Source organism: Aeromonas sp. R7-1, from assembly GCF_040908115.1.
Lineage (GTDB): Bacteria > Pseudomonadota > Gammaproteobacteria > Enterobacterales > Aeromonadaceae > Aeromonas > Aeromonas caviae.
Map to the genome: position 1 here is coordinate 57672 of NZ_JBFODD010000055.1, position 56697 is coordinate 114368.

At 61.2% G+C, this 56697-nt stretch carries 52 protein-coding genes and 1 pseudogene (2 of these 53 running past the window's edge); 35 read left to right on the forward strand and 18 right to left on the reverse strand.

Features of this window, described 5'->3' with window-relative positions; all coding sequences use genetic code 11:
- From kdpB to AB5Y51_RS16300, 4 genes are all read left to right on the forward strand, one after another.
- Nucleotides 1-1909, forward strand: partial view of a potassium-transporting ATPase subunit KdpB gene (kdpB, locus tag AB5Y51_RS16285; RefSeq protein ID WP_368178743.1) — the 3' portion only. 149 nt of this gene lie to the left of the window's left edge; 1909 of the gene's 2058 nt are visible here — the last part of the coding sequence; its start codon lies off the left edge, out of view; it ends in the stop codon at nucleotides 1907-1909.
- A gap of 60 nt (nucleotides 1910-1969) precedes the next feature.
- A complete protein-coding gene (locus tag AB5Y51_RS16290; RefSeq protein WP_257711993.1) occupies nucleotides 1970-2497 on the forward strand; it encodes a potassium-transporting ATPase subunit C in 528 nt (175 codons plus the stop codon).
- 102 nt (nucleotides 2498-2599) lie between these two features.
- Nucleotides 2600-5188, forward strand: a complete 2589-nt coding sequence (locus tag AB5Y51_RS16295; RefSeq protein WP_182951425.1) for a sensor histidine kinase KdpD — start codon at nucleotides 2600-2602, stop codon at nucleotides 5186-5188.
- Between the two features lie 38 nt (nucleotides 5189-5226).
- Nucleotides 5227-5910: a response regulator gene (locus tag AB5Y51_RS16300; protein ID WP_010672297.1), complete on the forward strand. Its 684-nt coding sequence runs from the start codon at nucleotides 5227-5229 to the stop codon at nucleotides 5908-5910.
- A gap of 96 nt (nucleotides 5911-6006) precedes the next feature.
- Here AB5Y51_RS16300 and AB5Y51_RS16305 read toward each other — a convergent pair whose 3' ends face one another.
- A complete protein-coding gene (locus AB5Y51_RS16305; RefSeq protein ID WP_323917125.1) occupies nucleotides 6007-7134 on the reverse strand; it encodes a multidrug effflux MFS transporter in 1128 nt (375 codons plus the stop codon).
- A 92-nt stretch (nucleotides 7135-7226) separates the two neighbouring features.
- Here AB5Y51_RS16305 and AB5Y51_RS16310 point away from each other — a divergent pair, with 92 nt between their 5' ends.
- Nucleotides 7227-8051: a helix-turn-helix transcriptional regulator gene (locus AB5Y51_RS16310; protein WP_039040651.1), complete on the forward strand. Its 825-nt coding sequence runs from the start codon at nucleotides 7227-7229 to the stop codon at nucleotides 8049-8051.
- On the opposite strand, the gene AB5Y51_RS16315 is transcribed toward AB5Y51_RS16310, so the two are convergent.
- On the reverse strand, nucleotides 7981-8214 hold the full coding sequence (locus AB5Y51_RS16315; RefSeq protein WP_323917127.1) for a hypothetical protein: 234 nt from the start codon (nucleotides 8212-8214) through the stop codon (nucleotides 7981-7983). The two genes, AB5Y51_RS16310 and AB5Y51_RS16315, sit on opposite strands and share 71 nt — an antisense overlap.
- Nucleotides 8215-8497: 283 nt before the next feature.
- On the opposite strand from AB5Y51_RS16315, the gene AB5Y51_RS16320 reads away from it, so the two are divergent.
- Nucleotides 8498-9748, forward strand: a complete 1251-nt coding sequence (locus AB5Y51_RS16320) for a valine--pyruvate transaminase (RefSeq protein ID WP_368178744.1) — start codon at nucleotides 8498-8500, stop codon at nucleotides 9746-9748.
- Nucleotides 9749-9821: 73 nt separating this feature from the next.
- Here the strand turns inward: AB5Y51_RS16320 and AB5Y51_RS16325 are convergent, their stop codons facing one another.
- Together AB5Y51_RS16325 and AB5Y51_RS16330 are read right to left on the reverse strand one after the other, a co-directional pair.
- Nucleotides 9822-10262 (reverse strand): Hsp20 family protein, encoded by a 441-nt coding sequence (locus AB5Y51_RS16325; RefSeq protein WP_017766633.1) that lies wholly within the window; start codon nucleotides 10260-10262, stop codon nucleotides 9822-9824.
- A gap of 92 nt (nucleotides 10263-10354) precedes the next feature.
- Complete coding sequence (locus tag AB5Y51_RS16330; RefSeq protein WP_010672291.1) at nucleotides 10355-10768, reverse strand: Hsp20 family protein; 414 nt, start codon at nucleotides 10766-10768, stop codon at nucleotides 10355-10357.
- Nucleotides 10769-11024: 256 nt separating this feature from the next.
- On the opposite strand from AB5Y51_RS16330, the gene AB5Y51_RS16335 reads away from it, so the two are divergent.
- Together AB5Y51_RS16335 and AB5Y51_RS16340 are read left to right on the forward strand one after the other, a co-directional pair.
- Nucleotides 11025-11795 carry an MBL fold metallo-hydrolase gene (locus AB5Y51_RS16335; RefSeq protein ID WP_201891101.1) on the forward strand — a complete coding sequence of 257 codons (771 nt, stop codon included), beginning with the start codon at nucleotides 11025-11027 and terminating at the stop codon, nucleotides 11793-11795.
- A gap of 85 nt (nucleotides 11796-11880) precedes the next feature.
- Nucleotides 11881-12846, forward strand: a complete 966-nt coding sequence (locus AB5Y51_RS16340) for a GlxA family transcriptional regulator (RefSeq protein ID WP_042864676.1) — start codon at nucleotides 11881-11883, stop codon at nucleotides 12844-12846.
- A 99-nt stretch (nucleotides 12847-12945) separates the two neighbouring features.
- On the opposite strand, the gene gyrB is transcribed toward AB5Y51_RS16340, so the two are convergent.
- The 4 genes from gyrB to dnaA form a co-directional block, all read right to left on the reverse strand.
- Nucleotides 12946-15357 (reverse strand): DNA topoisomerase (ATP-hydrolyzing) subunit B, encoded by a 2412-nt coding sequence (gene gyrB, locus AB5Y51_RS16345; RefSeq protein WP_042016138.1) that lies wholly within the window; start codon nucleotides 15355-15357, stop codon nucleotides 12946-12948.
- Nucleotides 15354-16457, reverse strand: coding sequence for a DNA replication/repair protein RecF (recF, locus tag AB5Y51_RS16350; RefSeq protein ID WP_010672287.1), 1104 nt, complete (start codon nucleotides 16455-16457; stop codon nucleotides 15354-15356). Before recF ends, gyrB begins: the two co-directional genes overlap by 4 nt.
- Nucleotides 16458-16459: 2 nt before the next feature.
- Nucleotides 16460-17563: a DNA polymerase III subunit beta gene (gene dnaN, locus AB5Y51_RS16355; protein ID WP_039040646.1), complete on the reverse strand. Its 1104-nt coding sequence runs from the start codon at nucleotides 17561-17563 to the stop codon at nucleotides 16460-16462.
- 83 nt (nucleotides 17564-17646) lie between these two features.
- Nucleotides 17647-19017, reverse strand: a complete 1371-nt coding sequence (dnaA, locus tag AB5Y51_RS16360) for a chromosomal replication initiator protein DnaA (RefSeq protein WP_039040645.1) — start codon at nucleotides 19015-19017, stop codon at nucleotides 17647-17649.
- A gap of 310 nt (nucleotides 19018-19327) precedes the next feature.
- Between dnaA and AB5Y51_RS16365 the strand changes: the two genes are divergently transcribed.
- The 8 genes from AB5Y51_RS16365 to mnmE all read left to right on the forward strand — a co-directional run bounded on the left by AB5Y51_RS16365 (nucleotide 19328) and on the right by mnmE (nucleotide 25603).
- Complete coding sequence (locus AB5Y51_RS16365) at nucleotides 19328-20086, forward strand: amino acid ABC transporter substrate-binding protein (protein ID WP_010672284.1); 759 nt, start codon at nucleotides 19328-19330, stop codon at nucleotides 20084-20086.
- A complete protein-coding gene (locus AB5Y51_RS16370; RefSeq protein ID WP_010672283.1) occupies nucleotides 20087-20755 on the forward strand; it encodes an amino acid ABC transporter permease in 669 nt (222 codons plus the stop codon). It abuts the gene before it with no gap.
- A 12-nt stretch (nucleotides 20756-20767) separates the two neighbouring features.
- Nucleotides 20768-21502 carry an amino acid ABC transporter ATP-binding protein gene (locus AB5Y51_RS16375; protein WP_010672282.1) on the forward strand — a complete coding sequence of 245 codons (735 nt, stop codon included), beginning with the start codon at nucleotides 20768-20770 and terminating at the stop codon, nucleotides 21500-21502.
- A 269-nt stretch (nucleotides 21503-21771) separates the two neighbouring features.
- Nucleotides 21772-21906, forward strand: a complete 135-nt coding sequence (gene rpmH, locus AB5Y51_RS16380) for a 50S ribosomal protein L34 (RefSeq protein ID WP_005307156.1) — start codon at nucleotides 21772-21774, stop codon at nucleotides 21904-21906.
- The gene (rnpA, locus tag AB5Y51_RS16385; protein WP_010672281.1) at nucleotides 21906-22265 is read left to right on the forward strand and encodes a ribonuclease P protein component; all 360 of its coding nucleotides are present in this window, start codon (nucleotides 21906-21908) and stop codon (nucleotides 22263-22265) included. The genes rpmH and rnpA overlap by 1 nt, the downstream gene beginning before the upstream one ends.
- Nucleotides 22232-22480, forward strand: coding sequence for a membrane protein insertion efficiency factor YidD (gene yidD / locus AB5Y51_RS16390; protein ID WP_010672280.1), 249 nt, complete (start codon nucleotides 22232-22234; stop codon nucleotides 22478-22480). Before rnpA ends, yidD begins: the two co-directional genes overlap by 34 nt.
- A 5-nt stretch (nucleotides 22481-22485) precedes the next feature.
- Nucleotides 22486-24132, forward strand: a complete 1647-nt coding sequence (gene yidC, locus AB5Y51_RS16395) for a membrane protein insertase YidC (RefSeq protein WP_010672279.1) — start codon at nucleotides 22486-22488, stop codon at nucleotides 24130-24132.
- A gap of 109 nt (nucleotides 24133-24241) precedes the next feature.
- The gene (gene mnmE, locus AB5Y51_RS16400) at nucleotides 24242-25603 is read left to right on the forward strand and encodes a tRNA uridine-5-carboxymethylaminomethyl(34) synthesis GTPase MnmE (protein WP_368178745.1); all 1362 of its coding nucleotides are present in this window, start codon (nucleotides 24242-24244) and stop codon (nucleotides 25601-25603) included.
- A gap of 71 nt (nucleotides 25604-25674) precedes the next feature.
- Here mnmE and fhuB read toward each other — a convergent pair whose 3' ends face one another.
- Genes fhuB through AB5Y51_RS16425 form a run of 5 tightly spaced genes read right to left on the reverse strand, consistent with a single transcriptional unit; the run spans nucleotide 25675 to nucleotide 33214 of the window.
- Nucleotides 25675-27657: a Fe(3+)-hydroxamate ABC transporter permease FhuB gene (fhuB, locus tag AB5Y51_RS16405; protein ID WP_368178746.1), complete on the reverse strand. Its 1983-nt coding sequence runs from the start codon at nucleotides 27655-27657 to the stop codon at nucleotides 25675-25677.
- Complete coding sequence (locus tag AB5Y51_RS16410; RefSeq protein WP_368178754.1) at nucleotides 27654-28556, reverse strand: ABC transporter substrate-binding protein; 903 nt, start codon at nucleotides 28554-28556, stop codon at nucleotides 27654-27656. The genes fhuB and AB5Y51_RS16410 overlap by 4 nt, the downstream gene beginning before the upstream one ends.
- Before the next feature lie 31 nt (nucleotides 28557-28587).
- Nucleotides 28588-29352, reverse strand: a complete 765-nt coding sequence (locus tag AB5Y51_RS16415) for an ATP-binding cassette domain-containing protein (RefSeq protein ID WP_010672275.1) — start codon at nucleotides 29350-29352, stop codon at nucleotides 28588-28590.
- A gap of 46 nt (nucleotides 29353-29398) precedes the next feature.
- Entirely contained in the window at nucleotides 29399-31045 is a 1647-nt protein-coding gene (locus AB5Y51_RS16420; RefSeq protein ID WP_368178747.1) for a multidrug ABC transporter permease/ATP-binding protein, read from the reverse strand.
- A gap of 60 nt (nucleotides 31046-31105) precedes the next feature.
- A complete protein-coding gene (locus AB5Y51_RS16425) occupies nucleotides 31106-33214 on the reverse strand; it encodes a TonB-dependent siderophore receptor (RefSeq protein WP_368178748.1) in 2109 nt (702 codons plus the stop codon).
- Nucleotides 33215-33585: 371 nt separating this feature from the next.
- On the opposite strand from AB5Y51_RS16425, the gene mioC reads away from it, so the two are divergent.
- The 15 genes from mioC to glmU all read left to right on the forward strand — a co-directional run bounded on the left by mioC (nucleotide 33586) and on the right by glmU (nucleotide 47365).
- The gene (mioC, locus tag AB5Y51_RS16430; RefSeq protein ID WP_048209373.1) at nucleotides 33586-34035 is read left to right on the forward strand and encodes an FMN-binding protein MioC; all 450 of its coding nucleotides are present in this window, start codon (nucleotides 33586-33588) and stop codon (nucleotides 34033-34035) included.
- Between the two features lie 508 nt (nucleotides 34036-34543).
- On the forward strand, nucleotides 34544-36433 hold the full coding sequence (gene mnmG, locus AB5Y51_RS16435) for a tRNA uridine-5-carboxymethylaminomethyl(34) synthesis enzyme MnmG (protein ID WP_368178749.1): 1890 nt from the start codon (nucleotides 34544-34546) through the stop codon (nucleotides 36431-36433).
- Between the two features lie 20 nt (nucleotides 36434-36453).
- Nucleotides 36454-37080 carry a 16S rRNA (guanine(527)-N(7))-methyltransferase RsmG gene (gene rsmG / locus AB5Y51_RS16440; RefSeq protein ID WP_041215794.1) on the forward strand — a complete coding sequence of 209 codons (627 nt, stop codon included), beginning with the start codon at nucleotides 36454-36456 and terminating at the stop codon, nucleotides 37078-37080.
- A gap of 27 nt (nucleotides 37081-37107) precedes the next feature.
- Nucleotides 37108-37911, forward strand: a complete 804-nt coding sequence (locus AB5Y51_RS16445; RefSeq protein WP_042016124.1) for a ParA family protein — start codon at nucleotides 37108-37110, stop codon at nucleotides 37909-37911.
- The gene (locus tag AB5Y51_RS16450; protein ID WP_010672268.1) at nucleotides 37908-38816 is read left to right on the forward strand and encodes a ParB/RepB/Spo0J family partition protein; all 909 of its coding nucleotides are present in this window, start codon (nucleotides 37908-37910) and stop codon (nucleotides 38814-38816) included. Before AB5Y51_RS16445 ends, AB5Y51_RS16450 begins: the two co-directional genes overlap by 4 nt.
- 190 nt (nucleotides 38817-39006) lie before the next feature.
- Nucleotides 39007-39417 (forward strand): ATP synthase subunit I, encoded by a 411-nt coding sequence (locus AB5Y51_RS16455; protein ID WP_048209371.1) that lies wholly within the window; start codon nucleotides 39007-39009, stop codon nucleotides 39415-39417.
- 8 nt (nucleotides 39418-39425) lie between these two features.
- A complete protein-coding gene (atpB, locus tag AB5Y51_RS16460) occupies nucleotides 39426-40208 on the forward strand; it encodes a F0F1 ATP synthase subunit A (RefSeq protein ID WP_010672266.1) in 783 nt (260 codons plus the stop codon).
- Between the two features lie 58 nt (nucleotides 40209-40266).
- Complete coding sequence (gene atpE / locus AB5Y51_RS16465; RefSeq protein WP_010672265.1) at nucleotides 40267-40506, forward strand: F0F1 ATP synthase subunit C; 240 nt, start codon at nucleotides 40267-40269, stop codon at nucleotides 40504-40506.
- 51 nt (nucleotides 40507-40557) lie between these two features.
- On the forward strand, nucleotides 40558-41028 hold the full coding sequence (gene atpF / locus AB5Y51_RS16470; RefSeq protein WP_010672264.1) for a F0F1 ATP synthase subunit B: 471 nt from the start codon (nucleotides 40558-40560) through the stop codon (nucleotides 41026-41028).
- A gap of 13 nt (nucleotides 41029-41041) precedes the next feature.
- On the forward strand, nucleotides 41042-41575 hold the full coding sequence (atpH, locus tag AB5Y51_RS16475; protein ID WP_010672263.1) for a F0F1 ATP synthase subunit delta: 534 nt from the start codon (nucleotides 41042-41044) through the stop codon (nucleotides 41573-41575).
- A gap of 15 nt (nucleotides 41576-41590) precedes the next feature.
- Nucleotides 41591-43132, forward strand: a complete 1542-nt coding sequence (atpA, locus tag AB5Y51_RS16480) for a F0F1 ATP synthase subunit alpha (protein ID WP_010672262.1) — start codon at nucleotides 41591-41593, stop codon at nucleotides 43130-43132.
- Between the two features lie 42 nt (nucleotides 43133-43174).
- Nucleotides 43175-44041, forward strand: a complete 867-nt coding sequence (atpG, locus tag AB5Y51_RS16485; RefSeq protein WP_010672261.1) for a F0F1 ATP synthase subunit gamma — start codon at nucleotides 43175-43177, stop codon at nucleotides 44039-44041.
- A gap of 33 nt (nucleotides 44042-44074) precedes the next feature.
- Nucleotides 44075-45463 (forward strand): F0F1 ATP synthase subunit beta, encoded by a 1389-nt coding sequence (gene atpD / locus AB5Y51_RS16490; RefSeq protein ID WP_010672260.1) that lies wholly within the window; start codon nucleotides 44075-44077, stop codon nucleotides 45461-45463.
- An 18-nt stretch (nucleotides 45464-45481) separates the two neighbouring features.
- Nucleotides 45482-45910, forward strand: coding sequence for a F0F1 ATP synthase subunit epsilon (locus AB5Y51_RS16495; RefSeq protein ID WP_010672259.1), 429 nt, complete (start codon nucleotides 45482-45484; stop codon nucleotides 45908-45910).
- A gap of 93 nt (nucleotides 45911-46003) precedes the next feature.
- Entirely contained in the window at nucleotides 46004-47365 is a 1362-nt protein-coding gene (glmU, locus tag AB5Y51_RS16500; protein ID WP_368178750.1) for a bifunctional UDP-N-acetylglucosamine diphosphorylase/glucosamine-1-phosphate N-acetyltransferase GlmU, read from the forward strand.
- A gap of 51 nt (nucleotides 47366-47416) precedes the next feature.
- Here the strand turns inward: glmU and creD are convergent.
- The 4 genes and pseudogenes from creD to blrA form a co-directional block, all read right to left on the reverse strand.
- A pseudogene (gene creD, locus AB5Y51_RS16505) lies at nucleotides 47417-48806 on the reverse strand (cell envelope integrity protein CreD).
- A gap of 121 nt (nucleotides 48807-48927) precedes the next feature.
- Nucleotides 48928-49722, reverse strand: coding sequence for a class D beta-lactamase OXA-1163 (locus tag AB5Y51_RS16510; RefSeq protein WP_042016119.1), 795 nt, complete (start codon nucleotides 49720-49722; stop codon nucleotides 48928-48930).
- 99 nt (nucleotides 49723-49821) lie between these two features.
- The gene (gene blrB / locus AB5Y51_RS16515) at nucleotides 49822-51243 is read right to left on the reverse strand and encodes a beta-lactam sensor histidine kinase BlrB (protein WP_368178751.1); all 1422 of its coding nucleotides are present in this window, start codon (nucleotides 51241-51243) and stop codon (nucleotides 49822-49824) included.
- A gap of 34 nt (nucleotides 51244-51277) precedes the next feature.
- The gene (gene blrA, locus AB5Y51_RS16520; protein WP_201902196.1) at nucleotides 51278-51952 is read right to left on the reverse strand and encodes a beta-lactam response regulator transcription factor BlrA; all 675 of its coding nucleotides are present in this window, start codon (nucleotides 51950-51952) and stop codon (nucleotides 51278-51280) included.
- Between the two features lie 122 nt (nucleotides 51953-52074).
- Between blrA and AB5Y51_RS16525 the strand changes: the two genes are divergently transcribed.
- Nucleotides 52075-52848, forward strand: coding sequence for a DeoR/GlpR family DNA-binding transcription regulator (locus AB5Y51_RS16525; protein ID WP_010672253.1), 774 nt, complete (start codon nucleotides 52075-52077; stop codon nucleotides 52846-52848).
- 55 nt (nucleotides 52849-52903) lie between these two features.
- A complete protein-coding gene (gene glmS / locus AB5Y51_RS16530; RefSeq protein ID WP_042864689.1) occupies nucleotides 52904-54736 on the forward strand; it encodes a glutamine--fructose-6-phosphate transaminase (isomerizing) in 1833 nt (610 codons plus the stop codon).
- Between the two features lie 60 nt (nucleotides 54737-54796).
- Here glmS and AB5Y51_RS16535 read toward each other — a convergent pair whose 3' ends face one another.
- A complete protein-coding gene (locus tag AB5Y51_RS16535; RefSeq protein ID WP_010672236.1) occupies nucleotides 54797-55573 on the reverse strand; it encodes a LuxR family transcriptional regulator in 777 nt (258 codons plus the stop codon).
- A gap of 211 nt (nucleotides 55574-55784) precedes the next feature.
- Here AB5Y51_RS16535 and AB5Y51_RS16540 point away from each other — a divergent pair, with 211 nt between their 5' ends.
- Together AB5Y51_RS16540 and AB5Y51_RS16545 are read left to right on the forward strand one after the other, a co-directional pair.
- A complete protein-coding gene (locus AB5Y51_RS16540) occupies nucleotides 55785-56546 on the forward strand; it encodes a DUF3450 domain-containing protein (protein WP_045522614.1) in 762 nt (253 codons plus the stop codon).
- Nucleotides 56543-56697 carry the start of a MotA/TolQ/ExbB proton channel family protein gene (locus AB5Y51_RS16545; protein WP_183149119.1) on the forward strand. It continues 1153 nt past the right edge of the window, so 155 of the gene's 1308 nt are visible here — the first part of the coding sequence; it begins with the start codon at nucleotides 56543-56545; its stop codon lies beyond the right edge, outside the window. The genes AB5Y51_RS16540 and AB5Y51_RS16545 overlap by 4 nt, the downstream gene beginning before the upstream one ends.

Below are 56697 nucleotides of genomic sequence, written 5' to 3' on the forward strand. Positions count from 1 at the left end.
GGCGGCCGTGATGGCGACCCTGGAGTCGCTGCTGGGGCAACCGCTCTCCGGCGTCGCTCCTTCTCTGGCCTGGCAGCTGACCGCCTGGCTCTGGCTCACCCTCTGGTTTGCCAACTTCGCCGAGACCCTGGCCGAGGGGCGCGGCAAGGCGCGGGCCGACAGCCTGAAGGCCGGCATGAGCCAGCTCAAGGCTCGTCGGGTCACCAGCCCACAGGATGATAAGGGCGAGTGGGTACCGGCCACCAGCCTGCTCAAGGGCGATCTGGTGCTGGTGCGCAGCGGCGAGATGATCCCCGCCGACGGCGAAGTGGTCGCCGGCATCGCCTCGGTTAACGAGGCGGCCATCACCGGCGAATCCGCCCCCGTCATCCGCGAGTCCGGCACCGACCGCAGCGGCGTGACCGGCAACACCACTGTCGTTTCCGACGAGATCTGGGTGCGCATCACCAACAACCCGGGCGAAAGCACGCTGGATCGCATGATTGCCCTGGTGGAAGGGGCCAAGCGGCAGAAGACCCCCAACGAGATGGCGCTGGACGCCCTGCTGGTGGGGCTGACCCTGATCTTCCTGCTGGTGGTGGCCACCCTGCCCTGGTTCCTCGACTACAACGGCACCCAGGTGCCCCGGCTCTATCTGCTGGCGCTGTTCATCACCCTGATCCCGACCACCATCGGCGGCCTGCTCTCCGCCATCGGCATCGCCGGCATGGACCGGCTGGTGAAGCTCAACGTGATCGCCAAGTCGGGCCGGGCGGTGGAAGCCGCCGGCGACGTGCGCACCCTGCTGCTGGACAAGACCGGCACCATCACCTTCGGCAACCGGATGGCGGACGAGCTGATCCCGGCCCCCGGCGTGGACCCCTCCCTGCTGGCCCAGGCCGCCATGCTGGCCTCGCTCGGTGACAACACGCCGGAGGGCAAATCCATCCTGACCCTGGCGGGCAAGAGCCACACCAGACCGAGCCAGCTGGAGAGCGACATCCTCATCCCCTTCAGCGCCGAGACCCGGCTGAGCGGGCTGGATCGCAACGGCCATCACTATCGCAAGGGGGCGGTGGACGCTGTGCTGCGCTACCTCTCCCTCGATCGCAAGGCGGTGCCCGAGCTCATTCTCAAATCGGTGGACAACATTGCCCGCCAGGGCGGTACCCCGCTGCTGGTCTGCACCCACGAGAAGCTGCTGGGGGTGGTGTACCTCAAGGACATCATCAAGCCGGGCATCAAGGCACGCTTCCAGATCCTGCGCCACATGGGGATCCGCACCGTGATGATCACCGGTGACAACCCGCTGACCGCCGCCGCCATCGCAGCCGAAGCCGGGGTAGATGACTTCATCGCCGAGGCGACGCCGGAGAAGAAGCTGGCCTACATCCGTCAGGAGCAGGCCGACGGCCGGCTGGTCGCCATGTGCGGGGACGGCGCCAACGACGCCCCGGCGCTGGCCCAGGCCGACGTGGGCCTGGCCATGAACGAGGGGACCCAGGCCGCCAAGGAGGCGGGCAACCTGGTGGATCTCGACTCCAACCCCACCAAGCTGCTGGACGTGGTGCTGGTGGGCAAGCAGCTGCTGGTGACCCGTGGCGCCCTGACCACCTTCTCCATCGCCAACGACGTGGCCAAGTACTTCGCCATCCTGCCGGCCCTGTTCATCGCCGCCTATCCACAGCTGGGGGCGCTGAACCTGATGCAGCTGGGCAGCCCAGAGAGCGCCATCCTGTCGGCCATCATCTTCAACGCCCTGATCATCGTCGCGCTGGTGCCGCTGGCTCTGCGCGGGGTCAGCCTGAAGGGAACGGCGGCCAGCCTGCTACGCCGCAACCTGCTGATCTACGGCGTCGGCGGCCTGATAGTGCCTTTCATCGGCATCAAGTTGATCGACCTGGTCATCACCGGCCTGGGGCTGGTGTAACGGCATCACCGGATGCGGGGCAGGCCCGCATCCACCCAACACATTTGGAGCAAACACATCATGATCGCAATCAGAACCCTGCTGACCCTGACCCTGCTGCTGGGGGTGGCATATCCGCTGGCCGTCACCGGGCTGGCCCAGCTGCTCTTCCCCTGGCAGGCCAACGGCAGCCTGCTCACCAACGCCAAGCAACAGGTGGTGGGCAGCGCCCTGCTGGCCCAGAAATTCGAGCGGGCCGACTACTTCCACTCCCGCCCCTCCGCCAGCGATTTCGCCACCATAGGTGGCGGCGGAAGCAACCTGGGGATGAGCTCGCCGCTACGGGTCGAGTTTGCCGCAGCTGCGGCCAGGGCGCAGCCGGAAGCCAGGGTCCCCGCCCTGCTGACCCGCTCCGCCTCCGGCCTCGATCCCCATCTGCCCCTCGATGCAGCGCTGGCCCAGGTGGATAGGGTCGCCGGGCAACGGGGGCTGGATCCCGTTCAGTTGACGGAGCAGGTCAAGTCGGCGGCACAAGCTGGTATCCTTGGCCCGCAGGTGGTCAACATTCTCCAGTTGAACCTGCAACTCGATCATCAAAAGGGCGCCTGAGGGCGCTCCTTGCCGTTCGGGAAGGCTCCCTTTCGACAACGGGGACAAGCATGAGCAATGAGGTCACGGCCGCAGTTCGGCCGATGCAACGGGAGCACGGGGATGCGTGATGAGGTGAGGGCAGACGCCCTGCTGGCGAGCCTGGAGCAGGAGCACAGGGGCAAGCTGAAGGTGTTTCTCGGCGCGGCCCCCGGCGTCGGCAAGACCTACGCCATGCTGCAGGCGGTGCGGGAGCAGGCCAGGGAGGGAGTCGACATCCTGATCGGGGTGGTGGAAACCCACGGCCGCCAGGAGACCCTGGCCCTGCTCGACAAGCTCGCCATCCTGCCGCGCACACTGCACCTGCACCGCCAGCAGCGGCTGGAGGAGATGGATCTGGACGGTCTGCTGGCGCGCAAGCCCGCCATCGCCGTGGTGGACGAGCTGGCCCACAGCAACGCCCCCGGCAGCCGCCACGAGAAGCGCTGGCAGGATGTAGAGGAGCTGCTGGGCGCCGGCATCGACGTCTACACCACCCTCAACGTGCAGCATCTGGAGAGCCTCAACGATCTGGTGTGGCAGCTGACCGGGGTCAGGGTCAAGGAGACCCTGCCGGATCAGGTGCTGCTGGAGGCCGACAGCCTGGTGCTGATCGACCTCCCCCCCAAGGAGCTGCTCGGCCGCCTCAAGGAGGGCAAGGTCTATGTGCCCCACCAGGCCAAGGCCGCCCTGCAATCCTTCTTCTCCCTCAACAACCTGACCGCCCTGCGGGAGCTGGCGATGCAGACCGCCGCCAGCCACGTGGAGGGGGATCTGCAGTTGCAGTGGCAGGCCGCCGGCAAGACCACACTGCCGCTGCGGGGCAAGCTGATGGTCTGCATCGGGGATGAGCACGGCGCCGCCCTGGTGCGTTACGGCCACCGCTTCGCCCAGCGCAGGCAACTGCCCTGGCTGGTGGTGCACATCGACAGCAAGGGGCAACGCTCCCCCGAGCTGGAGCAGGCGCTGGCCCTCGCCTCCCAACTGGGGGCCAGGGTGCTGACCCTCTCCAGCCCGGCCGTGGCCGATGCCCTGCTGGAAACCGCCGAACAGCAGCAGGTCTCCCAATTGCTGCTCGGCAAATCCCGCAACCCGCCCTGGCGTCGATCCCTGGTACAGCACCTGCTCAAACAGGCGCAGGGATTCGAGATCACGCTGGTGGATACCGAGAAGCGCAAGCCCGGCCTGACCCTACCTACGGCAGGCCCGGGTGAGCTTCGCCAGAGCCTGCTCGCGGTGGCCATCATGGGGGGGACCTCGGCCGTGGTCTGGGCCCTCTCCCACTGGCTGCCCCCCGCCTCCCTGCCCATGCTGTTCGTGCTGGGGGTACTGGCCACCGCGCTCACCACCAGCCTGGTCCCCGCCATCCTGGCTGCGGTGCTGGGCTTCGTCGGCCACAATCTGCTGTTCACCTTCCCCTACTTCTCCCTGAGCGTGGCCAGCCACAGCGACCTGCTCACCCTGTTCGTGCTGCTCATCGTCGGCATCGCGGCCGGGCGGCTCGCCTCCCGCCAGCGTCAGCAACTGGTCAGCCTGCGCGAGACCCAGCAACTGGGCAACGCCCTGCTCTCCCTGAGCCAGGGGCTGGCCACCGCCAGCAGCCCGGTGGACGTGCTGAGACAGGGAACCCAGGCCATCGCCCTCGCCCTTGGGCAGCCCGTGTTCGCGCTCGATGGGGATTACCAGTACCGGGCCGGTGACACCCAGACCGGGCCGGGCCAGACCGACAAGGCCGCCATTGACTGGTGCCTGGCCCAGAAGCAGAGCGCCGGTGCCCATACCGCCACCCTCAACGCCGCCGAGGCCCAGTACCATCACCTCGGCGATGACCTGGTGCTGGGCATCCGGCTGGCCAACCCGCTCACCTCCGCCGCCGAGCACCAGCTACAGGCCCTGCTCACCGATATCCGCGCCGCCCTGGCGCGGATCGATCTCAACGAGCGGCTGGCCGACAGCCAGTTGCAGGCGGAGACCGACCGGATGCGCGCCGCCCTGCTCTCCTCGGTCTCCCACGACCTGAAGACGCCGCTGGCCACCATCATGGGGGCCGGCAGCACCCTGCTGGAATACGGGGACCGGATAAGTGCGGAGGACCGCATCGAACTGCTGCACTCGGTGCAGGACGAGGCGCGCCGCCTGCACGGCTATGTGCAAAACCTGCTGGACATGACCCGCATCGGTTCACCGGATTTCCAGCTGAAACGGGACTGGGTCGACCTGGCGGACCTGGTGGAGAGCGCCCGCCGCCGGCTCGACTCCTCCTGGCGCCAGCACAAGCTGCTGGTGCACTTCGATCAGCAGATCCCCCGGCTCTATGTGCACGGCGCCCTGATCGAGCAGGTGCTGGTCAACATCCTCGACAACGCCTCCCGCTACTCGCCGGCCGGCACCCCCATCGAGTTCAAGGTGATGCTGGCGGACCCAGACCTCATCATCGACATCATCGATATCGGGGTCGGCATCGCCGAGTCGGATCGGGACAAGATCTTCAATCTGTTCTACACCCAGCCGGTCGGCGACTGCGGCAGCCGCGGCACCGGGCTTGGCCTCGCCATTTCCCGCGCTATGATAGAGGTCCACGGCGGCCGCATCTGGGCATTCGCCGGCCCCAACGGCAACGGCACCTGCATGCGCATCTCCCTGCCGCTGGCCCTCAACGCACCGGCGGCCTGATGGTCGCCGCCCTTTTCAATCAGCAAACGGGAGGCTGAATGGCTCACATACTGGTCATCGACGACGAGGCGGCCATCCGCCGTTTTTTGCGGATCAGCCTGATCGCCGAAGGACATCAGGTGAGTGAGGCGGTCGGCGTCACCGAGGGGATGGCGCAGTATCGCCACCTCAACCCCGACCTGGTGATCCTGGATCTGGGCCTGCCGGACGGTGATGGCATCCAAATCCTGCACGCCATCCGCGAGCACCACGCCAATCCCGTGCTGGTGCTCTCGGCGCGGGACTCCGAGCAGGAGAAGGTGCGGCTGCTGGATGCGGGGGCCAACGACTACATGAGCAAGCCGTTCGGCGTCGGGGAGATGATGGCCCGTATCCGGGTGCTGCTGCGCCAGCGCGTCGGTGCCACCAGCGGCGAATGCCGCCACTTCCCCCACTGTGGCCTGACCCTGGACAGCAGCAGCCACAAAGTCACCCTGCAGGGCGAGGAGATCCCCCTCTCCCGCAAGGAGTTCGCCCTGTTGCAGGCGCTGGTGTGCCACCCCGGCAAGCTGGTGCAACAGACCCAGCTGCTCATCGACATCTGGGGACCGAGCCACAAGGAAGATACCCACTACCTGCGCATCGTCATCGCCAGCCTGCGCAAGAAGCTGGGAGATAACCCCCAGCAACCCACCCTGATCGAGACCGAATCCGGCATCGGCTACCGCTTTATCGGCAGCTGATGTTGCAGCAAGAAGCTGGGCGGCAACATTCCCAGCAACCCACCCTGATCGAAACTGAAGCCGGCATCGGCTACCGTTTTATCGGCAGCTGATGTTTCACGTGGAACGACGCCAGCAACAACAGAGTGCCAGCAGACCGCAACCACCGAGCAGCAGCCCGAGATCCTGCAAGCTGGCTGCAACCGCCAACCCCAGGCTGAGCAGCAGGTAGTAACCGAGCCCGAACAGGGCCCCGGCACTGCCCGCCACCTCCCGATAGGCCAGCAGTGCCTGACTCAGCACATTGGGGATAGCCAGCCCGAACGCGATCACCACTCCCGTCATGGGCAGCAGAAACCAGAGCGATGCCTGACTGGCCCACACCAGCCAACCCGAACCCGACGCCAGCACGGCGGCGAGCCGTATTAACGAGGCTGGCGTCCAGCCACGGCCCAGCAGGCACTTGTTGAGCAGGCTGCCTCCCAGGGTCGCCAGCGCCAGCACGATGCCGGAGTAACCAAACTCGCCCGCGCTCAGCCCCTGACCGGCAAACAGAAACGGCGCCAGGCTGTAGTAGCCGAACAGCATGGTGTTGAACAGGGCGACCAGAGCGGCGCTGCGCCACAAGCCGGTATCACGCAACATCCGTTGTGCCAGCGGCCAGAGTGCGACCCTTTGGGTGGTGGCCGGGCGGGTTTCCGGCAGTTGCCAGCAAGTGACCAGCAACAATCCGGCAGCCAACACCAGCAGGGCGCCGAATACCCCGAGATAACCCAAGCCATCAGCAAGCAGGCCTCCGCTCACCAGCCCCAGTACCGGACTGAGGGAGAGTGCGATGCCCATCACCGAAAAGACCCGCGCCAGATCGCTGCCCTGATAGCTGTCGCGCATCATGGTCTGGGTCACCACGGAACCCACGGCGGCGCCGAAGGCCGCGATGACCCGGGCCAGCAGCAGGGTTTCAAATTGAGTGGCCAGCAACGCCAGCAGGGTGCCGGCGCCATAGGTCAGCAGCCCCGCCAGCATGGCGGGACGCCGCCCGATGAGATCGCACACTCGGCCCCAGCAGACCACGCCCGCCGCAAACGCCAGAAAATAGACCGACAGGGTCTGGGACGCCTGCCCCTCGCTCACCCGAAACTCAGTGGCGATATGGGTCAGCACCGGGCTGTAGATGGTCTCCACTATCTGGGGAAACATCATCAATCCGACCATCAGCCAGCGCGGTGGCAACCTGTTGTTCATGACACACCTCCTTCACAAGAGGTCGCCATTCTAGAGAGGGATAACATGTCCGATTACAATAAGGCGGACTATAAACAGCAAGAATCGGACACATGGCCTTTATTCTTCCCGATCACCCCTTTGATCCGGACCAGCACGACGGCAGCGCCATCGGTATTGCCGCCGCCCTCGGCTGGCACGACTCCGGCCGCCATCAGCACCAGCGCCACCAGCTGCTGTTCGCCCAGGCAGGCTGCATGACCATAGAGCTGGACGATCAGGTCTGCCTGCTGCCGCCGACGCGAGCGGCCTGGTTGCCAGCAGGCCTGCCCCACCGGGTGCTGATGCGCGGGGTAGTGGCGTATCGCTCCCTCTACTTCCAGCCGGAGCCCGCGTTGCCAAACGAGATGGCGGTGCTGGCCGTCAACCCGCTGCTGCGGGAGATCATCGAGCGGATGGCGCTCTGGCCGTGGGACAAGCCGGAAGCAGAACAAACCTGCACACTGGCATTATTGAAAGAAGAGCTGGCGCAAGCGCCGCGGGAATCCTGGCAGTTGCCGCTGCCGTCAGACGGGCGTCTGACCGGCTGGCTGCAGGAGATAAAGCGGGGTGACACCCTGCCCGATCGGCTCAACCGGCTGGCCGAACGGGTGGGTGCCAGTGACAAGACCATAGGCCGCATCTTCATGCGGGAGACCGGCATGAGCTACCAGGCCTGGCGCCAGCAGTGGCGACTGCTGCGGGCCATGGAGCTGCTGGCCGAAGCCGAGCCCATCAGCCGGGTGGCCGCTGCCCTGGAGTTCGCCAGCGACAGCGCCTTCATCGCCTTCTTCAGGCAGCACACGGGGCAGACCCCCTTGCGCTACCTCAACTCTCGGGATGAGTCGCATCGGCCGAGCTCGCCTCCACCACCAGGGTCTCCAGGGCCAGCGGCTTGAGGTTGTGGATGGCCTCTGCCACCACGTCATGGGAGGCCTGCTGCTGCAAGGCCAGCATCTCCTGCTGCAGGGCGGCGCTGTCCAGCTCGGGTCTGGGGTTCTCGGCGGCCACGGCATTCAGGCTCAGGCTGCTGGCAATCAGGGTAGCGATCAGGATCTTCATCTGGCGTGCTCCGGTGTGGTTGAGATGACCACATAACTATTCCAATAGTTGTGCCAGATTTATAACAACATGATTTTATTGATATAAATGATTTTTTGATGCTGCCACCCCCCTTCCTGAATCGAATATTGGTTATTTTAAAACCTATAAATGGTTTTTTTTACCACCTCCATCATGGCAACCCTGTTCCACGTGAAACGCCCCGTTTTTTTGATCGACACCCGCTTTTGAAGTGAGCTATGGTGCTAGCTTCCCCCTTAACTGACTCTGGATTTGCCACCGAATGGAATTCTCCTTGTTCGGCGAGAAGTTCACTCGCCACGCCGGTATTACCCAACTCATGGACGACCTCAATCAAGGGCTGCTGAATCCCGACGCCATCATGCTGGGAGGCGGCAATCCGGCCCCCATCCCCGCCATGCTGGAACGCTTTCAGGCCGAGGCCAATACCCTGCTCGACAACGGCGAACTGCTCAAGGCCATGGCCAACTACGATGGCCCCCAGGGCAAGGACAGGTTCACCAAGGCGCTGGCGGCCCTGCTCAGCAAGGAGCTGGGTTGGGAGATCTCCGCCCGCAACATCGCCCTGACCAACGGCAGCCAGAACGCCTTCTTCTATCTATTCAACCTGCTGGCGGGCGAATTTGCCGATGGCCGCAAGAAGAAGGTACTGTTCCCGCTCGCCCCCGAGTACATCGGTTATGCCGACTCGGCACTGGCGGACGACTACTTCGTGGCCTACAAACCCACCATCGAGAAGCTGGCCGATGGCCAGTTCAAGTACCACGTGGACTTCGAGAGCCTGCAGGTGGGTGACGACATCGGGGTGATCTGCGTCTCCCGGCCGACCAACCCGACCGGCAACGTGCTCACCGACGAAGAGATCGAGCACCTCGATCAGATCGCCCGCGACAAGGGTATTCCTCTGCTGATCGACAACGCCTACGGCGTCCCCTTCCCTGGCATCATCTTCAGCGAGGCCAAGCCGTTCTGGAACGCCAACACCATCCTCTGCATGAGCCTCTCCAAGCTGGGGTTGCCGGGCACCCGCTGCGGCATCGTCATCGCCGACGAGAAGATCATTCAGGCCATCACCAACCTGAGCGGCATCATCAATCTGGCACCGGGCAGTCTGGGCCCCGCCATCACCATTCCGATGATCGAGAGCGGCGAGATCATCGCCCTCAGCGAGCAGGTGGTGAAACCCTTCTATCGGCAGAAGGCGGAGCTGGCGGTGCAACTGCTGCGCGAAGCCATCCCCGACCCGCGCTTTCACATCCACAAGCCGGAAGGTGCCCTCTTCCTCTGGCTCTGGTTCGAAGGGTTGCCGATCCACTGTCAGGAGCTGTACGAGCGACTGAAGGCGAAGAACCTGCTGATCGTGCCGGGCCACTACTTCTTCCCTGGCATCGATGACCCGGAGTGGCGTCACAGCCAGGAGTGCATCCGCCTCAACTACTCCCAGAGCGAGGAGCTGGTGCGCCGCGGCATCGCCATCCTGGCCGACGAGATCAACGCCCTCTACGCCGGCTAAGCCAGTCAGGCGAACAAAAACAGAGAGGCCTGCAATGCAGGCCTCTCTTCTATCAGCTGGTCAGCGATACTGTTTAGCCGGGCAGCGCCAGCTGCTCGGGTTTGCCGATGGGGATGGCGCGGGGCTTGAGCGCCTCCGGCAGCTCCCGGGCCAGCTCTATGGTCAGCAGGCCATGCTCCAGCTTGGCGCCCTGCACCTCTACATGCTGGCTCAGCTTGAAGGCGAGCTCGAAGTCCCGCTCGGCGATCCCCTGATGGAGGAACTGGCGCTCGCCCATGGAGGCGACCTTGCGCCCCTTCACCTTGAGGGTGCCGTTTTCGGTCTCCAGCTCCAGCTCATTGCGCTCGAAACCAGCCACGGCAACCGTGATGAGGTAGCTGTCGTGATCCCGCTTTTCGATGTTGTACGGGGGGTAGGCCGAGGTCTTCTGATCGAACAGGCCTTCCAGCTCGCGGGCCATCCGCTCGAAGCCGACGGCATTGGAATAGAGATGAGAAAAATCGAGGTTACGCATGATCCTATCCTTCTATAAAGCAACAGGGTTTACTCTCCACGGGCCCGCCATCGGCACCCGGGAAACATCAGCAATGCAACGAGGTCAGGCTGTCAGCCGTTGATCTCGATCTTGCGGGGCTTCATCGCCTCGGGCACTTCGCGCACCAGGTCGATGTGCAGCAGACCGTTCTTCAGGTCGGCCCCCTTCACCCGCACATAGTCGGCCAGCTGGAAGCGACGCTCGAAGCCGCGTTCAGCAATGCCTTGGTAGAGGTAGTTGCGCTCGGTGTCGGCCTGCTTGCTGCCCTTCACCGTCAGCAGATTTTCCTGGAAGCTCAGCTCCAGCTCTTCCTGGGTAAAGCCCGCCACCGCCATGCTGATACGGTAGTCGCTGTCACCCAGCTGCTCGATGTTGTAGGGGGGATAGCCGGCATTGCCATTGCTGGCCGCAGATTCGATGAGAGTGGCCAGACGATCGAAACCGATGGCAGAACGATAGAGCGGAGAAAAGTCGATAGAACGCATAGTATTACCCTCTTGTGAGCGATAACGGATTGTTTGCCCTCCTGATGGACGGGCGCCTGGTCGAAACCTCTGTCGAGCGTTCCGGCCTTGTTATCTATATAGGGGCCAGCATTTGGCTTTCAAGGGGTAAAAACAAAAGAAATGCAGGCCATCAAGAATGGCCCGATTAGATCGATAATAGGCCTGCGGGCCACTCATGATCCGTCCCTCATCCCTCCATACTGGCCGTGTCCCCAACGAGAAACCGGAGCACGCCATGAAGATTACCCAGGTTCGCAACGCCACCCTGCTCATCCACTACGCAGGAACCCGCTTCCTCATCGACCCCATGCTGGCCCCCAAGGGGAGCTACCCCGGCTTCGAAGGCATGGCCAACAGCCATCTTCGCAACCCCCTGGTCGATCTGCCGCTGCCCATGGCGACCCTGCTGGAGGTGGATGCGGTGATTGTCACCCATGACCATCTGGATCACTGGGACGATGTCGCGAAAGCGAAGATCCCCAAGCACCTTCCCCTGTTCGTGCAGCATCAAAAAGATGCCGACACCATGAGGGGATGCGGCTTCGAGGATGTGCGCCTGCTGGGCGAGGTCGGCGAGTTCGCCGGCATCCGCCTGCAACAGACGGAAGGCCGACACGGCAGCGATACCATCATGGCCCTGCTGGGGGATCGCCTTGGCGAGGTCAGCGGAGTGGTCTTCTCCCATCCCGCCGAAAAGACCCTCTATCTGGCCGGCGACACCGTCTGGAATGCCCAGGTTGAACAAGCGCTGCACCGGCACCAACCCGAGGTTGTCGTCCTCAACTGCGGTGATGCCCAGGTGACGGGTCTGGGCGCCATCATCATGGGCAAGGAGGATGTGGCCGCCGTCTATCAGGCCGCCCCGCAGGCCACCCTGATCGCCAGCCACATGGAGGCGGTCAATCATGCCCTGCTGTCCCGGCGGGAGCTGCGCGACTACCTGGACAGCCAGGGGATGGCCGCCCGGGTAAGGGTGCCCGAGGATGGCGACACCATGGTGCTCTGAGCGAGGGGCCGGGCACCACATGGCTCTTCGGCTTTCTGTTGCTGCCCCGTATGATGGGGATCCGAGTGCAAAGGAGTTTGCCACCATGCCCCGTCCCCTCATCGTCGCCGTCATCACCTTCGATCGCTTCAGCCCCTTTCACTGCTCGGTGCCCTGCCTCATCTTTGGCGACAAGATGATGCCGGGCCAGTCGTTGTTCGAGCTGAGACTCTGCGCCGGGGATGACACGCGGCAACCCGCCTCCTCCCAGGGCTTTCGCATGGAGGCCGACTATGGCCTGGAGGGTCTGCTGGAGGCGGATATCATCATCATCCCCTTCTGGCGCGATCCGGCCGAGCGCCCCGCCCAACCCCTGCTCGATGCCCTGGTTGCCGCCCGGATCAGGGGAGCCCAGATCGTGGGGCTCTGTCTCGGTACCTATGTGCTGGCCTACGCCGGCCTGCTGGACGGGCGCGGTGCAGCCACCCACTGGGAATTTGAACAGGAGTTCGTCCAGCGCTTCCCCCGGGTGCGGCTCGATACCAATGCCCTCTACGTCGACGACGACGGGCTCATCACCTCGGCTGGCACCGCCGCCAGCCTGGACTGCTGCCTCTATCTGGTTCGCCAGCATCACGGCAGCCAGATTGCCAACAAGCTGGCCAGGCGGCTGGTGGTGCCTCCCCACCGGGAGGGTGGCCAGGCCCAGTTCATCGAGCAGCCGGTACCCGCCTCCACCCGGGATGCCAGGATCAACCAGCTGTTCGATCACCTGCGCCTGCACCTGGCCGCGCCCCACACCCTGGACAGCCTGGCGGAACATTGCATGATGAGCCGACGCACCTTTAGCCGCCGCTTCCAGCTCGCCACCGGTCTCTCCCTCGGGGAGTGGCTGATGGCGGAGCGTCTGCGCCGCAGCCAGACGCTGCTGGAGTCCAGCTCCCACACCGTGGAACGCATCGCCGAACTGGTGGGGCTCGGATCTGCCACCATATTGCGCAAGCACTTTCGCGCCCGCTTCGGAGTGTCGCCGCGGGAGTGGCGCCGCACCTTTCGCGGTGACAGAGTCTAGGTCCCTCATGTTTCACGTGGAACGCGCCCTCTCCCTTCCATCCAGAAAACAAAAAGCCGCTCACGAGGAGCGGCTTTTGATGGTTGTCGGACCGTCTGATTAGACGTCGAGGTTGGCAACCCGCAGGGCGTTGGTCTCGATAAAGTCGCGACGGGGCTCTACGGCATCCCCCATCAGGGTGGAGAAGAGCTGGTCGGCGCCGACCGCGTCGTCGATGGTGACGCGCAGCATGCGACGGGCTTCCGGATCCATGGTGGTTTCCCACAACTGCTCCGGGTTCATCTCCCCCAGCCCTTTATAGCGCTGGATGTAGATGCCACGCTTGCCTTCGCCCATCAGCCACTCGACCGCTTCAACGAAGCTGGCGACCGGCTTCACCTTCTCGCCACGCTTGATGTAACCGCCTTCCTCGATCAGGTTGGCGATCTCCTTGCCCAGGGAGACCAGCTGACGGTACTCGGAGGATTGCAGGAAGTCATAGCTCAGCGGATATTCACGGTCGACCCCGTGCTGGCGTACCACGGCGTGGGGCACGAACAGGCTGCGCTCCTCGTCGCGGCGTACCTGCATCTGGTACTGGATACCGTGGTTGCTCTCGTTGAGCACGGCTTCCATGCTCTGGCACCAGGCCTGCAGATCGCTCTCGCTGGCCAGCAGGGTTTCGTTCAACTCAGGCTGATAGATCAGCTGGGTCAGCACGGCTTCCGGGGCGCGGCGGGACATGCGGGTGATGAGGTGAGTCACGGAGCGATGCTGGTTGACCAGACGCTCCAGCGCCTCGCCACCGATGGCCGGGGCAGATTCGTTGACGTGCAGGGTCGCACCGTCCAGCGCCATGGCGGTCTGGTACTGCAACAATGCGTCTTCGTCTTTCAGGTACTGCTCCTGCTTGCCCTTCTTCACCTTGTAGAGCGGCGGCTGGGCGATGAAGACATAGCCACGCTCGATGATTTCCGGCATCTGACGATAGAAGAAGGTCAGCAGCAGGGTACGGATGTGCGCACCATCGACGTCCGCATCCGTCATGATGATGATGTTGTGATAGCGCAGCTTGTCCGGGTTGTACTCGTCGCGACCGATGCCACAGCCCAGGGCGGTGATCAGGGTACCCACCTCCTGGGAGGAGATCATCTTGTCGAAACGGGCCTTCTCCACGTTCAGGATCTTGCCCTTGAGGGGCAGGATGGCCTGGTTCTTCCGGTTGCGACCCTGCTTGGCGGAGCCGCCAGCAGAGTCCCCTTCCACGATGTAGAGTTCGGAGAGCGCCGGGTCTTTCTCCTGACAGTCCGCCAGCTTGCCGGGCAGACCGGCGATATCCAGCGCGCCCTTGCGGCGGGTCAGTTCGCGGGCCTTGCGGGCCGCTTCACGGGCACGGGCCGCATCGATGATCTTGTTGACCACGATCTTGGCGTCGCCCGGGTTTTCCAGCAGGAAGTCGGCCAGCTTCTCACCCATCGCCTGTTCCACGGCGGTCTTCACTTCGGACGAGACCAGCTTGTCCTTGGTCTGGGAGGAGAACTTAGGGTCAGGCACCTTGACGGAGATAACGGCAATCAGACCTTCACGGACGTCGTCACCACTGGCGGCGGACTTGGCCTTCTTGCTGTAGTCCTCCTTGTCCATGTAGTTGTTCAGCGTCCGGGTCAGCGCGGTACGGAAGCCCACCAGGTGGGTACCGCCATCCCGCTGCGGAATATTGTTGGTGAAGCAGTAGACCCCTTCCTGATAGGCGTCGTTCCACTGCATGGCGACTTCAACACCGATGCCGTCCTGCTCTGTGGTGAAGTGGAACACCTTGGGATGGATCGGGGTCTTGTTCTGGTTCAGGTACTCGACGAAGGCCTTGATGCCCCCTTCGTAGCAGAAGTGTGCCTCGCGGCCATCACGCTCGTCCATCAGACGGATGGAGACGCCGGAGTTGAGGAAGGAGAGCTCGCGCAGACGCTTGGCCAGGATCTCGTAGTGGAACAGGGTGTCGCTGAAGATGGTCGGGCTCGGCCAGAAGCGGACTTCGGTCCCGGTGCCAGTGCTGTCACCAATCTGCTTGAGGGGTGCCTGCGGCTCGCCCAGGTGATAGGTCTGCTCGTAGACATGACCGTTGCGGCGGATGGTCAGCAGCAGCTTGTCGGAAAGCGCGTTCACCACAGAGACGCCCACACCGTGCAGACCGCCGGACACCTTGTAGGAGTTGTCATCGAATTTGCCGCCGGCGTGCAGCACGGTCATGATGACTTCAGCGGCCGAACGGCCCTCTTCCGGGTGGATGTCCACCGGAATACCGCGACCGTTGTCGCGCACGGAGACGGAGCCGTCGGAATGGATCTTGACCTGGATATCGGAGCAGTAGCCAGCCAGAGCCTCGTCGATGGAGTTGTCGACGACCTCGAACACCATGTGGTGCAGGCCCGATCCATCGTCCGTATCGCCGATATACATCCCCGGGCGCTTGCGGACCGCATCCAGGCCCTTGAGCACCTTGATATTCGAGGAGTCGTAAGTATTTTCACTCATAGCTTACTCTCTGCCTTCTCTAACGTTTCGGAGATCTTGCCTTGTTCCACGTGGAACAGCTTGCAGTCACTCGCATCCATCATGTCTGCGAGCTGACCGGTATCGATGGCGGTGATGAACACCTGGGACGCGCACTGCTTCAGCCTTGCGGCCAGCAGACGACGTTTGTCGACATCCAGTTCAGAGGCAAAATCATCAATTAAAAAAATACAGCCGCGGCTGCTATGTTGATTCAAATAGAGCCCTTGGGCCAGCCGCATGGCACAGACCAGCAACTTCAGCTGACCCCTGGACAAAATATCCTGCGCGGGCACGCCGTTCGCCTTGAGCCGCACGTCCGCCTTCTGCGGACCGACCCCAGTGTACCCCAGCGAACGATCCCGTTCGAACCCCGCCTCCAGCAATGCATCGAGGGGAGTGTCTTTTTCCCAGCCTCGATAGAATCCAAGACTGATATCGAACTCCGGCAGAAAATCTGCCGTCATCTCCTTGATCAGGGGCGTAATGGCCTGACAATAACTGGCGCGAAACCCCGCCAGCTCGCCACCCAGTCGCACCAGCTCCTGATCCCAGAATGCCAGTTGACGATACTGGGTGCTCTGGCGCAGCAAGGCATTGCGCTGCTTCAACAGCCGACGCACCCGCCCCCAGAGGGAGAAGAAGGTCGGCTCCTGATGGAAAACACCCCAGTCCAGCCAGGCCCGGCGAGCCTGAGGCCCACCGGTCAGCAGGCTGAAACCATCGGGGTGGATCAACTGTACCGGCAACAGCTCCGCCAGATCGGCCAGGCGCTGGGCCTGGGCACCGGCGATCTTGAGCTGGGTTTCGCCCCCCTTGTCCTTGGCAAGCCCGATGGGCACCTGACGCCCCTCCAGCTCGCACTGGGCAAACAGGGTAAAGGCCCGCTCGCCCTGGCGGATGACCCGCCCGGTCAAATGGGTACGAAACGAGCGGCCGAGACCAAGGTAATGAATGGCTTCCAGCACGCTGGTCTTGCCGCTACCGTTGCTCCCGACCAGGATATTGAGGCCGGGAGACAGCGCGAGACTGGCGTGCTGAATGTTGCGAAAGTCGCTGAGCTGGAGTTTGACCAGGGACACGACTAGATCCGCATCGGCATCACCACGTACTGGGCATCTTGGTTCTCAAAATCCTCAATAATGGCGCTGCTGATGGAATCGCTCAGGCTGATCCGGATTTGGTCACATTTTAACGTATTCAACACGTCCAGCACATAGGAGACGTTGAAGCCGATCTCCATCTCGCCAGCGGCGTATTGTACGTCAAGCAGCTCTTCGGCTTCTTCCTGTTCCGGGTTGTTGGCGGTGATGCGCAGCAGGTTTTCCTGCAGATTGAGACGCACCCCACGGAATTTCTCGTTGGAGAGGATGGCGGCACGGGCAAAGGCCTGGCGCAGATCCTCGCGACCGGCGATCAGGGCCTTGTCGCTCCCTCTCGGGATGACGCGGCGCCAGTCCGGGAAACGGCCATCCACCAGCTTGGAGGTGAAGATGAAGCCATCCAGAGCGGCGCGCAGGTTGCTGCGACCCACTTGCAGCCGTACCGGCTTGTCTTCCGCTTCCAGCAGGCGCACCAGCTCCAGCACCCCTTTGCGCGGCAGGATGACCTGATGATCGGGCAACGATTCCCCCACCACCTCGCGGCGGCAGGTGGCCAGCCGGTGACCGTCCGTCGCCACGGTACGCAGGCCGTGGCCTTCGCTCTCGAACAGCATGCCGTTCAGGTAGTAGCGCACGTCCTGGCTCGCCATGGAGAACTGGGTCGCGTCGATGAGTTTTTTCAGCTCCAGCTGGCTGATGTCGAACTCGAGTACAGATTCCCAATCCTCGATGTTCGGGTATTCGGTGGCCGGCAGGGTCGACAGGTTGAAGCGGGAGCGGCCGGAACGGATGATGAGGCGCTCTCCCTCGGTGCTGAGGCGGATCTCCGCCCCCTCCGGCAGACCGCGACAGATGTCCAGCAGCTTGCGCGCCGGCACTGTGGTGCGGCCATCCTGGCTGTCGCTGTTGAGATAGACCTGTCCGATCATCTCCACCTCGAGATCGGTCCCGGTCAGCGACAGCAGGCCATTGCTGACATCGAGCAGGACGTTGCCGAGGATGGGCAGGGTCGGCCGGCCACCCAGGGCACCGGACACCAGTTGCAGGGGACGTAACAGGGCCTCACGGCTAATTTCGAGCTGCATCTGTGCTCTCCGTTGTTATTGGGAGGAAAGGATTCGGATCAGGCTGGAACATGCAATCTGCATCTGTGCACTCCGTTCCGTTATCAGGAAGAAAGGGTACGGATCAGGTTGGAATAGTCTTCCTTGATGTCGTGACTCTCTTCCTTCAGCTGCTCGATCTTGCGGCAGGCATGAAGAACCGTGGTGTGGTCACGGCCACCAAAGGCATCCCCTATCTCAGGCAAGCTGTGGTTGGTCAGCTCCTTGGCCAGCGCCATAGCCAGCTGGCGCGGGCGGGCAACGGAACGGGAGCGACGCTTGGAGAGCAGATCCGCCAGCTTGATCTTGTAGTACTCCGCCACCGTCTTCTGGATGTTGTCGATGGTGACCAGCTTCTCCTGCAAGGCCAGCAGATCGCGCAGCGCCTCGCGCACGAAGTCGATGTTGATGGCGCGGCCGGTGAAGTTGGCGTTGGCGATCACCCGGTTGAGGGCGCCTTCCAGTTCACGGACGTTGGAGCGCAGCCGTTTGGCGATGAAGAAGGCCACTTCGTCCGGCAGGTGGATCTGGTTCTCGTCCGCCTTGCGCATCAGGATGGCAACCCGGGTCTCCAGCTCCGGCGGCTCGATCGCCACAGTGAGTCCCCAGCCGAAGCGGGACTTGAGACGATCTTCCACCCCGTTGATCTCTTTCGGATAGCGGTCCGAGGTCAGAATGATCTGCTGGTTTCCTTCAAGCAGGGCATTGAAGGTGTGGAAGAACTCCTCCTGGGAGCGCTCCTTGTTGGCGAAGAACTGGATGTCATCGATGAGCAGGGCATCGACGCTACGGTAATAACGCTTGAACTCTTCAATGGCGTTATTCTGCAGCGCCTTCACCATGTCCTGCACGAACCGTTCGGAGTGCATGTAGATGACTTTGGCGTCTTTCTTGCGATCCTTGATGGCATTGCCAACGGCGTGCAGCAGGTGAGTCTTGCCAAGGCCGGTTCCGCCATAGAGGAACAGCGGGTTGTAGGCACCACCCGGATTGTCGGCCACCTGACGGGCGGCCGCACGGGCCAGCTGGTTGGACTTACCCTCGACGAAATTCTCGAAGGTATAGTTCACGTTGGTGTTGCTCTTGTGGTTTGGCTCGGGCTTGTTTTCGGCCTTGTTTTCCCAGCTCTTGGGAGAGTTATTCACAGGATCGACACCACGGGCCGGCGCCCTGGCGACCGCGACGGGATGAGGGCGATTGCCGATATCAAAACGCAGGGTGGGAGCGTCGGCTCCGCACAGCTCGTTGATGATGCCGTTGACCCGGAGCAGGTACTTGTCGCGTACCCAGTCCAGAACAAAGCGGTTCGGTGCATACAGGGTCAGAGTATTGTCACTCAACTCCGCTTGAAGCGGCCGGATCCACATGCTGAATTCTGCCGAGGGCAACTCATCTTGCAGCCGGTTAAGGCACTGCTGCCATAGCGAAGCAGTCACTCTAGACTCCCGTCAATTGATTAAGTAAAGACCGGCTATTCTACGTTTTTAGTGGCCGGATCTCCAGTTGCAGCCGCACGGATCCAGCAAATAAGATCCTTGACTTTCAAGGATCCAACGCCCCAGGATCCCATTTCATCCCCAAAGTTACCCACAGCCGGATATCGGCAATGTGGACAGAATGGCGCGCTGCGACCATAGTTATTTTATATAACCAAATATCATTTATTTTTTATATTTTATTCCAATAACATCAGCGCCAACCCGTGATTACAACTAAAAATACAGCACTACAGAGAGAGGAATCCCCATGAAAACTACCATCAAGCTGATTTCCGGCGCCGCCATTCTGCTGGCCAGCCTGTCCGGCCAGGCCATCGCCCAGGAAACCATCAAGGTCGGCATGTCCGGCAAATATTTCCCGTTCACCTTCGTCAAGCAGGACAAGCTGCAGGGCTTCGAAGTGGACATGTGGAACCAGATCGGTGAGCGCACCGGCTACAAGGTCGAGTTCGTGACCGCCAGCTTCTCCGGCCTGTTCGGCATGCTGGAAACCGGCCGCGTCGACACCATCTCCAACCAGATCACCATCACCGACGAGCGCAAGGCCAAGTACGCCTTCTCCCAGCCCTATGTCTATGACGGTGCCCAGATCGTGGTCCGCAAAGGCAACAACACCATCCACGGCATCAAGGACCTGGAAGGCAAGAAGGTCGCCGTCAACCTGGGCTCCAACTTCGAAGAGCTGCTGCGCAAGAACGACCCCAACAAGAAGATCGATATCCGTACCTATGACTCCGCCTTCGAGCAGGATGTCGCCCTGGGCCGCATCGACGCCTTCGTGATGGACCGCGTCTCCACCGCCCAGCTGATCAAGGAATCCAAGCTGCCGCTGCAACAGGCCGGTGCACCGTTCGAAACCATCGAAAACGCCCTGCCCTTCCTGAAGACCCCGGAAAAGCAGGCCGTGCTGAAGAAGGTTGACGATGCCCTCACCGCCATGCGCAAAGACGGCACCCTGACCAAAATCTCCGAAAAATGGTTCGCAGCGGACATCACCAGCAAATAAATGATGGAATTTGACCTCGAGTACACGCTGGGGCTGTTTCCCATCCTGCTCAAATACCTGGGCACCACGATGGAAATGGCCCTGTGGGGATTCGTATTGGCACTCGTACTGTCGCTGATCCTGGCGATAGTACGGGTGTTTCGCGTTCCCGCACTTCACTGGCTGGCGATGCTGTATATCTCGTTCTTCCGGGGTACACCGCTGCTCGTCCAGCTGTTCCTGCTCTATTACGGGCTGCCGCAGCTCTTCCCCATCTTCGTGGGGATGGATGCCTTTACCGCCGCCATCATCGGCCTGACCCTGCACTTCGCCGCCTACATGGCCGAGTCGATCCGGGCAGCCATTCTCGGCATCCACAAGAGCCAGATGGAAGCCGCCCTCAGCATCGGCATGAGCCGGCTGCAGGCGATGCAGCGGATCATCCTGCCCCAGGCGGCCCGCATCGCGACACCATCGCTGATGAACTACTTCATCGACATGATCAAGAGCACTTCCCTGGCGTTTACCCTGGGTGTGGCGGAGATCATGGGCAAGGCCCAGATGGAAGCGGCCTCCTCCTTCAAGTTCTTCGAGAGCTTCATGGCGGTGGCGCTGATCTACTGGGTGGTGGTCATCTTCTTCACCCGCTTGCAGCATCTGCTGGAAGTGCGGCTGAACCGTGCTTATTAAAGGAGGCCTGTCATGATCAACCTAACGGGTCTCTCCAAGGCCTATGACGGAAATCAGGTGCTCAACGGCATCGATCTTGAGGTAAAGAAGGGGGAGATTGTCGTCATCATCGGCCCCTCCGGTACCGGTAAGTCGACTCTGCTGCGCTGCCTCAACCTGCTGGAAACCCCGGATGCAGGGCGGCTCGTCATCGATGACCTCGCCGTGGATCTGGCCAAGGCCAGCGACCAGCAGGCCATCGAACTGCGCAAACGCGCCTCTTTCGTGTTCCAGAACTACGCCCTGTTCGCCAACAAGACGGCGCTGGACAACATCGCCGAGGGGCTGATCACCGTCTGGAAGCAGCCGAAGGCGGAGGCTCGTGCCACTGCCCTGGGCATCCTCAAGGACATCGGCCTCGCCGAGAAACAGGATGCCTACCCGGCCTCCCTCTCCGGCGGCCAGCAACAGCGCGTCGGCATCGGCCGGGCCATGGCGGCCCACTCCAAGGTGATCCTGTTTGACGAGCCCACCTCCGCCCTCGATCCCGAGTGGGTCGACGAGGTGCTGGGCCTGATGAAGCAGCTCGCCCGCCAGCACCAGACCATGGTAGTGGTGACCCACGAGATCGAGTTTGCCCGTGATGTCGCCGATCGGGTGATCTTCATGGAAGGAGGCCGGATCGTGGAGCAGGGCCCGCCGGATCAGATATTGGTCGATCCGCAGGATCCCCGTACCCGGGAGTTCCTGCGCAAAGTACTTAAATAGCTCTCTCTTTGGCGGCCTGGCCGCCTTTTTTCTTGAGGGATCCTTGTTTAACCCCGGGTTGCCAGTATAATTCGGGGCCCTTGATCCTCCGGATCCTGCCAGATTATCCCGCTCGGTCGACGAACGGGGCGAGATGGAAAGGAACCGCGGATTGACGAGAAGCTGAACTCTGTTTAGAATTCGGCCTCTTTTGCTAGTCGTCACACGCTATAGCTGGCGCGTCGGCTAAGTGTGACAATCAAAACTGTACAGAAATACGGAATCGAATCATGAAACGTACTTTTCAACCGTCCAACCTGAAGCGCAAGCGCTCTCACGGTTTCCGCGCTCGCATGGCTACTGCCAACGGCCGCAAAGTTCTGGCCGCTCGTCGTGCCAAGGGTCGTGCCCGCCTGGTAGTCTAATGCCTACCCAGCACACCTTCTCTCGGGAGTTACGTCTGTTAACTCCCGAACACTTCAAACGCGTTTTCGCCGAGCCTGTCCGGGCCGCTTCTCCGCAAATTACGCTTCTTGCTTGCCCCAACTCCCTCGAACACCCCCGTCTTGGCCTCGCCGTGCCCAAAAAGGCGCTCAAGCGTGCCGTCTGGCGCAACCGTGTAAAACGAGTGGTTCGGGAAAGTTTTCGCCTCAATCAAGCCAATCTGCCCGCTATCGACATCGTCGTGATCGCCAAGGGTGGCGTGAAGGAGATGGACAACGAAGCGCTGTTCAAGTTACTGGAAAAGCTATGGCGCACTCTGTCACGCCGTTGCAATGGGTAGCAATCAAACTGATACGCCTGTATCAGCTAATCATTAGTCCCCTGCTCGGGCCGCGCTGCCGTTTCACCCCGACTTGTTCCCAATTTGCGATAGAAGCAATCCGACTTCACGGTTTCATAAAAGGCGTTTGGTTAGCCAGCAAACGTCTATTAAAATGCCATCCCTTATCCGAGGGTGGTTATGACCCGGTTCCGCAACCAAAGCGAAGAAACTGAAGACTATGGAATCACAACGCAATTTACTCCTGATCGGTTTGCTGTTCGTGAGCTTCTTGCTCTGGCAACAGTGGGAGTCCGACAAGGCTCCGAAGCCGGCCCCGACTACCGTGGCCCAAACCGAACATTTCGTACCTGAAGCCGGTCAGACCGGTGATATTCCTCAGGTTTCCGAGCAAGCAAATGGTAACGCCGCGCGCAAGCTGATCACCGTCTCCTCCGACGTGCTCAAATTGACCCTGGACACCCAGGGCGGTGACATCGTCTCTGCCGAGCTGCTGGCCCACAAGCTGGAAGAAGGCAAGGAACAGCCGTTCACCCTGCTGACCAGCCAGCCTGCCCACCTCTATGTGGCCCAGAGCGGTCTGGTCGGTCGCAATGGTCCGGACAGCCAGGCCCAGGGTCGTCCCACCTATGAAGCCGCCCAGACCAGCTATCAGCTGGCCGATGGTCAGGATCAAGTCGTCGTTCCGATGACCTGGACCGACAGCAAGGGTGTGGTCTTCACCAAGGAGTTCGTGCTCAAGCGCGGTGATTACGCCGTGGGCGTCGACTACAAGATCGACAACAAGTCTGCCGAGCCGGTCCAGGTACAGTTCTACGGTCAGCTGAAGCAGACCATGACCACGCCGAAGGATCAGGAAGGTCATGCCATGGTGGCCAGTGCCTACCGTGGTGGTGCCTTCTCCAGCGAAGACTCCCGCTACAAGAAGTACACCTTCGACGAGATGAAGGATGCCGACCTGAACAAGACCACCCAGGGTGGTTGGGTCGCCATGCTGCAGCACTACTTCGTCTCTGCCTGGGCCCCGAATGCCAACGACACCAACAGCTTCTACAGCCGCGTGATCCCGGGCAAGGACCAGGCCATCATCGGCTACAAGGCGCCGCTGGTTGACGTCGCTGCCGGCCAGCAGGCCGAAGTGAGCGGCAAGCTGTGGATCGGTCCCAAGCTGCAGGATCAAATGGCCAAGGTGGCAAACCACCTGGATCTGACCGTCGACTACGGCTGGCTCTGGTTCATCGCCCAACCGCTGCACTGGCTGCTGACCGTGTTCCACGGTTTCGTCCAGAACTGGGGTCTGGCCATCATCATGCTGACCCTGCTGGTGCGCGGCATCATGTTCCCGCTGACCAAGGCCCAGTACACCTCCATGGCCAAGATGCGCATGCTCCAGCCCAAGCTGGCTGCGCTCAAGGAACGCTTCGGTGACGATCGCCAGAAGATGTCCCAGGGCATGATGGAGCTGTACAAGAAGGAGAAGGTCAACCCGCTGGGCGGCTGCCTGCCCATCCTGGTACAGATGCCCATCTTCATCGCCCTCTACTGGGCACTGATGGAGTCTGTCGAGCTGCGCCACGCGCCGTTCGCCCTGTGGATCACCGACCTGTCGGTGAAGGACCCCTTCTTCGTGCTGCCAATCCTCATGGGTGCCTCCATGTGGTATCTGCAGAAGATGAGCCCGACCACCATCACGGACCCGATGCAGCAGAAGGTGATGCAGTTCATGCCGATCATCTTCACCTTCATGTTCCTCTGGTTCCCGGCAGGTCTGACTCTGTACTGGCTGGTGAGCAACGTCATCTCCATCATCCAGCAGACCATCATCTATCGTCAGCTGGAGAAGAAAGGCCTGCACTCACGCAACTGATGCGCAGCCCATCTTTCCTGATGACAAAAGAGGCGGCCTTCGGGCCGCCTTTTTTATTACAATGTCCCCCACCCTCTTACTCATTCAGCCAACCAGCGAGTCAAGCAAGATGACAACAGATACCATCGTGGCCCAGGCCACCGCCCCCGGCCGTGGCGGCGTCGGCATAGTCCGCGTCTCCGGCCCTGCCGCCGAGCGGGTCGCCGAGATAGTGCTCGGCAAGCTCCCCAGGGTGCGTTATGCCGAATATCTGCCGTTCAGGGACGAGCAGGGCCAGGCGCTGGATCAGGGCATCGCCCTGCTGTTCAAGGCCCCCAACAGCTTCACCGGCGAAGACGTGCTGGAGCTGCAGGGCCATGGCGGCCCCGTCATCCTGGACATGCTGGTGCGCCGCATCCTGCAGATCGATGGCATCCGCCCCGCCCGCCCGGGCGAGTTCAGCGAGCGCGCCTTCCTCAACGACAAGCTGGATCTGGCCCAGGCCGAGGCCATCGCCGATCTCATCGAAGCCTCCAGCGAGCAGGCCGCCCGCAGCGCCATGCACTCCCTCCAGGGGCAGTTCTCCGGCAAGGTTCAGCAGTTGGTGGAGAGTCTCACCCGGCTGCGCATCTATGTGGAAGCGGCCATCGACTTCCCGGATGAAGAGATCGACTTTCTCTCCGACGGCAAGGTGGCGGGTGACCTCTACGCCATCATGTCCGAGCTGGACGACGTACGCAGCGAGGCCAAGCAGGGTGCCCTGCTGCGAGAGGGGATGAAGGTGGTGATCGCCGGTCGTCCCAACGCCGGCAAATCGAGCCTGCTCAACGCCCTCGCAGGCCGCGAGTCCGCCATCGTCACCGAGATCGCCGGTACCACCCGCGACGTGCTGCGCGAGCACATTCATCTGGATGGCATGCCGCTGCACATCATCGACACCGCGGGCCTGCGCGATACCCAGGACAAGGTGGAACAGATCGGCATCGAGCGTGCCTGGGCCGAGATCGAACAGGCCGACCGGGTGCTGTTCATGGTGGACGGCACCACCACGGATGCCGTCGATCCCCACGACATCTGGCCGGAATTCGTTGATCGGTTGCCAAAAAACATCGGCCTCACCGTGGTGCGCAACAAGGCGGACCTGACCGGCGAGGACCTGGCACCGAGCCAGGAGCAGGGCCACGCCGTCTATCGCATCTCCGCCAAGACCGAGCTGGGGCTGCCCGCACTGCGCGAGCACCTCAAGGCCTGCATGGGATTCCAAGGCAACACCGAAGGGGGCTTCATGGCCCGCCGCCGCCACCTGGACGCACTGGAGCGTGCCGCCGAACGGCTGCTGGTAGCCAGGGAGCAGCTTGAGGTCTATGTGGCTGGCGAACTGGTAGCCGAGGAGCTGCGCCTGGCCCAGGAGTCCCTGTCCGAGATCACCGGCGAGTTCAGCTCCGACGATCTGCTGGGCCGCATCTTCTCCAGTTTCTGCATCGGCAAATAGCGCCGCACGGTAGGCAATAAAAAGCCCGGGTTCATCCCGGGCTTTTTTTTGTGCGCTTTTCATCCATCAACCTAGAGGCGGCGCAGGCACCACATGAAGTAAGCACCCCCTAACAGGGTGGAGACCAGACCGACGGGCACCTCCTGGGGAAAGAGGATCTGCTGGCCGATCCAGTCCGCCGACACCATCAGCAAAGCGCCACAGCCTGCGGCGCCGAGCAGGTGCCAGCGCGCCCTCACCAGCCCCATCAATCTGGCCAGGTGCGGCGCCAGCAGACCGGCAAAGGAGAGCGGGCCTATCACCATGGTGGCACTGGCGGTGAGCACGGCCACCAGCAGCAGGATGGTGAGCTGGGCACGGCCGAGATGGATCCCCAGAGCCGTCGCTACCGCCGGCCCCATGGGCATGAGATCGAGCCAGCGGCTCACCAGCAGGCAGGCTGCCAGCATCAGCAGCGCCAACACCACCAGGGCAAGGGCCACCGGCTGGGTGACGTAATAGGTGGAACCGGACATCCAGGAGAGCAGTTGCTGCACCCGCAGGTCGCCGTTGGCCAGGGCGATGGCCTGCAACGGCTCGAACAGCGCCGTGATGGCGATGCCAGACAGCAGTATCCGCTCCGGCTGGAAGCCGTTGCGCCGGTTGATAAGCACCAGCAGCAACAGGCAGGCGAAGGCGCCCACCAGCCCCCCCAGCAGCATCATGGGCAGCGGCAAGGCGGGCAGCAACAGGGCCGCCGCAATCACCCCCATGAAGGTGCCACCGCTCACCCCCAGCAGTTCGGGGCTCGCCATAGGGTTGTTGCTGACTCGCTGCAACAGGGTGCCTGCCAGCGCCAGCAACACGCCTGCGGCACCCGCTGCCAGCGTGCGCGGCAAGCGCCACTCCAGCTGGACCTGCCACCGCAGCCAGCTCGGCCAGCCCCAGCCGCCCATTCCCTGCCCAAACAACAGGGAGGCGATCACCGCCGCAGCCAGCCCCAACACCATCAGGCCGACAAGGCGAGTTGGCGCCGGATGGCGGGCCAACTGCAGGGAGGAGTTCGCCTTAGGCGCACTCTGCTTGATACCAAGACGCGGGATCAGCCAGAGCAGCAGCGGCGCCCCCAACAGGGCCGTCATGGCGCCGGTCGGGATCAGCACAGGCCAGAACCGGCTCAGGGTCTGCAGCAGCAGATCGGTGGCCGCCAGCAACAGGGCGCCGAGGATGGGCGCCCACAGCAGCCGCTGGGCCAGTTTTCTGACCCCCAGCAGCCGCACCATGGCGGGCGCCGCCAGCCCGATAAAACCGATCAGCCCCACCACGCTCACCACGCAGGCGGTGACGAACACGGCGAGACCCAGACCAGCCAGGCGTAGATGCTTGAGGGAGACCCCCAGGCTGCGAGCGCTGGCATCGTCCAGCTCCAGCACAGCCAGCGGGCGCACCAGCACCACCGCCAGCATCGCGGCCAGCAGCAACCGTGGCAGCAGATAGCCGACGCCGCTCCAGCTGTTCTGGGCCAGAGATCCGCTCCCCCACACCAGCAACCCTTTGAGCTCCTCCTGGAAGAACAGCAGCAATCCCATGCTGATGGCGGCCAGATAGAGGTTGATCACCAGCCCTGCAAAGACGATGACCACGGGATTGAGCTGACGGCGCCAGGCCAGGGCGAAGACCAGCCCCATGGCCAGGCTTCCCCCGGCCATGGCGATCCACTCCCGCCCGATCAGCAGCCAGGAGGGGGCGAGCAGGGTCACCATCATCAGCGCCAGCTGGGCGCCGGAGGCCACCCCCAGGGTGGTGGGCGAGGCCAGGGGATTGCGCAGCACCTGCTGCATCAGGGTACCGGCGAGCCCGAGGGCGGCACCGGCCAGCAGGCAGATGGCAAGGCGCGGCAGCCAGCTGAAATGGACCACCGCCTGACGGGCATCGTCCAGCTCGGGGGAGAACAGGGCCTGCCACCAGAGCGCCCCCGGCAGTTGACGCGCCAGCTCGGCGCAAGCCAGCCCCAGTGTCAGCACCAACAGGCAGAGACCCGGACGCAGCAGGGGCGAAGAAAGAGAAGAGCTCATTGATTTGATCCCCCGGTTGCTCTGTGGACAGCCTGCTCCCGCAAGGCACCGTCCAGCAGGGTGGCGAAGCGGCGGGCCGCCAATATGCCACCAAAACTCCATGTCGCAGGCAGATGGATCACCGGATTGTTCTGTACCAGCGGGAGATGCTGCCACAATCCAGGCTCCTGAAGTTTTTCACCAACTCCTACGGGCACGGGGTCCACCACCACCAGCCTGGCCTCCGGCATCCCGAGAAACTGCTCCAGGCTCGCGACCGAGAATCCCCAGGCATTGGTCTCTCCCTGCCAGGCGTTGCGAAGGCCGAGGCGCTGCATCACTGCCTCGAACAGGCTGCCACGGCCAAACACCCGCACATGGCGCTCATCGATGAATTGCACCACCAGCAAGGGGGGCATATCGGCGGGCTGCGCCGCCTGCATCTGTGCCAGATCCAGCTCCAGCGCGGCGAGCTGGCGTTCGGCCTCCGCCTCTTTGTTGACCAGGGCGGCGATGGTCAGGGTCGCTTCCCGCAGTCGCTGCCACAGATCGGTGCCCGGTTCATACAGAGCGATGGAGTGCACCGGCGCGATGCGGGAGAGGGTCGGCGCCAGGGGGGCCGCCAGCGGCGAGATGAGAATAAGATCCGGTTTGAGCTCCGCCAGCAGTTCCCGGTTGGGTTGGGCACGCAGCCCGATATCGATCACCCCGGCAGGAAGCTGGGGTTCACCGACCCAGGCGCGATAGGGGGCCACATCCCCCACCGCCATCGGGGTGACCCCCAGGGCCAGCAGGGTCTCGGCTATGGTCCAGTCCACGGTGGCGATGCGGGGCGTGGCGCTGGTGGCGTCGGTGGCGGTGACAAGCTGCCCGGCCTCCCCTGCCAGGGGCAGCAGCAGACTGAGCAGACAGGGCGCCATCTTCAATAAACGGTTCAAGAGCGGCCCCCGGTCAGACGATGGCGATGGCGTGGTCATGGGCCGGATGGCGAATGACTTCCATGGGGATGCCATAGATGGCGTTCAGGGTCTCCCCTGTCATGATCTGTTCGGGCTCGCCGTGGGTCAGCAGACGGCCGGAGTGCAGCGCCACCAGCCGATCGCAGAAACGGGAGGCCATGTTGATGTCGTGAATGACGATGATGACCCCGAGGTTGAGCTGGCGGCTGAGCTGCTTGACGAGCGTGAGCACCTCCACCTGATGGGCCACGTCCAGGGCGGCCAGCGGCTCGTCCAACAGGATGAAACGGCTCTCCTGGGCCAGCAGCATGGCGAGCCAGACTCGTCCCCGCTCACCGCCGGAGAGGGTATCCACCAGCCGATCGGCAAAGCGTTCGGTGTGGGTCAGGGCGATGGCCCGCTCCACCTGACGGTGATCTTCCGCTCCCATCCGGCCCAGCAGGCCGCGCCAGGGGTAGCGCCCCATCTCCACCAGTTCGCGGCCGAGCAGGTTTTCGGCACTCGGCAGGTGCTGGGGCAGATAGGCCACCTGACGGGCAAACTCCCGGTTGCCCCAGGCAGACAACGGCTGGTCATCGAACAGGATCTCCCCGCCGCTGTGGGGTTGCTGGCGCGCCAGCAGCTTGATCAGGGTCGATTTGCCCGACCCGTTGTGGCCGATGAGGCCATAGACCCGACCTTGCTCGAAGCGAAGGCTGGTGGGGTGCAGCAGCGTGCGGTCATTGACCGCGAAGCTGGCGGATTTCATCTCGAACATAAGCAATTCCTGTGCTGGCTTGCTGCCAGTCTCATCGATGCCAGCATCAGGCCGGCACCTTGCCATCCAGATGGGCGACCGCATCCCGGCTCACCTGCTCGCGCTGCTCGCCGGTCAGTTCGGTGAGGCGGCCCTGGCGCATCTCCAGCAGGCGATCGGCCAGAGAAAAGTAGTGATCGTCGTGGCTGATGGCGATCACCGTCTTGCCCATCTCCTTGAGACGCGGCAACAGCACCTGATAGAAGATGCGGCGGAACTGGGGATCCTGATCCGCGGCCCACTCGTCGAACAGCATCACCTCCCGCTGCTCTGCCAGGGCCAGCAGCAGGGCGACCCGCTTGCGCTGGCCCTGGGAGAGGTCGATATCGGCGATGAAGCCATCCTCGATGGCAAGCTTGCTGCCCATCTGCAACCGCTCAAGCCACTCGGCGACCAACGCCTCTTTCGGCTCGGGCCCCAGCAAATGCTGGAACAGGTGGTAGTCGGTGAAGATGGCGGAGAAGAGCCCCAGATAGCCGTTGCGATCGGTGACCGGCTCCCCATCCAGCAGGATCCGGCCAGAGACCGGTTGATAGAGCCCGGTCAGCAGCATGGCCAGGGTCGACTTGCCGGAGCCGTTGCCACCGATGAGGAATATCTGCTCCCCCCGCTCGATCACCAGATTGATGGGGCCCACGGAGAAACCGCCCTCCCCCTGATAGTGAAAGCTCACCTGCTCCAGCTCGATGCGCTGCCAGGAGCGAGGCGCAGGCGGCAACGGGAACGCTTCGTCCGGCTCTGCCAGATTGAGGGCAGCTATCTTGTCGAACGCCACCTGGGCGGCGATCAGGGTCGGCAAGGCTCCGATACCTTGCAGCAAGGGAGTGCGCAGGAACAACAGGGTCAGGGCGAAGGTGGCGGCCACATTGGTGTTGGCCCAGCCCAGCCCGTTGGCCAGGAAGAAGACCAGGCCGATGGCACCCAGCATCATGATGTTCGACCAGTTCACCGCGCTCAGGTGGTAGGTATCGGCGCGGATGATCTGCTCCCGGTAGTCCCGGGCATTCTGCTCATAGAGCTGGTGATAGACGAAGTAGGCACGCTCGCGGTTGAGCGCCAGCTCCTTGCTCCCGGCGATGATGGACTGGTAGTTCTGGTAGAGCCTGTCTTCGGCCTGGCGCATGTGCGCCAGGTGGCGATAGACCCGGTTCACCAGCAGCCAGCCCACCACCATGGTCACGGTGACCCAGAGGGCGGTAACACCGAGCAAGGCGGGAGAGAGCAGGCCAAGGTAGATGATGGAGCCCAGGGTGAGCACCAGGCCCTGTACCAGCTCCGGCAGGCGCACGAAGGCGATGGTGATCTGACCGATGTCGCTGGAAAGGGAGGCCAGGAGCGGCCCCTGCCCTATTTGACGCAGACGGGCGACGTCGGTATCCAGCAGTTGCTTGAGCAGGCGGCCACGCAACCGGTAGACGAAATGGTGACCCAGGGTGGTCAGGGCCAGCTGGGATCCGAGCGTGATCACCAGCAGCAGCAAGACAAGGCCGACAAGCTGACCCAGGATCGGCAGCGGATCCCCGACTGATTCGATAAGCGATTGATTGATGAAGGCAATGACGCCTATCCCGCTGACAGCACTCAGCAGGCTGAGCAGGGTAATGGCGATGAAGGGCCAACGGTATTGGCGATAAACCAGTGACAAGAGTTCCATGACAGGCCTGTAGATGAATGGAAGGAGGGCGGGAGCCTTCGCCCCCGCCCGGCCTGTCGCTTACCAGCGGTAGTTGACGGTGCCGACTATGCTGCGCGGCTCGCCGTAGTAGCAGTAGTAGTCGCAGCTCGCCACATAGGTGTCGTTCAGCAGGTTGTTGACGTTGATCTGGGCACGCCAGTTCTTGGCAAAGTCATACCCGATCATCGCATCCCATACGGTGTGTGCCGGTACCTGGGCGGAACCATAGATGGGGGAGTAGTCCGCATTCACCGCGCCGATGCCGACGCTGGAACCCACATAGCGCACGCCGGAACCCAGCTCAAGACCGGATACCGGGCCCTGCTGCACCTTGTAGTTGCCCCAGAAGGAGGCCTGGTGGCGCGGGATCAGGCTCGCACGACGATCGCCGTTGCCGGTGTCGTTGGTCTTGGCATCGGTATAGGTATAGGCAGCGGTCAGGCGCAACGCCTCGGTGGCCTGCACGCTCCCTTCCAGCTCGACCCCCTGGGAGGTCACTTCACCGGCCTGGGTCTGCTGGCCGGAGCCGGTAGAGACCAGGGAGTTGGTCTGCTCCAGATCGAACAGCGCCAGGTTGATGTAGCCATCGAGGAAGCTGGGTGCGTACTTGACCCCGGTCTCGTAGAGCTTGCCTTCCAGCGGCTTGTAGGAGTTGCCGGTGTTGGGGTCTATCCCCGGCAGCACTTCGAAGGATTCCGCATAGGCGAAGTAAGGGGAGAGACCGTTGTCGGCCAGGTACATCAGGCTGCCGGAGAGAGAGAGGTTGTCGTCGTACTGTTTCTCGTTCTTGCTCTTGGCTTCGCTGATGTTGTGGGTTTCCACGTAATCGAAACGACCGCCCGCGGTCAGCAGCCAGCGATCATCCCAGCGGATCTGGTGCTGGGCATAGAGGCCGCTCTGACCCTTGGTGCTCTTCTGATGGGTCGCAGTGGATTCATCAAAACCGGGGAAACCGCTGTAATCCGGGTTCATGGTGTTGATGGCGCCCATGCCATAGTTGTCGGCTTCCTGGCCTTCATTCACATGGCGCTGCAGATCCACCCCCAGCAGCAGGGTCTGCTCCGTGCTGTCGGTGTTCCAGTAGCCCACCATCTGGTTGTCCATGGTGGCGCTCTTGGTATCCCCATCCCGGTAGACCAGGCCGCGGTAGGCGGTGGTGCCTTCATAGGTCGGGAAGATATAGGTCTGGCGCAGCAGCAGATCGTTGTAGTTGAAGCGAACGTTCTGCTTGAACTCCCAGGTCTGGTTGAGCTGGTGGGCCAGCTCGTACCCGGCGGAGATCTGGGTATTGCGATTGCGATCGTAATCCGGCTGGCTCAGGTTGGTGGAGGGATCGATCTGGCCGCCGGAGGTATTCAGGGTGCCGTAAACCGGGAAGAAGCCGTTGGTCGGCACCCCTTCATCGTGCTTGAAGCTGGAAAGCAGCGTCAGCGTGGTGCGATCAGAAATATCCAGGGTCACACTCGGCGCCAGATAGGCGCGCTCGTTGTAGGTGCCATCCAGCACGCCGTCCCGCTCGTTGTAGAGGGCCACCAGACGATAACGGCTGTTGTCGGTAAGGGTGTCGGAGACATCCACCCCGACCTGGCGCAGATCCCGGTTGCCCAGTTGCAGGTTCACCAGACCCTGCGGGGTCGCTGTCGGACGCTTGCTGATGGCGTTGATGACGCCTCCGGGAGGGGCTTCGCCATACAGAATGGAGGCCGGGCCTTTGAGCACTTCCACGCTCTCAAGGCCGAAGGGTTCCGGGGTCCAGACATAGTAACCGGTGCTGAACAGGCGGTTGCCATCCAGGTAAGAAGCCGCATCGAAGCCGCGCACCTTGAACCAGTCAGCATCCGTGTCCGAACCATAGGACTGGGACAGGACGCCGGAGCGATAGCGCAGGGACTCGTCGAGCTTGAGTACGGCGTGCTGGTCCAGCTCTTCGCGATTGACCACGGAGACGGCACGGGGGGTCTCTGCCATGGGGACCTCGACCTTCATGGCGGTCCCGGTCACGACCATGGTTTCACCCGCCTTGGGCAACTCTTTATCCGTCTGTTCCGCCGCCAACACGGGCAGGGACGCCAGCAGACAGGAGAGCGGCAGCAGCTGTGCGCCTCTCTTTCGCATCACGGCATTCGGGGTATTTTTTTGCGCAATCATATAAGTGTCTCAAATATCAATAAGTTATGTTTGATTTCTTATTATGGGTGCCCAATTGGACCGGTCAGCCCGGCGCCTCAGGCGAATAAAGCAGCGCCATGCTACTACAGGTGCCGTGATCGAATCGATTCAATAATTGCTAATCATTTGCATCTGCATTGTTAATTGATGTTTTGAAGTGTCGTTTGACAACGAAAGGTGCGATGAGGTCACAACAGGCGGAAAGAAGGCAGCATGACGGCCACGAGACCGGTTTTGGCAACAAAAAAGTGGGCAGGATCCTTATCCCCAAGCTTTATCCATATTTATCCACATACTTTGGCGGTAAGATCCCCGCTCTTCACTTTTTCGATGACATCAGGATCCATTCCATGGCCAAACTCAACCTCGTCGTCGGCTCCATGCTGGGGGCCTCCGAATATGTCGCAGATCATGTGGTCGGCCTGCTTGAACAGGCGGGCCACCAGGCGGAGATCCACAACCCCGCCAGCCTGGCCAGGATCCTGACCGAGCCAGGAGCCATCGTGCTGGTGGTCACTTCCACCCATGGTGCGGGGGATGTACCCGACAATCTGCAGCCCTTTGCCCAGGATCTTGCCGAACAGCAGCCGGATCTCGCCGCCTTCAAGTACGGAGTGATCGCCCTGGGGGATCGCAGCTATGACACCTTCTGCCAGGGCGGCAAGACGCTGGATCGGCTGCTGGCAGAGTGCGGGGCAAACCGGATCGGGGAGCGTCTGGAGATAGACGTCACCCAGCACGAGATCCCGGAAGATGCCGCAGAAACCTGGATCCACGACTGGATGACCTTGATCGGCTGATCAGGGCCAGGGAGATCCGGTCACGACCCCCGATCTCCCTGGTTATCCCCAGATCCCTATCCACCAGGTTATTAACAGGGGGATCCGGATAAGTTTTTCCCGAGAGCTCCCCACATGAGCTCGGATAATTGTGTATAACTTAGGTGCTAAGCTCTGTAAAACCTATAGTTATTCATGTATTAGATCTTGCCAACCATGTATCTGTGTATAAAAACCCATGTTATCCCCCCGTTCGCCTCCTCCGGATCCAAGCTTTTCCACAAGCAGCGATCGACCTTAACCGAATGATCTTTATGATCAAAAATGCCTTATCAACAGAAGTCGTGGATCCTAATAAAAGATCCAATAAAAGATCGATCTAAAGATCCTTAAGATCTATTTAACCGATCCCTGATCCATACTGATCCTGAAGTAGACGTTCCCCTCCGGATGCTAAACAGATAGAATGATCCGCCCTTCAGACCAGGCAAACAAAGATCTTCAGGCGTGCAGATCAAGGTGATCCCCAATGCAATACCATGAACAATTTGATGTGATCGTCGTCGGTGGCGGTCATGCAGGAACCGAAGCAGCAACAGCGGCAGCCCGCATGGGTCTCAATACCCTGTTGCTCACCCACAACATAGATACGCTGGGGCATATGTCCTGCAATCCGGCGATCGGCGGGATCGGCAAGGGACACCTGGTCAAGGAAGTCGACGCCCTTGGCGGGATCATGGCGCAGGCCATCGATCTCGGCGGGATCCAGTTCCGCACGCTCAACTCTTCCAAGGGCCCTGCGGTGCGGGCTACTCGTGCCCAGGCGGATCGCCTGCTGTACAAGGCTGTGGTGCGTCAGACCCTGGAGAACTACCCGAACCTGAAGATCTTCCAGCAGGCCTGCGACGATCTGGTCATGGACGGGGATCGCGTCGCCGGGGTCGTTACCCAGAGCGGGATCCGCATCAGCGGCAAGACGGTCGTACTGACCGTTGGCACCTTCCTCAATGGTCTGATCCACATCGGCATGGAGAACTACAAAGGGGGCCGCGCCGGGGATCCTCCCTCAATTGCCCTCGCCCAGCGCCTGCGTGAAATGCCGCTGCGCATCGATCGCCTCAAAACGGGCACGCCACCACGCATCGATGCACGCACCGTCGATTTTTCCGTGATGCAGCAGCAACATGGTGACGATCCTCGCCCGGTCTTCTCCTTCATTGGCAACGCCAGCCAACATCCGCGCCAGATGCCTTGCTACGTGACCCATACCAATGAGCAGACCCACGAGGTGATCCGCAACAACCTGGATCGCAGCCCCATGTACGCCGGGGTGATCGAGGGGATAGGCCCGCGCTACTGCCCGTCGATCGAAGACAAGATCACCCGCTTTGCCGACAAGACGGCGCACCAGATCTTTGTGGAACCGGAAGGCCTGACCACCCACGAGCTCTACCCGAACGGGATCTCCACCAGCCTGCCGTTCGACGTGCAGGTGCAGATCGTCCGGTCGATCCGTGGCTTCGAGAATGCCCATATCACCCGCCCTGGCTACGCCATCGAGTACGATTTCTTCGATCCGCGGGATCTCAAGGCCAATATGGAGAGCAAGTGCATCGAGAACCTCTTCTTCGCCGGCCAGATCAACGGCACCACCGGCTATGAAGAGGCCGCTGCCCAGGGCCTGATGGCCGGTCTGAACGCGGGCTTGCGCGCCCAGGGCAAGGAAGCCTGGCACCCACGCCGGGATCAGGCCTACATGGGCGTGATGATGGACGATCTCTCCACCCTGGGAACCCGCGAGCCCTATCGCATGTTCACCAGTCGTGCCGAATATCGCCTGCTGCTGCGGGAAGACAACGCGGATCTGCGCCTGACCGCCATCGGCCGCGAGCTGGGTCTGGTGGATGATCATCGCTGGAGCCTGTTCAATGCCAAGGTGGAACAGGTGGAGCAGGAACGTCAGCGCATGCGCTCGACCTGGATCCACCCGCAGCATCCGTCTCTGGAGGCCGTCAACGCCCTGGTCAACACTCCCCTGACCCGGGAGCAGAGCCTGGAAGAGCTGCTGCGTCGCCCCGAGGTGACCTACGATGCCCTGATGGCCATCAAGGGGGTGGGGCCTGCATTGACCGATGCGGCTGCCGCGGATCAGGTGGAGATCCAGATCAAGTACGCCGGTTACATCGAGCGTCAGCACGACGAGGTGGAGAAACAGCTGCGCAACGAAAACACCCTGCTGCCGCTGGATATGAACTACCGCGACGTGAACGGTCTCTCCAACGAGGTGATCGCCAAGCTCAACGATGCCAAGCCAGAGACCATTGGTCAGGCGTCCCGCATCTCCGGCATCACCCCTGCCGCCATCTCCATCTTGCTGGTGCACCTGAAGAAACACGGCCTGCTGCGTAAAACCGCCTGAGGAATTCCCCGTTGGACAACATGTTGGAAAGATTGAACGGCCTGCTCATGCAGGCCGGAATTGTTATCACCGAAACCCAGAAGACCCAGTTGGTGCAGTTGGTCGAGTTGCTGCACAAGTGGAACAAGGCTTACAATCTCACCTCGGTGCGAGATCCGGACGCCATGCTGGTCAAGCATATCCTCGACAGCCTGGTGGTGAGCCCTCACCTGCACGGTGAACGCTTCATCGATGTGGGGACCGGCCCGGGTCTGCCCGGACTGCCGCTGGCCATCATCAATCCGGACAAACAGTTCGTGCTGCTCGACAGCCTGGGCAAGCGGATCAACTTCATCCGCCAGGTGATCCTGGAGCTGGGGTTGACCAATGTGACCCCCGTCAAATCCCGGGTGGAGGAGTATCAACCCGAGACCGGATTTGATGGTGTACTGAGCCGGGCTTTCGCCTCCCTGGAGGACATGCTGAGCTGGTGTCATCATCTGCCGTCACCCGAGGGCAGCTTCCTGGCGCTCAAGGGACAATACCCCGAGCAGGAGCTGGCACAGTTGCCTGACAGCATTCGTCTGGTTGCCACCCACAAGCTGGTGGTGCCGGAACTGGAAGGCGAACGCCATCTGCTGGAGTTTAAAGCCATCCAGCCCGAATAGGGCCGCCGCATTCATTTAGGGGACAGTGTGGGAAAAGTCATTGCCATAGCCAACCAGAAGGGTGGAGTGGGTAAAACCACCACCTGTGTGAATCTGGCCGCCTCCATGGCCGCTACCCGGCGCAAGGTGCTGGTGATCGATCTGGATCCGCAGGGCAATGCCACCATGGGCAGTGGCGTCGACAAGTACGATGTCGAACGCACTGCCTATGAACTGCTGATCGAAGATGCCCCCATCGGCGAGGTGATCATCCCCGAAACCTCGGGAGGCTATCACCTGATTGCCGCCAATGCCGACGTGACCGCGGCAGAAATCCGCCTGATGGAGTTTTTTGCCCGCGAGATCCGCCTGCGCAACGCCCTGGCCTCGGTCAGGGACAAGTACGACTACGTCTTCATCGACTGCCCGCCTTCTCTCAACATGCTGACGGTGAACGCCATGGCCGCCGCTGACTCCGTGCTGGTGCCCATGCAGTGCGAATACTATGCGCTGGAAGGGCTGACCGCCCTGGTGGACACCATCAGCAAGCTGGCAGCCGTGGTCAATCCGGAGCTGAAGATCGAAGGGGTGCTGCGCACCATGTTCGATCATCGCAACCGGCTGGCCAATGATGTGTCCGATCAGCTGAAACAGCATTTCGGGGACAAGGTCTATCGCACCATCATTCCCCGCAACGTAAGACTGGCGGAGGCGCCGAGCTTTGGCGCGCCAGCCATGCACTATGACAAATCATCGGTGGGGGCCAAGGCCTATCTGGCCCTGGCTGGCGAGATCCTGCGCCGCCAGGAACAGGAGTCCCAGCCGTTCACCGCAGATCGAGAGAGCATATGACGCCGAAGAAACGTGGGCTGGGCAAGGGGCTGGACGCCCTGCTCAGCACCAGCACGGCCGCCCGCCAGAAACAGGTGATGAGCGACCAGCGCACCGAACAGGCCATGGCCCCGACCAATCAGGGGGAATTGCGCAAGCTGCCGGTGGAGTGGTTGCAGTCCGGCAAATACCAGCCGCGCAAGGACATGTCCCAGGATGCGCTGGAGGAGCTGGCCAACTCCATCCGTGCACAAGGGGTGATCCAGCCCATAGTGGTTCGCTCCATCGGTGAAAACCGTTTCGAAATCATTGCTGGTGAACGCCGCTGGCGCGCCTCCCAGCTGGCCCGTCTCGAAGTGGTGCCCTGCCTGGTCAAGGATGTCGCCGACGAGGCGGCCGTCGCCATCGCACTCATCGAGAACATCCAGCGTGAAGATCTCAACGCCATCGAGGAGGCCGTCGCCCTCCAGCGCCTGCTGACGGAGTTCGAACTGACCCACCAGCAGGTTGCCGAGGCGGTGGGCAAGTCCCGCACCACGGTCACCAACCTGCTGCGTCTCAACCAGCTCAACGAGGACGTGAAGCGCTTCGTGGAACACGGCGACCTCGACATGGGGCATGCCCGTGCCCTGCTGGCCCTGAGCGGCCAGGCCCAGTCAGAGCTGGCCAAACTGGTGGCCCAGAAGGGGCTGACAGTGCGAGATACCGAGAAGCTGGTGCAAAAAGCACTGGAACCGGCAAAAACCAGGGTTGAACCCGTCCGCGATCCGCAGTTTGGTTATCTCGAGCGCCAGATTTCTGAAAAAATTGGCAATCAGGTGCAACTTCAGCCGGGCAAGAAAGATAGCGGCAAGTTAGTAATAAGTTACGATAACTTGGCAGATTTGGACCGGGTATTGGGCTATTTTGGCCTGTCAGAATCGTGATTTTTACGCTTTTTGTAGTAATAAAACATCCATTACTTTCGATATGAACATAACCTTAATTTCGCGCGGAAAGCCGCAAAAATTAAGGATTTTTGCCATGTTGCAATAGCCGTCTTCACGGGTATAATTTGACCGGCTTTTCGAGCTGTGAACCTGGGGTCTTCGGATCCCGATTTTTTACAGTTCTGTAATGTTCAGGGGTAGGTTGGTGAAGCAGAAAATAGCCTTGGAAGGTTTGACGCTGGCCTTGGCTATGCTCGTTTGTCAGCTGGTCCTGATCCTGGCGATCGCCACCGTCTGGTTTTATCAGGCGGGAAAGTTCGCCGGACAATCCTCTCTCTACGGAGGGGGGATGTACTGGGTTCCTCAAGCCCTGTTCACGCTCTGGGTTCTGCGCCGCAAGGTGACGAAAGAGAGCGTAGGCCTGGTTTTGCGGGACTTTTATGGTGGGGCAGGGATTAAGCTCATTACTACAACAGGACTTTTCGCCCTGCTGTTTGGCGCCGGGATTGAGGTCGACACCGCCTCGTTCTTCGCCACTTATATCCTCGCCCTCGTTGTACAGTGGATAGTTTCATTCACGCTTAACAACCACTATTAGGAAAACTCATGTCTGCAACCGGAGAAGTCCTGACTCCTCAGGGATATATCTCCCACCACCTGACCCACCTGCAGGTAGGGTCCGGGTTCTGGACGGTGAATATCGATTCCATGATATTTTCCGTCGTGCTAGGCGCCCTGTTTATCTGGTTGTTCCGCAAGGTTGCCGTCAAGGCCACCAGCGGTGTGCCCGGTAAGCTGCAGTGCTTTGTGGAGATGCTGGTCGAGTTTGTGAATGGTAACGTCAAGGACATCTTTCATGGTCGCAACAAGGTCATCGCACCTTTGGCCCTGACGGTGTTCGTGTGGATCTTCCTGATGAACTTCATGGACCTGATCCCCGTTGACTTTATCCCTCACGCTGCACAGTTGATGGGTGTTCCCTATCTGCGTGTGGTTCCCTCTGCTGACGTTAACATCACCATGTCCATGGCTTTGGGCGTGTTCTTCTTGATCCTGTACTACAGCATCAAGGTCAAGGGTATCAGCGGGTTCGTGAAGGAGCTGACGCTTCAGCCTTTCAACCACCCTGCTGCCATCCCGGTTAACTTCATCCTTGAAACCGTCACGTTGATTTCCAAGCCTGTTTCATTGGGTCTGCGACTGTTCGGCAACATGTATGCTGGCGAACTGATCTTCATCCTGATTGCGGGTTTGTTACCCTGGTGGTCACAGTGGATCCTGTCCGTGCCTTGGGCAATCTTCCACATCCTGATCATCACTTTGCAGGCGTTTATCTTCATGGTTCTGACCATCGTCTATCTGTCGATGGCGCAGGAAGACCATGGTTGATGCAACTCAAATAATCCTTTTTATACAATCAATTACATCTAAATAAATGGAGATCCTCATGGAAAACTTGAACATGGACCTGCTGTACATCGCTGCTGCAATGATGATGGGTCTGGCGGCTATCGGCGCCTCCATCGGTATCGGTATCCTGGGTGGCAAGTTCCTGGAAGGTGCAGCTCGTCAACCTGACCTGATCCCTGTTCTGCGTACCCAGTTCTTCATCGTGATGGGTCTGGTGGATGCGATCCCGATGATCGCCGTTGGTCTGGGTCTGTATGTGATGTTTGCGGTTGCCTAAGTCATTACGACTCACGCAGAACCCATTAACTAACTAAAGAGGACATCGGCTGTGAATATCAACGCCACCCTCCTCGGCCAAGCAGTTGCTTTTTTCATCTTCGTAGTGTTTTGCATGAAGTACGTATGGCCGCCGCTGATGGCTGCCATCGAAGCCCGTCAGAAAGAAATCGCTGACGGCCTCTCTTCTGCAGAGCGTGCCAAGAAAGATCTGGAGCTGGCCAAGGCCAACGCCACCGATCAGCTGAAAGAAGCCAAGCTTCAGGCTGCTGAAATCATCGATCAGGCCAACAAACGCAAGGCCCAGATCATTGATGAGGCCGCTGTCGGAGCCCAAGCTGAGCGGGAGAAAATCCTGGCTCAGGGCCGTGCAGAGATCGAAGCTGAACGTCATCGTGCCAAAGAAGAACTGCGCAAGCAGGTTGCTGCTCTTGCCATCGCGGGTGCAGAGAAGATCCTGGCACGCCAAATCGACCAGGCTGCCAACAGCGACATCGTCGACAAACTGGTAGCAGAACTGTAACGGGAACGGGGCTATGTCTGAACTGACTACAATCGCTCGCCCCTACGCCAAGGCTGCTTTCGAGTTTGCCGTTGAGCACAAGGCGGTTGACCAATGGCTGGAGATGCTCGATTTCGCCGCTCAGGTGGCAGAAAACGAGACCATGCACAGTCTGGTAAACGGTTCCGTTGCTGCCGAAGAACTGGCAAAGCTGTTTGTCGGTGTCTGCGGTGAGCAGCTCAACGAGCACGGTCAGAACCTGATCCGGGTGATGGCCGAGAATGGTCGCTTGGGTGTGCTGCCGGCGGTCGTTGCCGAATTCGTCGCGCTCAAGGCTGAACTGGACAAAGAAGTTCAGGCTGACGTGATTTCGGCGATCGAACTGACCGACCAGCAGAAAGCCAATATTCAGGCTTCTCTGGAACAACGTCTCGCGCGCAAAGTGAAGCTGAATTGCAGCACAGATGCGTCCTTGATGGCCGGGGTGCTCATCAAGGCCGGTGATCTCGTTATCGACGGCACGGTCCGCGGTAAGCTGGATCGCATGGCCGATGCGCTGCAATCTTGATTGGGGTATTAGAGCATGCAACTGAATTCCACTGAAATCGCCGAGCTGATCAAGCAGCGCATTGCGCAGTTTGATGTCAAAAGCGAAGCGCGTAACGAAGGTACCATCGTTTCTGTAAGCGACGGTATCATTCGTATCCACGGTCTGGCCGATGCCATGCAGGGTGAGATGATCGAGCTGCCGGGCAACCGCTTCGCTCTGGCATTGAACCTGGAGCGTGACTCCGTTGGTGCCGTAGTAATGGGTCCCTATGCCGATCTGGCCGAAGGGATGAAGGTAAAGGGTACCGGCCGCATTCTGGAAGTGCCGGTCGGTCGTGGTCTGTTGGGCCGGGTGGTCAACACCCTGGGTCAGCCGATCGACGGTAAGGGTCCGGTAGACAACGACGGCTTCTCGCCGATCGAAGTGATCGCCCCGGGCGTTATCGAGCGTAAGTCTGTTGACCAGCCAGTCCAGACCGGTCTGAAAGCCATCGATGCCATGATCCCTATCGGTCGTGGCCAGCGTGAGCTGATCATCGGTGACCGCCAGGTTGGTAAGACCGCCATCGCCATCGACACCATCATCAACCAGAAAGATTCCGGCATTAAGTGCGTCTACGTTGCGATCGGCCAGAAGGCCTCCACCATCGCCAACGTGGTGCGCAAGCTGGAAGAGCACGGCGCCCTGGCCAACACCATCGTGGTCGTGGCTTCTGCCTCCGAAGCGGCTGCTCTGCAGTACCTGGCTCCCTACGCCGGTTGCTCCATGGGCGAGTACTTCCGTGACCGCGGCGAAGACGCACTGATCATCTATGATGACCTGTCCAAGCAGGCCGTTGCCTATCGCCAGATCTCCCTGCTGCTGCGCCGTCCGCCTGGACGTGAAGCTTACCCGGGTGACGTCTTCTATCTGCACTCCCGTCTGCTGGAGCGTGCTGCTCGCGTCAACGCCGAGTACGTAGAGAAGTTCACCAATGGTGCCGTGAAAGGCCAGACCGGTTCCCTGACCGCCCTGCCGATCATCGAAACCCAGGCCGGTGACGTCTCCGCGTTCGTTCCGACCAACGTGATCTCCATCACCGACGGCCAGATCTTCCTGACCTCCCAGCTGTTCAACTCCGGTATTCGTCCGGCGGTTGACCCGGGTATCTCCGTATCCCGTGTGGGCGGTGCTGCTCAGACCAAGATCGTCAAGAAGCTGTCCGGTGGTATCCGTACCGCGCTGGCCCAGTACCGCGAACTGGCGGCATTTGCCCAGTTCTCTTCCGACCTGGACGATGCCACTCGCAAGCAGCTGGATCACGGTCAGAAAGTCACCGAGCTGATGAAGCAGAAGCAGTACTCTCCGATGAGCGTGGCCCAGCAATCCCTGGTGCTGTTCGCCGCCGAGAAGGGTTATCTCGCCGATGTCGAACTGAGCAAGATCGTCGACTTCGAAGCCGCTCTGCTCTCTTACGCCAATACCCAGCATGCCGAGCTGATGGCTGAAATCAATGCCAAGGCCGACTACAACGACGCGATCGTTGGCAAGCTGACTGCGTTGCTGGATGACTTCAAGGCAACCCAGACCTGGTAAGCGTGTGTGGCAGCGCAAGCTGCCACCTGATGGAGAGAAGAGATGGCCGGCGCAAAAGAGATACGTAACAAGATCGGGAGTGTGAAGAACACTCAGAAGATCACCAGCGCTATGGAAATGGTGGCAGCGAGCAAGATGCGCCGTGCGCAGGAACGCATGTCTGCCAGCCGTCCGTACGCTGAAACCATGCGCAAGGTGATCGGCCATATCGCTCAGGGGAACTTGGAATACAAGCACCCCTACCTCATCGAACGTGAGGTGAAGCGAGTGGGTTACATCGTCGTCTCCACCGACCGTGGCCTGTGTGGTGGTCTGAACATCAACCTGTTCAAGGCTGCCCTCAATGATATGAAGCAATGGAGCGCGAAAGGTGCCAAGGTTGACCTGGCATTGATCGGTAACAAGGCCTCCAACTTCTTTGAACGGCACGGCGCCAAGGTGAAAGCCCACGTCTCCGGACTGGGTGACAACCCGAGCGTCAATGACCTGATCGGTTCAGTGAAGGTCATGCTGAAGGCTTACGACAACGGTGAGATTGACAGGCTGTACCTGGTGTACAACAAGTTCGTCAACACCATGGTTCAGCAACCAAAAGTCGATCAACTGCTGCCTTTGCCCGTAACAGAAGACAGCAAGCTCGCCAAGAAGCACCACTGGGACTACCTCTATGAGCCGGATCCCAAGCAACTGCTGGATACCCTGCTGATTCGCTACGTCGAATCCCAGGTCTACCAGGGTGTGGTAGAAAACTTGGCAAGTGAACAGGCAGCCCGAATGGTTGCCATGCAAGCCGCGACTGACAACGCCGGCAACCTGATTAACGATCTGCAACTGGTATACAACAAGGCCCGTCAGGCCAGTATTACCCAGGAGCTCACAGAGATCGTTTCCGGTGCTGCTGCGGTGTAAGGCAAGGGTTATCAAAGGTTTAGAGGATTTGACATGAGTAACGGTTTCATCGTCCAAATCATCGGCGCTGTGGTGGACATCGAGTTCCCGCAGAATGCCGTGCCCCAGGTGTACGATGCACTGAAGGTTGTCAGCGAAGGCCAAGGCCAGGGTCTGGTACTGGAAGTTCAGCAACAGATCGGCGGCGGCGTCGTGCGTTGCATCACCATGGGTTCCTCCGACGGTCTGCGTCGTGGGTTGGAAGTAGTTAACAGCGGCAAGGCCATCCAGGTACCGGTCGGTACCTCGACCCTGGGCCGTATCATGAACGTATTGGGCGACCCCATTGACGAGAAGGGTCCGATCGGCGAAGAAGAGCGTTGGTCCATCCACCGCGAAGCCCCCAGCTACGAAGATCAGTCCAACAGCACCGAGCTGCTGGAGACCGGCATCAAGGTTATCGACCTGGTATGTCCGTTCGCCAAGGGTGGTAAGGTTGGTCTGTTCGGCGGCGCCGGCGTAGGCAAGACCGTCAACATGATGGAGCTGATCCGTAACATCGCGATCGAGCACAGCGGTTACTCCGTGTTCGCCGGTGTAGGTGAGCGTACCCGTGAGGGTAACGACTTCTACCACGAGATGATGGAGTCCAACGTACTGGACAAAGTATCTCTGGTTTACGGTCAGATGAACGAGCCGCCCGGAAACCGTCTGCGCGTGGCGCTGACCGGCCTGACCATGGCCGAGAAGTTCCGTGACGAAGGTCGTGACGTGCTGTTCTTCGTGGACAACATCTACCGTTACACCCTGGCCGGTACCGAAGTATCCGCACTGCTGGGCCGTATGCCCTCCGCAGTAGGTTACCAGCCGACCCTGGCCGAGGAGATGGGTGTTCTGCAAGAGCGCATCACCTCCACCAAGACTGGTTCCATCACCTCCGTACAGGCCGTTTACGTGCCTGCGGATGACTTGACCGACCCGTCTCCGGCGACCACCTTCGCCCACCTGGATGCGACTGTCGTACTGTCCCGTCAGATCGCGGCACTGGGTATCTACCCGGCCGTTGACCCGCTGGACTCCACCTCCCGTCAGCTGGATCCGCTGGTGGTTGGCAAGGAGCACTACGAGACCGCTCGTGGCGTTCAGACCGTACTGCAGCGCTACAAGGAGCTGAAGGACATCATCGCCATCCTGGGTATGGATGAACTGTCAGAAGAAGACAAACTGACCGTAGCCCGTGCCCGTAAGATCGAGCGTTTCCTGTCCCAGCCGTTCTTCGTGGCCGAAGTATTTACCGGTTCTCCGGGCAAATACGTGCCTCTGAAGGAAACCATCCGTGGCTTCCAGGGCATCCTGAAGGGCGAGTATGACGATCTGCCGGAGCAGGCGTTCTACATGGTTGGCGGCATCGACGAAGTCGTCGAGAAGTCCAAGAAACTGTAAGCCTCGATAGGAGGGCCCATGGCTGAGATGATCTCCTTTCACCTGGATGTGGTGAGCGCCGAAGGAAAACTGTTTTCCGGTCGCGTGCAATCCGCCCAGGTATCAGGCTCCGAAGGTGAGCTGGGTCTCCGCCACGGTCATGCTCCGTTGCTGACTGCCATCAAGCCGGGCCTGGTCCGCTTGATCAAGCAAAATGGTAGCGAAGAGGTGCTGTACATCTCCGGCGGCATGCTGGAAGTACAACCCGAAGCCGTGACCGTGCTGGCCGATACCGCCATTCGCGCAGACGATCTGGATGAGGCGAAAGCCCAGGAAGCCAAGCGTCGTGCCGAAGAGCGGATCAACAGCTCCCATGGTGATATCGACTATGCTCAGGCGTCTGCCGAGCTGGCCAAAGCGATGGCCCAGCTGCGGGTTATCGATATCGTCAAAAAGAATTACCGCTAATCACGGTGATGCAAAAAGCGACCTTCGGGTCGCTTTTTTTTTGCCCGTTGGATAGACTCCGCCCAGCATTTCCACCTGTTTCAAAGGCTAGCTATGTCTCTCAACGTCGTGATCCTGGCTGCGGGCAAAGGCACCCGCATGCGTTCCTCCCTGCCCAAGGTGCTGCACCCCGTTGCCAGCAAGCCCATGGTCTCCCATGTGATCGAGACCGCCCGCCAGATCGGTGCCGAACAGCTGCACCTGGTCTATGGCCACGGCGCCGAACTGCTGAAGGAGCGGATTCAGGCATCCGACCTGAACTGGGTGCTGCAGGCCCAGCAACTGGGGACCGGCCATGCCGTCGCCCAGGCCATTCCGTTCTGGCATGACGAAGACGACGTGCTGGTGCTCTACGGCGATACCCCGCTGATCCAGCCCGAGACCCTGCAACGCTTGCTGGCCGCCAAGGCCGACGATGGCATGGCGCTGCTGACCGTGGTACTGGACAACCCGACCGGCTATGGCCGCATCGTGCGGGAACATGGTCAGGTGGTCGGCATTGTCGAGCAGAAGGATGCCAACGCCGAGCAACTTGCCATCCGCGAAGTGAACACCGGCGTGCTGGTGGCGAACGGTGCCCAGCTGCGCGGCTGGCTGTCGCGCCTGGACAACAAGAACGCCCAGGGCGAGTTCTATCTGACTGACGTCATCGCCATGGCCCATGGGGATGGTTGTGCCATCGCCGCCGTCCACCCTGACAGCACCATGGAAGTGGAAGGGGCCAACAACCGGGTGCAGTTGGCCCAGCTTGAGCGCAGCTACCAGCAGATGCAGGCCGAGAAGCTGATGATCGCTGGCGCCACCCTGATCGATCCGGCCCGTTTCGATCTGCGCGGCACCCTGGAAATCGGGGAGGAGGTGGTGATCGACGTCAACGTCATCATCGAAGGCAAGGTGGTGCTGGGCAATCACGTGCGCATCGGTGCCGGCAGCGTATTGAAGGATTGCGTGATCGGCGACCACACCGAGGTGAAACCCTACTCCGTCATCGAAGGTGCGCAAATTGCCGACCAGTGCTCGGTCGGGCCCTTTACCCGCCTGCGCCCGGGTGCCGTGCTGGAGCAGGATGCCCATGTCGGCAACTTCGTCGAGATGAAGAAGGCTCGGCTGGGGGTGGGCTCGAAGTGCGGTCATCTGACCTATCTGGGTGATGCCGAGATCGGAGCCGGGGTGAATATCGGTGCCGGCACCATCACCTGCAATTACGATGGGGTTAACAAGTTCCAGACCATCATCGAGGACGATGTCTTCGTCGGCTCCGATACCCAGCTGGTGGCGCCGGTGCGGATCGGCAAGGGGGCGACCCTGGGGGCGGGTTCCACCATCACCAAGGATGTGGCGGAAAACGAGCTGGTGATCACCCGGGTGCCCCAGCGCCACATTCCGAACTGGGCTCGCCCGGTCAAGAAGAAGTGATGCCCGATCAATGAAATGCAAACCGGCGCCCGAGGGCGCCGGTTTTTTTGCTTATGGCTGATGTCTGGTGTCACTGGTCGATGGCTGGGGGGTCGCCCATGCGGTGGCGGAGGGACTGTTCTCCATCACCTGATACCAGTCGAGCTTGCGAGTCAGCCCCATGACCAGCGCCAGGGTGGCGAACAGCAGCAGGGCGCCGAGCAACAGGGCTGTCTCCTCGGCCTGCAGCAGCCCGAACAGGATGGCGTAGACCAGCCCCAGCAGGGTGGCGAATCCCATGCCCTGTTTCGGGCCGCCCAGCACATGGCTCAGGTAGAAGCCGTTGAGGGCCACACTGGCCAGGGCGGCAATGAGATAGGCCCAGGCAAAGCCGAGATGCTCGGTCAGCGCCAGCAGCACCAGATAGAAGATGGCCAGCCCCATGCCCACCAGCGCGTACTGGATGGGGTGTACCCGCAGCCCCTTGAGCAGCTCGAACATGAAGAAGCTGATGAAGGTGAGGCCGATGAACAGCAGGGCATATTTGGCGGCCCGCTCGTTCAGCTGATAGTGATCCACCGGTTGCACCAGGCTGACGCTGAATGACGGCAGTTTGGTACCGGCTCCCTTCATCATGCGGTTGAAGCGGCTCTCCATGTCGGTGGCGAACCAGCTGGTCTGCCAGCTTGCCTCGAACCCTTGATCCGCAAGGGTGCGTTCACCGGGCAGAAAGTCGCCGAGAAAATTGGGATGGGGCCAGTTGCCGCTTAGGTGAAACCGGCTGTCCTGTCCGAGCGGCACCACTTCCAGCGCATTCATGCCTTGCAGATCCAGCTCGATGTGAAAGCGGCCATCTTCGTCTGGCAAGGCGTCGAGCGGGGCATGGATCCCCACTCGCCCGTCCCCCAGCTGGGCGCCAGGGGCAAACGGGATGCGTTGCTCTCCCCATTGCAGTTCGGGTACGCGGCTGATGCCCCGGGCATCGGAGAGGATCAGGCTGAGATAGGGTTTGCCTGGCACCAGGGCGGGATCCGCCGGGTCGAAGCTCAGGTTCGGGTTGCCGGCCACCAGCCCCTTGTCAGCCAGGCTGGTGGGCATCAGGCCGGAGAGGGAGAGGCGACTGTGATAAATCTGGGCCTGATAGATACCGAGCTTGCGCGGGGTCACCTCCATGCTGGCCCGCACGTCCAGCCTCTGGGGCAGCAGGTAGCGATAGACCTGCTCCTTGCGAACGAAATGTTTGCCATCCTGCTCGACGGTGGGTCCGGGTATAGGGCTGTACCAGTACGGGCCCCATCAGGCGCTGGGGCCCGCTGTGGCTGGCCATGATGCTGTGAATGGCCTGACTGCGATAGGCCTGGCGCTCCCGATTCAGCTCCATGATGGCGTGAACCGGGATCATCATCAGCAGGCAGAGCAGCAGCAGCAGGGCGATCTTGTGGGTGAAAATCTGTTTGACCATGACACGTCTCCTTGTTGTTGAACGGGAGTGTGCCGGGGTCGCGTGAAGGGAGGATGGGGCAGTGTGAAGTGGTGGTGAAGGGGGATAAAAAAACCGGCGCCAGGCGCCGGTGTTGCTGGCATCAGAGTGTCTTCAACCGGGCCGGCAGGGCGGCGAACACCTCCTCCCTGGCCCTGAGGGAAGCGAACTGCTTGCCCGGCTTCTGGATAACGGTGTGGACGAAGATGAGCGTCTTGTCCTGTTTGCTGGCCCAGCCGACGAACCAGCCGATCTGCTGCTCCCTGTCCAGGCTGCCATCCAGCAGCTTGGGGTAGCCCATGCCGGTCTTGCCGTGGATCTGCCAACCGTCGATGTCGGGCTGACGCATCAGGTTGGCGGTATGGCGCAGGGTCTGGGCGGAGACCGGCAGCTTGCCGCTCACCATCTTGCCGAGGAAGCGGGCTTGCTCCTGGGGGCTGATGGCGAGGCTGGCGCTGAGCCAGGCCTGGGTCAGACCGTCGTGCTTGCCCGGGTTGCCTTCAAGATCCCGGTTGCCGTAGTCGAAGCTGTCCACGTAGTGCTGGAAGCGAGCTTCTCCCAGCCACTCGGTGAGGCGCTGCGAGTACCAGATGACCGAGAATTGCATCCAGCTGCTCGGGGTGGTGGTCTGTTTCCACTCCGGCAGGAAATCAGGGTCACCGGCCTTGAACGGCAGGGCCGGCAGTTGTTCATCCACCAGAAAGCCGCTGTCATAGCCCATCAGTGCCAGCGGGATCTTGAAGGTGGAGGCCGGGGTCAACTGGGCGGCACAGTCCCCCTGGGTGCTGACGGGTTTGCCGGTGCCATCGGCAAACAGCATGCAGCCAGAAGCGGCGCTGGCAGGCAGTGCACAGAAGAGGCCGGCGGCAAGCAGACCGGACAACAGCATACGGGGCATATCTATCTCCTTGATTAATATGAATGCGCATCGACGGGGACGGTCGTCATCGAGGAGGTGCAGCTTAGCCCGGCTCTGTGTGCTTGGTGTGAAGTGTCCTCAGTTGCCGGGCAGCCACAGTGTGGCCAGCACCCCCCCGCCCGGCTGATTGGCAAGAGCAAGATGGCCGCCATGCTGGCGTGCCACCTCCATGGCAAAACTGAGCCCGAGGCCGCTGCTTTTTCCCTTGTCTGGCCTTGGCAGGGAGTAGAAACGCTCGAAAATCCTGGGCAGCGCAAAGTCGGGAATGCCTGGCCCCTGATCTCGCACCCGGAAGCAATACCCCCCTTCCTCCATGGCGCCGCTCAGCACCAGGGTACTGCCGACGGGGGCGAAATCGAGGGCGTTGTCCAGCAGGTTGCCAAGGGCCTGCTCCACCAGCAGGGGATCCCATTTCTGCTTCTGACCTTCCCCCAGCTCGGCGTGCAGGGCGATCTGGCGGCGCTGGGCCTGGATCTGGCGGGCGTCGAGCACCCGTCTGCCCAGCCGGGCCGGCTCGACGGATTGTCTGTCCAGCCCCTGCCCTGATTCGAGGCGGGCGAGTTGCAGCATGCGCTCGATCAGCTGCTGCATGCGGGCCGTCTCCAGATTGATGTTGCCGATAAAGCGCTTTGCGATGTCCGGCGGCGGCGCCTCGGCAAGAATCTCCCCCGCCCCGCGAATGGCCGCCAGCGGGCTTTTGAGCTCGTGGGTCAGGCTGTGGACATAGGCCTCGATATAGGCCTTGCCGTCCAGTTGGCGGCGCATGGTCTCCAGGGAGTGGCCGAGCCTGTCCAGTTCGGGGCTGTAGAGGCGCGGCAGGCTGGCGGGCTGACCCTGGCTGATTGCATCCGCATAGTGCACCAGCTTGCCGATGGCGCGGTTGAGCCACCACACCAGCAAGGCGCCGATGAGCAGCGAGATGAACAGCAGCAGGGCCGCCCCTTTCAGCAACTGGTGTTCGCTGCGCTCTATCATGGGCTGCAGGGTGCTGTTGGGCTTGGCGACGGTGAGGGAGCCGAGGATGCCATCCCCTTCCCGCAGCGGGGCGGCCACGTGCATCACCGAGCTGGCGGGATCGTCGGGGTCGCTGCGGGTGCTGCGGGCGCCATATTCGCCACGCAGGGTCAGGTAGACGTCGTTCCAGCGGGAATAGTCCTTGCCCAGATCCACCCCGTCCGAGTCGTAGACCACCCTGCCTTTTGCGTCGGTCACATAGATGCGGTACTCCGCCTGCTGCTTGAGGTGGCCATCGATGAGGGCATTGATGGGACTCTGGTTCAGGCGGGCGAAGGCGCTGGCCAGCCGACCATTCGCCATCTTTCCTTCCTGCATGTCGTCCAGGGCCAGGGGGGCCAGCATCTGCGCCATGTCTACCAGGGTATCTTCAGTGGCGCTGCGTACCCCGGGCTTGATCTCCTCGACGAAGATCTCCAGCACGAACCAGGCGGCCAGGGCGAAGATCAGCACCAGGCCGCACAGCAGTTGCAATCCGATTCTCATCTCATCCCCCTGCCGATGCCCGGCCACCCTGAGTTCATGCCAGCTCCAGACTGTAGCCCAGCCCGCGGTGGGTCAGGATCAGGTTGGCGTCAGGGTCCCGCTCCCGCAGCTTGGCTCTCAGGGTCTTGATGTGGGTGTCGACGGTGCGATCCAGACTCTCTTCCGCATCCTGCCACACCAGATCCATCAGCTGCTGGCGGGAGTAGACCCGACCCGGCGCCAGCATCAGGGTCTTGAGCAGCAGGTACTCATAGCGGGTGAGCGTCAGGGGCTGGCCCAGGAAGCAGATTCGTGCCCGCTCCTCGTCCAGGGCGAGTGGCTGTATCGGCTGGGAGGGGGCGGGCTGGCTGCGGCGCAGGATGACCCGCACCCGGGCGCATACCTCACGGGGCGAGAAAGGTTTGGCCACATAGTCGTCTGCCCCTATCTCCAGCCCGATCAGCCTGTCTATCTCCTCGCTGCGGGCGGTGAGAAACATCAGGGGAATATCGGTCAGTGCCCGCACCCGCTTGCACAGTTCGAAACCGCTGATGTCCGGCAGCCCCACATCCAGGATCAAAAAATCCGGTCGCGTCTGTTCCAGTCGCGCCAGCAACGGCTGACCGAGGGGAAACCACTCCACCTCGAAACCATCGGTCTGCAGGGCATAGAGCAGGGTATCGGCAATGCTGGCTTCATCTTCCACCAGCCAGATGAGTCGTTTTTGCATGGCGTCCTCGTCGCAAATCGGTTCCTCATTCTGGCATCGAACCAAATCGGATCCTATTTGCCGTTTGATTTTTCCCGAAAAGGCATTAATATTTCGCCATTCTTTCGAATCGAAACTTATAAATGACCAAACGCAACACACAGCAGCGCCGTCACACCATAGTGAGTCTGGTGCAGGAGCAGGGGGAAGTCAGCGTCGATGCCCTGGCCAAACACTTCGCCACTTCCGAGGTGACCATCCGCAAAGATCTGGCGGTGCTGGAGACCGGTGGCCTGTTGCTGCGTCGCTACGGCGGTGCCGTTCCCCTCCCCAGCGAGATGGTGGTGGACAGCAACCCGGAACAAGTTTCGAATCGAAAGCTGGCCATTGCCCGCGCCGCCGCCGAGCGGATCCGCGATCACAACCGCGTCATCATCGACAGCGGCAGCACCACCAGCGCCATGATCCCCATGCTGGGCAACAAGCGCGGCCTCATTGTCATGACCAACTCCCTCAATGTGGCCGGTGCCCTGCGCGAGCTGGAAAACGAGCCCACCCTGCTGATGACAGGCGGGACCTGGGATCCCCATTCCGAATCTTTCCAGGGGCAGGTGGCGGAGCAGGTGCTGCGCTCCTATGACTTCGACCAGCTCTTCATCGGTGCCGATGGCATCGACCCGGAGCGGGGCACCACCACCTTCAACGAGCTGGTGGGCCTCTCCCGGGTCATGGCCGAGGTGTCGCGGGAAGTCATCGTCATGGTGGAGTCGGAGAAGATCGGCCGAAAAATCCCCAATCTCGAGCTGCCCTGGTCCGGCATCCATACCCTGGTGACCGACGAGGGGCTGAGCAATGCGGCCAGAGAACAGATTCAGGCCAGGGGGATCACGCTGATTTGCGCCCCCGTGGCTGTGTGACCTGAACAAACCATTATCCAACCGAATTAACGTCTTACGTTTCAAGGAGAAGTCTATGTGTGGCATCGTCGGGGCCGTCGCCCAACGTGATGTGGCTGAAATCCTGGTAGAGGGCCTGCGCCGTCTGGAATACCGTGGCTACGATTCGGCCGGTGTCGCCGTGTTCAGCGCCAACCAGCCGCTGCAGCGGGTGCGTCGCCTCGGCAAGGTGGCCGAGCTGGCCAAGGCACTGGAGGAGCAGTCCGTCCACGGTGGTACCGGCATTGCCCACACCCGCTGGGCTACCCATGGCGAGCCGTCCGAGCGCAATGCTCACCCCCATGTCTCCGAGCATATCGTAGTGGTGCACAACGGCATCATCGAGAACCACGAAGAGCTGCGCGAAGAGCTCAAGGCGCTGGGCTATGTGTTCAGCTCCGACACCGACACCGAGGTGATTGCCCACCTGGTGCACCACGAGCTGAAATCCGCCCCCAGCCTGCTGGTGGCCATGCAGGTCGCGGTGAAGCAGCTGCGCGGCGCCTACGGCACAGTCGTGATGGACAGCCGTGACGACAGTCGCGTGGTGGTGGCCCGTTCCGGCTCCCCCCTGGTGATCGGTCGCGGCATCGGCGAGAACTTCATCGCCTCCGACCAGATGGCCCTGCTGCCGGTGACCCGCCGCTTCATCTTCTTGGAAGAGGGCGATGTGGCCGAAGTGACCCGCCGCGACGTGCATATCTTCGATACCGACGGCGAGGCCGTGGTGCGCGAGGAGCTGGAGTCCGAGCTCTCCCACGATGCCGGTGACAAGGGTGAATACCGCCACTACATGCTCAAGGAGATCTACGAGCAGCCAAAGGCCATCACCAACACCCTGGAAGGCCGCCTGGGCAGCGATCACGTGGTGGTCGAGTCCTTCGGCAACGGCGCCCGTGCCATCTTCGACAAGGTCGAGCACGTCCAGATCGTCGCCTGCGGCACCTCCTACAACTCCGGCATGGTGGCGCGCTACTGGTTCGAAGAGATCGCCGGCGTCTCCTGCGACGTGGAGATCGCCTCCGAGTTCCGCTACCGCAAGTCGGTGGTACGCCCCAACAGCCTGCTGGTGACTCTTTCCCAGAGCGGAGAAACCGCCGATACCCTGGCAGCCCTGCGTCTGGCCAAGGAGTCCGGTTACATGAGCTCCCTGGCCATCTGCAACGTACCGGGCTCCTCCCTGGTGCGTGAATCCGACCTGGCCTTCATGACCCGTGCGGGGGCAGAAATCGGGGTGGCGTCCACCAAGGCGTTCACCACCCAGCTGGCCGGTCTGCTGATGCTGGTGGCCTCCGTCGGTCACTGCCGTGGCAACCTGAGCGCCGCCGCCGAGGCCGAACTGGTCAAGGCGCTGCAAGCCCTGCCTGTACGCATCAAGGAGAGCCTGGCCTTGGCCAAGCAGATCGAGACTCTGGCCGAAGAGTTTGCCGACAAGCACCACAGCCTGTTCCTCGGTCGTGGCAGCCAGTACCCCATCGCCATGGAAGGGGCGCTCAAACTCAAGGAGATCTCCTACATCCACGCCGAGGCCTATGCCGCCGGTGAGTTGAAGCATGGCCCGCTGGCGCTGATCGATGCCGAGATGCCCATCATCGTCGTGGCGCCGAACAACGATCTGCTGGAGAAGCTCAAGTCCAACGTGGAAGAGGTGCGTGCCCGTGGCGGTATCCTCTATGTGTTCGCCGATGCGGACGCCGGTTTCAAGAGCGACGAGACCATGCGGGTGATGAGCCTGAACCACGTGGAAGAGATGATCGCGCCGATCGTCTATACCGTGCCGTTGCAGCTGCTCTCCTACCACGTCGCCCTCATCAAGGGCACCGACGTGGATCAGCCGCGCAACCTGGCCAAATCCGTGACTGTGGAATAAGCCGTCGCCGGAAATGAAAAAAGAGCCGCATTGCGGCTCTTTTTGTTTTGGCAAAACAGGCTACGACAGCCGCAGGTTGGTGATGGTGACGTCGTCCAGGGAAGGCACAATGATGCCGCTGGAGATGCTCTTGGCGATCGCCTGGTTGCGGTTGCGCGAGTCCGTCTTGTTGGTGACCTGATTGAGGTGGAAGTTCACGGTTCGCTCGCTGATGCCGAGGATGGTGGCGATCTCCCAGGAGGTCTTGCCCTCGCTGGCCCAGAACAGGCACTCCTTCTCCCGATCCGACAGCTCGGCCAGGTATTTCATCAGGTCTGGCCTGGCCTTGATGAGGGTCAGGGCCGAGTTGAAGATGTAGCTGGCGCAGAATGACAGCAGGGGAACGTTTTCAAACATCAGATCGGAATTGGACTTCTCCTTGCTGATGAAAGAGAGGATGCCGTGTTCCCCCTGCGGCGTGTGCAGCGGGAAGGAGACGCCGTTCCTCACCCCGAAGTCGGCGGCGAGGTTCATCACCTCCCTGCTGGCGCTGGGCAACCAGGGGGCATCGCAATCGAGCTTGTTCCAGAAGATGGGCTGGGTCTGCTTCAGTCCCAGGAAGACGACCGGATCCTGGGTCAGGTAGTGCCGTTCCGAATAGGCATCAAACCAGCTGGTGGGGCAGTTGTTGAACAAGGCCACATGGGATTTCTGCATGCTGATGGGGAAAATAATCAGCAAACGGAAGTAATCAAACCCCATCTGATGACTGAAGCGCTCCAGTTGTTGCTGGATCTCGCTGGTCTTCTTCGCCTTGGTGAACCGATCTATGTGTTCCCAGATCGCATCGTTAAACATGTAAGTCTCCTTTTTCGATCACTTATCTTGCTGATCGAAAAGACATTTTTTAGTTATTTAAAATGGTGTTGCGACTACCAACGCCAGTTATTCCCGTACTTGTCTAAAAAGTATCCTGTTTTTTCGGCCAGAGGCCAAGAAAATCATCTGATTGCCAGTGACCCTACTCTTTGAGACAATGAGAATAGTTATCATTGTTAAGATTTATATCATGAACAAGTTTTGGGGTCTGGCCTTGTTACCCATGGCCGTTCATTGCGTCGTGTCCGCCGACGAGGTGGTTGCGCCAGCATTGAAGAACAGTATCGCCGACGGGAAAGCCTCCCAGCTGCGTGTGGAGAAAGCCGCCGATGGAGCCGTCGCCGCCAGGATTGAGCTGCAAAATGCCCAACTGCAACTGCGGGATCTGGAAGCCTACAACCGCTACATGCAGTCTCTGGTGGCCGATCAGCAAAACGAGCTGGGCAAGCTGAGCCAGCAGTTGGAGGCGGTACAGGAGACCAGACAGGGGCTTGTCCCCCTGATGCTGCAGATGCAAGCCGATCTGGAACAGCTGGTACAGGATGACATCCCGCTGCGCAGGGAGGATCGTCTGGCGCGGGTTGCTGCCTTGAAAGCGACGCTGGCCAGAGCCGATGTGAGCGAGGCGGAGAAGTTCCGCCAGCTATTGCAGGCCTATCAGATTGAAGCCGAATACGGCAGCAGGCTGGACCATTATTCCGCCGAGCTGGTGCTGGATGGCGCACCGCGCCGGGTCGATGTGCTGGCACTGGGCCGGGTCTCCCTGCTGGCGATGACCGCCGATCGCTCCCAGGCGTGGCGCTGGTCTGCCGAGCACAAGCAGTGGCAAGCCCTCGACGGCCAGTGGCTCTCCCCCATCGCCGAGGCGTTGGAAATGGCTGCCGACAAGAAAGTTCCCCAGTTGTTGAATGTCCCCCTTTCCGTCAGCCGTGGTCAGGAGGCCCAGTCATGAGCGTCACCATGAAGTGGTTACCCCTTGCCCTCGCCCTCTCTCTGGGCACCACAGCCGCCGTGGCCGAGGAAGCCTGGCAGCAGCAGGAACAGGCCCGTGAGCAGAAGGCTCAGCAGGATCTGGCGTCTGTCTCCAGGGAGCTGAGCAGTGC

Coding starts and splice junctions, on each gene's coding strand:
- AB5Y51_RS16290 (WP_257711993.1), top strand. CDS start 1,970: ATGATCGCAATCAGAACCCTGCTGACCCTGACCCTGCTGCTGGGGGTG.
- AB5Y51_RS16295 (WP_182951425.1), top strand. CDS start 2,600: ATGCGTGATGAGGTGAGGGCAGACGCCCTGCTGGCGAGCCTGGAGCAG.
- AB5Y51_RS16300 (WP_010672297.1), top strand. CDS start 5,227: ATGGCTCACATACTGGTCATCGACGACGAGGCGGCCATCCGCCGTTTT.
- AB5Y51_RS16305 (WP_323917125.1), bottom strand. CDS start 7,134: ATGAACAACAGGTTGCCACCGCGCTGGCTGATGGTCGGATTGATGATG.
- AB5Y51_RS16310 (WP_039040651.1), top strand. CDS start 7,227: ATGGCCTTTATTCTTCCCGATCACCCCTTTGATCCGGACCAGCACGAC.
- AB5Y51_RS16315 (WP_323917127.1), bottom strand. CDS start 8,214: ATGAAGATCCTGATCGCTACCCTGATTGCCAGCAGCCTGAGCCTGAAT.
- AB5Y51_RS16320 (WP_368178744.1), top strand. CDS start 8,498: ATGGAATTCTCCTTGTTCGGCGAGAAGTTCACTCGCCACGCCGGTATT.
- AB5Y51_RS16325 (WP_017766633.1), bottom strand. CDS start 10,262: ATGCGTAACCTCGATTTTTCTCATCTCTATTCCAATGCCGTCGGCTTC.
- AB5Y51_RS16330 (WP_010672291.1), bottom strand. CDS start 10,768: ATGCGTTCTATCGACTTTTCTCCGCTCTATCGTTCTGCCATCGGTTTC.
- AB5Y51_RS16335 (WP_201891101.1), top strand. CDS start 11,025: ATGAAGATTACCCAGGTTCGCAACGCCACCCTGCTCATCCACTACGCA.
- AB5Y51_RS16340 (WP_042864676.1), top strand. CDS start 11,881: ATGCCCCGTCCCCTCATCGTCGCCGTCATCACCTTCGATCGCTTCAGC.
- gyrB (WP_042016138.1), bottom strand. CDS start 15,357: ATGAGTGAAAATACTTACGACTCCTCGAATATCAAGGTGCTCAAGGGC.
- dnaN (WP_039040646.1), bottom strand. CDS start 17,563: ATGCAGCTCGAAATTAGCCGTGAGGCCCTGTTACGTCCCCTGCAACTG.
- AB5Y51_RS16365 (WP_010672284.1), top strand. CDS start 19,328: ATGAAAACTACCATCAAGCTGATTTCCGGCGCCGCCATTCTGCTGGCC.
- AB5Y51_RS16370 (WP_010672283.1), top strand. CDS start 20,087: ATGATGGAATTTGACCTCGAGTACACGCTGGGGCTGTTTCCCATCCTG.
- AB5Y51_RS16375 (WP_010672282.1), top strand. CDS start 20,768: ATGATCAACCTAACGGGTCTCTCCAAGGCCTATGACGGAAATCAGGTG.
- rpmH (WP_005307156.1), top strand. CDS start 21,772: ATGAAACGTACTTTTCAACCGTCCAACCTGAAGCGCAAGCGCTCTCAC.
- rnpA (WP_010672281.1), top strand. CDS start 21,906: ATGCCTACCCAGCACACCTTCTCTCGGGAGTTACGTCTGTTAACTCCC.
- yidD (WP_010672280.1), top strand. CDS start 22,232: ATGGCGCACTCTGTCACGCCGTTGCAATGGGTAGCAATCAAACTGATA.
- yidC (WP_010672279.1), top strand. CDS start 22,486: ATGGAATCACAACGCAATTTACTCCTGATCGGTTTGCTGTTCGTGAGC.
- mnmE (WP_368178745.1), top strand. CDS start 24,242: ATGACAACAGATACCATCGTGGCCCAGGCCACCGCCCCCGGCCGTGGC.
- fhuB (WP_368178746.1), bottom strand. CDS start 27,657: ATGAGCTCTTCTCTTTCTTCGCCCCTGCTGCGTCCGGGTCTCTGCCTG.
- AB5Y51_RS16410 (WP_368178754.1), bottom strand. CDS start 28,556: ATGGCGCCCTGTCTGCTCAGTCTGCTGCTGCCCCTGGCAGGGGAGGCC.
- AB5Y51_RS16415 (WP_010672275.1), bottom strand. CDS start 29,352: ATGTTCGAGATGAAATCCGCCAGCTTCGCGGTCAATGACCGCACGCTG.
- AB5Y51_RS16420 (WP_368178747.1), bottom strand. CDS start 31,045: ATGGAACTCTTGTCACTGGTTTATCGCCAATACCGTTGGCCCTTCATC.
- AB5Y51_RS16425 (WP_368178748.1), bottom strand. CDS start 33,214: ATGATTGCGCAAAAAAATACCCCGAATGCCGTGATGCGAAAGAGAGGC.
- mioC (WP_048209373.1), top strand. CDS start 33,586: ATGGCCAAACTCAACCTCGTCGTCGGCTCCATGCTGGGGGCCTCCGAA.
- mnmG (WP_368178749.1), top strand. CDS start 34,544: ATGCAATACCATGAACAATTTGATGTGATCGTCGTCGGTGGCGGTCAT.
- rsmG (WP_041215794.1), top strand. CDS start 36,454: ATGTTGGAAAGATTGAACGGCCTGCTCATGCAGGCCGGAATTGTTATC.
- AB5Y51_RS16450 (WP_010672268.1), top strand. CDS start 37,908: ATGACGCCGAAGAAACGTGGGCTGGGCAAGGGGCTGGACGCCCTGCTC.
- AB5Y51_RS16455 (WP_048209371.1), top strand. CDS start 39,007: ATGTTCAGGGGTAGGTTGGTGAAGCAGAAAATAGCCTTGGAAGGTTTG.
- atpB (WP_010672266.1), top strand. CDS start 39,426: ATGTCTGCAACCGGAGAAGTCCTGACTCCTCAGGGATATATCTCCCAC.
- atpE (WP_010672265.1), top strand. CDS start 40,267: ATGGAAAACTTGAACATGGACCTGCTGTACATCGCTGCTGCAATGATG.
- atpH (WP_010672263.1), top strand. CDS start 41,042: ATGTCTGAACTGACTACAATCGCTCGCCCCTACGCCAAGGCTGCTTTC.
- atpA (WP_010672262.1), top strand. CDS start 41,591: ATGCAACTGAATTCCACTGAAATCGCCGAGCTGATCAAGCAGCGCATT.
- atpG (WP_010672261.1), top strand. CDS start 43,175: ATGGCCGGCGCAAAAGAGATACGTAACAAGATCGGGAGTGTGAAGAAC.
- atpD (WP_010672260.1), top strand. CDS start 44,075: ATGAGTAACGGTTTCATCGTCCAAATCATCGGCGCTGTGGTGGACATC.
- AB5Y51_RS16495 (WP_010672259.1), top strand. CDS start 45,482: ATGGCTGAGATGATCTCCTTTCACCTGGATGTGGTGAGCGCCGAAGGA.
- glmU (WP_368178750.1), top strand. CDS start 46,004: ATGTCTCTCAACGTCGTGATCCTGGCTGCGGGCAAAGGCACCCGCATG.
- AB5Y51_RS16510 (WP_042016119.1), bottom strand. CDS start 49,722: ATGCCCCGTATGCTGTTGTCCGGTCTGCTTGCCGCCGGCCTCTTCTGT.
- blrB (WP_368178751.1), bottom strand. CDS start 51,243: ATGAGAATCGGATTGCAACTGCTGTGCGGCCTGGTGCTGATCTTCGCC.
- blrA (WP_201902196.1), bottom strand. CDS start 51,952: ATGCAAAAACGACTCATCTGGCTGGTGGAAGATGAAGCCAGCATTGCC.
- AB5Y51_RS16525 (WP_010672253.1), top strand. CDS start 52,075: ATGACCAAACGCAACACACAGCAGCGCCGTCACACCATAGTGAGTCTG.
- glmS (WP_042864689.1), top strand. CDS start 52,904: ATGTGTGGCATCGTCGGGGCCGTCGCCCAACGTGATGTGGCTGAAATC.
- AB5Y51_RS16535 (WP_010672236.1), bottom strand. CDS start 55,573: ATGTTTAACGATGCGATCTGGGAACACATAGATCGGTTCACCAAGGCG.
- AB5Y51_RS16540 (WP_045522614.1), top strand. CDS start 55,785: ATGAACAAGTTTTGGGGTCTGGCCTTGTTACCCATGGCCGTTCATTGC.